Source organism: Streptomyces kronopolitis (genome assembly GCF_014646275.1).
Taxonomy (GTDB): domain Bacteria; phylum Actinomycetota; class Actinomycetes; order Streptomycetales; family Streptomycetaceae; genus Streptomyces; species Streptomyces kronopolitis.
This window is the reverse complement of record NZ_BMND01000020.1, coordinates 55,989-111,582: the sequence shown is the minus strand read 5'-3', so window position 1 is coordinate 111,582 and position 55,594 is coordinate 55,989. Positions and strand designations below refer to the sequence as shown.

Below are 55,594 nucleotides of genomic sequence, written 5' to 3'. Positions count from 1 at the left end.
AGCTTGTCGCTCTATGCGGCGCATCACCGAAATCTGCTTGCTGCTCAGTGAAGAGGTTCACCGTGAAGTTTGTCTCCAAGGCCGCTGTCCTGTCCGCCGCCGCGGGCATTGCCGTTGTGAGCGGGGCCGGCGTGGCCAGCGCCTACGGTGCCGGCGCCGCGGGCGTCACCCAGAACTCTCCCGGCGTCGTCTCCGGAAACCTCATCCAGGTCCCGGTCGACCTGCCGCTCAACGTCTGCGGCAACACCATCAACGTCGTCGGACTGCTGAACCCGGCCGCCGGCAACACCTGCGTCAACCTCTGATCACCATACGGCGCTTGAGGCCCGGCCCACGCCCGGGCGGGGCCTCTCGGCGGCAAAGGCCGGTACGCATTCCGTACCGGCCTTTCGTATGCCCAAAAGGCTTGCAGCATGCGGTGCCACCGATGGCAATGATATATGTCCATGGTTTCGTGGCATTCGGGTGAATCGGCGAAACCGCATCCTCAGAAGCGAGTTGACCAGGTCGCTCCACATACGGGCACTCCGCTTCCAGAAGGGTAAATCGTGATCAAGAAGGTCCTGGCCACGACGGCTGTAGCCGCGTCCATGGTTGGCATTTCGGCGGCCGTCGCCCCCCAGGCGATGGCTGTTGGCAACGACAACGGCACCTCCACGGTCAACGGCAACGGCGCCGTTGAAGCGTTCGGCAACTCCACCACCATGGGGCGGATGAGCCCGCAGCTGGAGCTCGTCCAGGGCTCGCTGAACAAGCTGTGCCTCGCCCTGCCCAAGGTGAACCTCGCCGCCGCGGCCGTGGGTGCGATCGCGCAGGACGTCAACCTGCTGTCGTCGCCGCAGAACCAGCAGTGCACCGAGAACTCGACCCAGGCGAAGGGCGACGAGCCGCTGTCGCACATCGTGGACGACCTCGCGGTGCTCTCCGCCAACGGTGTCGGCAACCGCTGAGCCGGCCATCGGCCGCAGGCCCGGGCCGCCGGCTCTCCTCCTCTGAGCGGCCCGGGCCTGCGGCACCCCCTCGCGAAGCGCAGGGCCGAAGATTCACGACCCCCCCTTTCGGTAGGAATCCGTATTCGGTGGGTACCTCGTCCGTCCGGACTCCCGGTGTTTTTTCCGCGTCGTATGCGCGGTGGCAATCCCCCGAAATGCTTGTGCATCGTTCGGGCGATTCCTCAGAAAACTTCCCGGGAAGAGTTTCGTCGGCGAGGAGCAATCGTTACCAATATTGGCAGCGCGGTTACGGGCGAGCAGAACACCGCCCGTGCGACACGACGGTCGTGTTCGCTACGGACCCGCTGCAAGGAAGGGCTGAAAGTGAAGTACGCAAAGGTCGCCGCAATCACCGCTGGAACGATCATGGCGCTGGGCTCGGCCGCGCCGGCGTTCGCCGACGCGGGCGCCGCGGGTGGCGCCAAGAACTCCCCCGGTGTGCTCTCCGGCAACGCCATCCAGGTTCCGGTGCACATCCCGGTCAACCTCTGCGGCAACACCGTCAACATCGTTGCGCTGCTGAACCCGGCGTTCGGCAACACCTGCCTGAACCACTGACGCGAAGGCGTTTGAGTCGTTTCCTGAACCGGTCCCGGTGCGCGGTCCCCTGCGTATCGGGGCCGGTCGGCTTTCCCTCTCCGGGCAGCGTGAAAAGCAGGATGCCGAACCTTTCGGGTGGCGTCGCCAAGAAGGCGGAACTTCAGAGTTTCTCCGGGAGACAGCACTCGTTAGTGAAGGTGAATGCGGTGATCCGAGCAGTGAAGTGAATGCTCACGCGGCACTGGTGCCGCGGGACCTTCAAGCACCGCCCGAGAAGGGACAATTGAAAGTGAAGTACGCGAAGTCTGCCGCAGTTGTTGCCGGTTCCGTGATGGCGCTGGGCGTGGCCGCTCCCGCTTTCGCCGCCCAGCCCGCCAGCCCGAGCATGAGCCTCAACGGCGGGCTGACGGACGCGCTGACCACCAAGCAGCTGGACGGCCACCAGATCGCCCCGTTGGTCAAGGCGGTCAAGGCCACCCAGAAGAAGGTCAAGTCGACCTCTCCCAAGAAGCTGCTCGGTGGCGTGACGGGGGCGGCCAAGAACGTTCCGCTGCTCGGTGGTCTGCCGCTCGGCAAGTAATTCCCCGGCGCGCGGCGTCAGTTGCGGCCGGCGGGCACGACAACCGGCGGACGACATCGGAAGATGCCGCGAAAACTTCGCCGTCCCGCGGGTGGTGCACCGCTTCGAGGAAACGAAGCCGATATTGTGTACAGCCGCTGCATCTCTCAGCTTTCGATGCACGGCAGCGCCCTCGGATATTCCACATTTCGCGCCCCGGTCAAGGCTGTGGAGCCAATCGGCAATACGGATCAGGGCGCAGGCTCATTTGAGTGAATGAGCACAACCGAACTCGGCCTTTCGAGTTGGTCAGATGGCCCGGCTCAAAGGCATCCCGAAACACGAAGGATCAAGATGATCAAGAAGGTTCTGGCGACCGCAGCGGCCGCTGTGTCCATCGTCGGTGTCGCCGCCGCTGTCGCCCCGCAGGCCATGGCCACCGGCAACGACCACGGCACCTCCACCGTCAACGGCAACGGTGCCAAGCAGGCTTTCGGAAACTCGACCACCTTCGGCTACATGAGCCCGCAGATCGGTCTGGTCCAGGGCTCGCTCAACAAGCCGTGTGTCGCCCTGCCGAAGCTGAACCTGGCCGGTGCCTCGGGTCTCGCGACGGTTCAGGACCTCAACATCCTGTCCTCGCCGCAGAACCAGCAGTGCACCGAGAACTCGACCCAGGCGAAGGGTGACGAGCCGCTGTCGCACATTCTGGACGACATCGCGCTGCTCTCCGCGAACGGCGCCGGCAACCGCTGAGCCGCTGAGGGAAACCCGGGACGCCCAGTCCTCCTTCTTCTGGGCGTCCCGGGTTTTCTGCTGTCCGGGCGGCGGTGCGGCATCCCGTGTGCGCGGTGCGGGAGAAGCGGAACGCCGGGGTGGTGAATTGTTATTCGCTCGTGACTGAGGCCCGGCGGGGCGGCTCGTTGGGCAGGTTGTGTGGAGGGAAGCATGCCAATGCCCCTGCAAGATTGATGGGGTTGCCGGGGCATTGGCATGCCGGCCACGGAGGAAAGCCGGGCCCGCGAAGCGTCGAATGGCGCTGCGGGCCCTTTGTCGTACCGCCGTTTCCGTACCGCTGTGCGTGCGATGGACCGGGAAACCCCGGGCAATGTTTCAGGTGCCGGGAAAACGCGGGCTGTTCGGGTGACTGCGCATAACTCGCGGGTGAAATGCGGGTTGTTCAAACAGGGCTCCCGTGTCGGGAGTTTCGTCTCCTGAAGGGTTTGCGTGATGAAGAAGATGATGGCGGGCGCGGCTGTGGCGGCGTCGCTGATCGGGATCTCCGCTATGGCCGCTCCGCAGGCCATGGCGATCGGCGACGACCACGGCACCAGCACGGTCAACGGCAACGGCACCGCCTCGGTGTACGGGAACTCCACCACCGCCGGCCGGCTGAGCACCCAACTCGGTCTCGTCCAGGGGTCGTTGAACAACCTCTGCCTGGCCGGGCCGAAGGCCAACCTCGCCGCGGCCTCCGCGCTCATCCTGCAGGACATCAACGTGCTGTCCTCGCCGCAGAACCAGCAGTGCACCTCGGGGTCGTCGCAGGTCAAGAACGACGAGGCGCTGTCGCACATCGTGGACGACATCGCGGTGCTGTCCGGCAACGGTGTCGCCAACCGCTGAGGGCCGACGGCTCCGGCCGTCCCGGCGCTCGCGTGGGCCCGGGCGGCCGGCGCCGCGTCTTCGCCGCCGGCCGCCCGGTCGGGCGAGCGGCGGGGCCGGGCGCCAAGACTGCTGAGGAAGGACGAGAGATGCGACAGGGCCTGAAGGCGTGCATGTTCGTGGTGGCCGCGTCCGGCGTGCTGGGCGCGAGCTGCGGCACGGCGTACGCGGATGCCGGCGCCGGCGGGGGCACCGCGAACTCTCCCGGGGTGCTGTCCGGGAACAGCGTCCAGCTGACCGTGGACACCCCGGTCAACGCGTGCGGCAATTCGGTGGACGCGGGCGCGGCGCTCAACCCGGCGATGGGCAATTCGTGCGGGAACGGTGCGCAGGGAGTGCGGCCACCGCTCGCCGGGCGGGCGCCGCAGACGATGGAGGCTCCGGGGGTGCACTGGACGGCCCCGGAGCAGCGCGCCGAGCAGGCGTCGCGCACGGGTGCGGAACGACCCGAGCGCCCCGCCGCGGCGCCGCAGGCGCGGGTCCCCGGGCCCGCCGCGCACCCCGCACGGGAGGCGCAGACCGGCGCCGTGCCGCGGGCCCGGGAGGCGGCGGACACCCCGCTGCTGGCGTCCACGGGCGGGCCCGAGCTGGCGGCGTTCGCCGCGGCGGGCGGCGGCCTGCTGGCGGGCGGGATGCTGCTGCTGCGCAGGACCCGGCCGCGCCGCGGGTGAGGGCGGGCCGGGAGCCGGGGCCGGGCGCCGGGGCGCGTTCGTCGGAGCCCCGGCCCCGGCCGTCCGGGCCGGGCGCCCCGGCCGAGCCGTGCCGCGTCCGGCCGCCTCTGGCAAAATAAGGACGAAGGCCGCAAAAGCCATCGTTCGATGAGGTGGGGACATGCTCATTGCGCTGGCGCAGACGGACTGCGTGCTCGGTGACGTGGAGGCGAACCTCGATACCGCCCGTGCGCAGATCGAGCAGTCGGCGGCGCAGGGCGCGGATCTCGTGGTCTTCCCCGAACTGAGCCTGCACGGCTACCACTTGGGCGTGCTGCCGCGCGACGCCTCCATCGAGGCGAACGATCCCCGCCTGCTGGAGCTCAGCACCCTCGGCCCCGATGTGCTGGTCGGCTTCCACGAGCACACCGGTCTGCGGGCCTACAACACGGCGGGCCACTACGCGGACGGCGCGCTGCTGCACGCCCACCGCAAGCTGTATCTCCCCAACTACCTGGCCTGGGAGGAGCGCAAGCACGTCAGCCCGGGGCAGTCGCTGCGCGCCTACGACCTGACGAAGTCCAGGAGCGGCGGCCGGGGCGCGACGCTGGTGTGCAATGACGCCTGGCAGCCGGCGCTGCCGTGGCTGGCGGTGCAGGACGGCGCCGAGGTGCTGTTCGTGCCGACCAACAGCGCGGCGAGCCTGGATCCGGAGGCGATGGACACCGGCCTGTACTGGGACACCCTGCTGTCCTATACGGCGAAGATGCTCCAGTGCTGGGTGGTCTTCGTCAACCGGGTGGGCAATGAGCACGGCGCGGCGTTCTGGGGCGGCTCGCGGGTGGTCGACCCGCGGGGCGCGGTGGTGGCGCAGGCGCCCAAGTGGGAGCCCGCGCTGGTCACCATCGAGATCGATCTCGCCGAGGCGCGGCGCCAGCGCCGGGCGGTGCCGCTGGTCGCCGAGGCCCGGCTGGGGCTGATCGACCGCGAGGTGCGGCGGCTGATCGACGAGGGCGGCGACCACTGAGGGCGGCCGCCCGGCCGGTCGTCAGTGACCGCCCGCGGACCCCTGGCGGGGCGCCTCGGCGGGGGCGTCGTCCTTGAGGGCCTTGGCCTCGGACTTCAGGATGCGCATCGAGCGGCCGAGCCCGCGTGCCATGTCGGGGAGCTTCTGGGAGCCGAAGAGCAGCACGAGCACCGCGAGGATCAGGATCAGGTGCCAGGGCTCGAAGGCGTTGCGGAGCATCGGCGCGCTCGCTTTCGTCGGGGTCCGGGGGAGACGTTCTGTCCAGTATTACCCGAACGATCCGGCCGCCCGGTGCAGGGGTGTCGCCCCCGGCACCGGGCGGCCGGCCGCGGCTACCAGCTGGACTTGCGGACGCCCGGCAGGTGGCCCGCGTGCGCCTGCTCGCGCAGCCGTACCCGGGACAGGCCGAAGGCCCGGAAATAGCCGCGCGGGCGGCCGTCCACGGCGTCGCGGTTGCGCACCCGGGTGGGGCTGGCGTCCCGCGGCTGGCGGGACAGCTCGCGGAGGGCGGCGGTGCGCTCCTCCTCGGGGGTGTGCGGACTGCGGAGCACGGCCTTGAGGGCGGCGCGGCGGGCCGCGTAGCGCGCCACGGTCGCGCGGCGCCGCGCGTCCTTCGCGATCTTGCTCTGCTTGGCCATCAGACCTTCTCCCCCCGGGCGCGGATGCGGGCGACGGCCGCCTCGATCCCGATGACGTCGACGGTCTTGAGGCCCCTGGCGCTCAGGGTGAGCCGGATGTGGCGGCCCTCGCTCGGCAGCCAGTAGCGCTTGCGCTGGATGTTGGGGTCGAAGCGGCGCGGGGTGCGGCGGTGGGAGTGGGAGACGGCGTTCCCGAAGCCCGGCGCGCGGCCGGTCAGCTGGCAGTGGGCGGACAAGGTGCGGTCCTTTCGGTCGGAGCCCCTGGTGAGAGCCTATTGAAAATGGAAACCATTTCCGTATACTAACCCCATGGCTCGCAACGAACTACGCCCGGTCGTCAAGCTCCGGTCCACCGCCGGCACCGGCTACACCTACGTCACCCGCAAGAACCGCCGTAACGACCCCGACCGCCTGGAACTGCGCAAGTACGACCCGGTGGCCGGCCGTCACGTCGCTTTCCGAGAGGAGCGCTGAGCACCGTGCAGACCGGAATCCACCCCGCCTACGGGCCCGTCGTCTTCCGTGACCGGGCCGCCGGCCACGCCTTCCTGACCCGCTCGACCATGACCAGTGAGCAGACCGTCGAGTGGGAGGACGGCCGGACCTACCCCGTCGTCGACGTCGAGGTCTCCTCGGCGAGCCACCCCTTCTACACGGGCGCCGCCCGGGTGCTGGACACCGCGGGCCGCGTCGAGCGGTTCGAGCGCCGGTACGGCAAGCGGGACCGCTGATGGAGCGGCTCGACGTCGTGCTGCTCGGCGGCCTGCACGCGGACGCGCGGCGGGCCGCCGTCGAGCGGCTGCTGCACACGGTGCCCGGCAGCGTCGCCCTCCACCACGACCTCGCCTCGGCCGTCGAGGGCACCGTGCGGCGCACCGTCCGCGATGCCGGCGGCACCCTCGACACCGCCGACGTGCCGCTGGTCAACGACTGCGCCTGCTGTGCGCTGCGCGAGGACCTGGTGCCCGAGCTGGAGCGGCTGGCCGCCGGCCGGACCTGCCGGCTGGCGGTCGTCGAACTGTGGGACTCGGTCGAACCCAAGGCCATGGCCGAGGTGATCACCTCCTGCGGCAGCGAGAACCTCGCGCTGACCGGCGTGATCACCGCCGTCGACCCGGCCCTGCTGCTGCCCTGCCTCGGCTGCGGCGACGACCTCGCCGAGGCGGGCCTGGCGGCCGCGGCCTCCGACCAGCGCACCGTCGCCGACACCTGGGCGCGGCAGCTGGAGTACGCCCCGGTGCTGGCGATCGCGGCGGGGGAGGAGGCGGCGGAGCCCGCCGACCTCGCGCTGCTCGCCCAGCTGCACCCGATGGCCCGCCAGGTGCCCGTCGCAGGAGGGGAGTTGGCGGCCGCGGCGACGGCCGGCTTCGATGTGGCGGCGGCCGCGGCGCGACAGCACCCGGCCTGTGCGCTGCTGCCCCAGGAGGCCGACGCCGAGGGCGTGGGCACCATGGTCTGGCGGCGCACCCGCCCCTTCCACCCCGGCCGCCTCTACGCCGCGCTGGAGGATCTGACCTGCGCGGCCGCCCGCAGCCGGGGCCGGTTCTGGCTGGCCGACCGCCCGGACACGCTGCTGTCCTGGGACGCGGCCGGCGGCGCGCTGTGCGTGGAGAACGCCGGACCGTGGCTGGCCGCGCTGCCGGACGCCGCCTGGGAGCTGGTGCCGCCCACCCGCCGGGCCGCGGCCGCGCTGGACTGGCACCCCGAGCACGGCGACCGCACCCAGCACCTGGTCTTCACCTCGCCGGGCCTGGACCGCGAGGGCCTGCGGGCCCTGCTGGACTCGTGCCTGCTCACCGACGCCGAGTACGCGGGCGGCCCGCCGTCCTGGAAGAGCCTGCCGCCCGCCTTCGACGCCCTGCTCGACCCCGTTTCCTAGCGCGGGCCGCGCCGTCCCCCCGCCGGTGGCGGCCGGTCCGCCCCGCACGCACAAGGAAGTTCCCCATGCCCCGTCGGCACGACCCGCGCCGTACGCCCACCCCGCGCCGCAACCCGCTGGATGCGGCGGGCATCACGTACATCGACTACAAGGACACCGATCTGCTGCGGAGGTTCCTCTCCGACCGCGGCAAGATCCGCAGCCGCCGGATCACCCGGGTCAGCGCTCAGCAGCAGCGGCAGCTGGCCCGGGCGGTCAGGAACGCGAGGGAGATGGCGCTGCTCCCGTATCCGTCCCGGTGACGGCGGCCCCGGGGGTCCAGGGGGCCGGGCGACCCGCCGGCCGGTGCGGCCGTCACGGGCCCCTGGAACCCCGGGAGCGTGGCACACGTCTCTTCCCTGTCCGTGAGGGCTTCGGGCCCGGTGATCCGTATCAGGTGTACGGGCGCGGGACCCGCGGCGCCGTGCCCTGACCCGGCCGGTGGCGGTGGCCTGCGGAGGCGGGCCTGCGGGGCTCGCAGGGGGTGGCCCGGGAGGGTGCTCGACGAGCGGTGACGGGCTCGACACCGGCTGTCGTGCACGTGCATCTGCGCATGCATCCGCACGAGAACGCGGCTATGCTCCGGGGCAGTTGACACCATTTATCACTGGGAGACCCCTGTGCCCCACGCATACAACGGCATGGCCGCCACGGATCTCCATGAGGTGGCGTGGCAGAAGAGCAGGCACAGCAACTCCCAGGGCTCCTGCGTGGAGTTCGCCAAGCTGCCCGGGGGTGACATCGCCGTCCGCAACTCCCGCTTCCCGGACGGCCCCGCGCTCGTCTACACGCCGGCCGAGGTCCGGGCGATGCTGCTGGGCATCAAGGACGGGGAGTTCGACCACCTCGTACGGGACTGAGCGGCCGCGGGCGCACGGGAACCGGGCGCCCGCCCAGGGCGGTGCGCCCGGTGTGCGCAGCGGCTACGGCAGCCGGAAGAGCGCCCACACGATCTTGCCGTGCGAGGCCCCGGCCAGCGGATGCCAGCCCCAGCTGTCGCTGAAGGAGTCCACCAGATACAGCCCGCGCCCCGACTCGGCGGCGAAGTCCGCCTCGCCGGCCACCGGGGAGTCGTCGCTCGGGTCCCGTACGGCGCAGACCAGCCGGGTCGACCAGCGCATCAGGTGCAGCCGGGCCGGCGGGGTGGCGTCGTGGTGCTCCGGGGCGGCGAGGACCGCGTGCCGCAGGGCGTTGGTGACGAGTTCGGAGACCACCAGGGCGACCGAGTCGAAGAGCTCGTCGAGATCCCAGCCCCGCAGGGTCTCGCGGGTGAACGCCCGTGCGCTGCGCACCGATTCATAGCGCGGCGGGAGCGTGCGGGACGCGGATCCGGAGACGGCCAGGGGGTCGACGGGAGGGAAGCCCTGCCATAACGGCTCGAGCATGGTCAAAACCTTGGTCCCCATGCGAGGCACTCCTGGCGTTCGCGGACGTCATGACCCTGGCCGGTCAGCCGGATCTGGCGGATCTTTCACGAGCGTGCATGCGTGCGACGCCCATGGTTCCCAATGTGCGAGACAGATGCAAGGGCAGATGCACGTGCACGTGCCGCGATTGCGGGGTCCCGCACCGGTTCGCGGCGGATTCTTCCCCGATGTTTGTGTGGAGGGCTTGCGGGGGCCTCACACATCTGTAACCGGATGAGCACTCAACGAAGCCCGGACGTGGCAGACTTGCGGCCCTCTGTTGGACGGGGTGGGGTCACAGGAGGGTCGGAGAGGTGTCCGCAAGTGAGTCGAGCGGGTCGGTGGTGCGGCGGATCCTGCTCGGGTCGCAGCTCCGCCGGCTGCGTGAGTCGCGCGGGATAACCCGCGAGGCGGCCGGCTACTCGATCCGTGCGTCCGAATCGAAGATCAGCCGCATGGAGTTGGGCCGCGTGAGCTTCAAGGCACGTGATGTGGAGGATCTGCTCACCCTGTACGGGGTCGGCGACGCGCAGGAGCGCGAGGCGCTGCTGTCCCTGGCGCGGGAAGCCAACGTGGCGGGCTGGTGGCACAGTTACACCGACGTGCTGCCCGGCTGGTTCCAGACGTATGTCGGTCTGGAAGGCGCCACCTCGCTGCTGCGGGTCTACGAAGTCCAGTTCGTGCACGGGCTGTTGCAGACGGAGGAGTACGCCCAGGCGGTCGTCAGACGCGGCATGCCGGACGCCGGTCCGGCGGAGATCGAGCGGCGCGTCGCGCTGCGCATGGAGCGCCAGAAGCTGCTGGTGGCCGAGCGGTCGGCGCAGTTCCACTGCGTGCTGGACGAGGCGGCGCTGCGGCGCCCGTACGGCGACCGCGCGGTGATGCGCGAGCAGATGAGGCATCTGATCGAGGTGTCCGAGCGGCCCAATGTGCGGCTCCAGGTGATGCCCTTCAGTCTGGGCGGGCACGCGGGGGAGAGCGGCGCCTTCACCATGCTCGGCTTCCAGGAGTCGGGGCTGCCGGACGTGGTGTATCTGGAGCAGCTGACGAGCGCCCTCTATGTGGACAAGCCCGAAGAGGTGGCGCAGTACGGGCGGGTGATGGACCGCCTCCAGGAAGAGGGGCCGAATCCGGCCGAGACCAGGGACCTGCTGCGTGGGCTGCTCCAACTGATGTGACGCGTCGGTAGGATGGCGTGCCATCAGGAGTCAGCACCCCCCAATGCGGCGCCCTGAGCGCCCTGTTCTCCAGATCGGGATGGCATGTCCTACTTCGACGAGTTGGCGTATCAGTTCATCGACGGTGAGTGGCGCTCGGGCAGCGGCTCATGGGACATCGTCGACTTCAATCCCTACAACGGCGAGAAGCTGACCTCCATACCGGTGGCCACCGTCCAGGAGATCGACCAGGCGTACCGCGCGGCCGAGCGTGCCCAGCGGGCCTGGGGCGACACCAACCCGTACAGCCGCCGGCTGGTCTTCGAGCGGGCGCTGCGGATCATCGACGACCGCGAGGCGGAGCTGGCCGAGGCGATCGCCGCCGAGGTGGGCGGCACGCGCGCCAAGGTGGGCTTCGAGCTGCACCTGGCCAGGGAGTTCCTGCGCGAGGCGGTGCAGCTGGCGCTGCGCGCCGAGGGCCGCATCCTCCCCTCGCCGATCGACGGCAAGGAGAACCGCCTCTACCGGCTCCCGGTCGGGGTCGTGGGCGTCATCAGCCCGTTCAACTTCCCCTTCCTGCTGTCGATCAAGTCCGTCGCGCCGGCCCTCGCGCTCGGCAACGCCGTCGTCCTCAAGCCGCACCAGAACACCCCGATCTGCGGCGGCGGCCTGGTCGCCAGGATCTTCGAGGAGGCCGGGCTGCCGGCCGGCGTGCTCAATGTCGTCGTCACCGACATCGCCGAGATCGGCGACGCGCTCATCGAGCACCCGGTGCCCAAGACCATCTCCTTCACCGGCTCCGAGAGGGTCGGCCGGCATGTCGCGACGGTCGCCGCGGCGCACTTCAAGCACTCGGTGCTGGAGCTGGGCGGCAACAGCGCGCTGGTCGTCCTCGACGACGCCGACGTGGACTACGCCGTCGACGCTGCGGTCTTCAGCCGCTTCGTCCACCAGGGCCAGGTCTGCATGGCCGCCAACCGGGTGCTGGTGGACCGCGCCGTGGAGGCGGAGTTCACCGAGAAGTTCGTGGCCAAGGTCCGCACGCTGAAGGTGGGCGACCCCACCGACCCGCACACGCACATCGGGCCGCTGATCAACGAGGGCCAGGCCGAGGCCGTCACCGCGCTGGTGGACCGTGCCGTCGCCGACGGCGCGGCGGCGCTGCTGCACGGCGAGACCCGGGGCACGCTGGTCGCGCCGAGCGTGCTGAGCGGGCTGCCGGCGGACTCCCCGCTGCTCCAGCAGGAGATCTTCGGTCCCGTGGCGCTGCTGGTGCCGTTCGACGGCGACGAGGAGGCGGTGCGGCTGACCAACGCGACGCCGTACGGGCTCAGCGGCGCCGTGCACACCGGTGACATCGAGCGCGGGGTGCGGTTCGCCAAGCGGATCGAGACCGGGATGTTCCACGTCAACGACGCCACGGTGCACGACGAGCCGATCGTGCCGTTCGGCGGCGCCAAGAGCTCCGGTGTCGGGCGGCTGAACGGCGACGCGATGGTGGAGGCCTTCACCACCACCAAGTGGATCTCCATCCAGCACGGCCGGTCGCGGTTCCCGTTCTGAGCGCAGGGGCACGGGCTCGCGAGGGCCGCTCGCGGGTCGAGGACAGAAGCTGACCGCAAGGGCTCCTAGCGTGAGGGGTGTCGAAAGGCGGACGGCGGGAGAGCCGGCCGCCGGGGGATCCCACGAAAGGCGAGTCCATGCCCACTCACGTTCCTGCCGAGGCACACGGTGACGAGGCCGGCGCGCTGCTGGCCTTCCTGGAGGCCCAGCGCGGCGGGCTGCGGCGGTCGGTCCTGGGGCTGACCGAGGAGCAGGCCCGGCGCCGTACGGGCGCGAGCGCGCTGACGCCGGCCGGTCTGATCAAGCATGTCGCGGAGACCGAGCAGGGCTGGATCGAGACCGCGCAGCAGCGGCCGCACACCATCCGGCGGACCGCGGAGACCTGGCATCTGAGCTTCGCGCTCGGGGACGGCGAGAGCCTGCCCGAGATGCTGGCGTTCTGGGAGAAGGTCGCCCGGCGCACCGAGGAGTTCGTGCGCGCCCTGCCGAGCCTGGACGACACCTTCCCGCTGCCCGAGGCGCCGTGGTTCCCGCCCGAGGCCCGGCAGTCGATGCGCTGGCTGCTGCTGCACCTGATCGAGGAGACGGCCCGGCACGCCGGGCACGCCGACATCCTCCGCGAGTCCCTGGACGGCAAGACCGCCTTCGCGCTGGTGGACGAGGAGCGGGCGGCCCGGCAGGGCTAGGGGCTGAAGACAGCCCCCAGCGCCTCCTCAGTGGTGGAATGCCGTGGCGACGTTCTCCGGGCGCTTCATCGGGCCCGGCTGCTCGCGGAGTTCGGTCAGCAGCTGCTCCAGGTCCGCGAGGAAGAGATCGGCCAGGTCCATGGAGAAGCCGTTGCGGCAGACCACCCGCAGGACGGACAGGTCCTCGCGGTTCGGGGGGAAGGTGTAGGCGGGCACCAGCCAGCCGCGCTCCCGCATCCGCCGGGACACGTCGAAGACGTCGAAGGCGGTGACGTGGTCGGCGGTGGTGAAGGCGAAGACCGGCAGCTGGTCGCCCTTGGTGAGCAGCCGGAAGTCGCCGAGCGCGCCGATCCGTTCGGCCATCGAGCAGGCGACGTCGCGGGTGGCCTGCTGGACGGCGCGGAATCCGGCCCGGCCCAGCCGCAGGAAGGTGTAGTACTGCGCGGCGACCTGGGCGCCGGGCCGGGAGAAGTTGAGGGCGAAGGTCGGCATGTCGCCGCCCAGGTAGTTGACCCGGAAGACCAGCTCCTCGGGCAGCGCCTTCGTGTCCCGCCACAGCGCCCAGCCGACGCCCGGGTAGACCAGCCCGTATTTGTGCCCCGAGGTGTTGATGGAGGCGACCCGCGGCAGCCGGAAGTCCCACCTCAGCTCCGGGTCGAGGAAGGGCGCGATCATGGCGCCGGACGCGCCGTCCACATGGACCGGGATGTCCCAGCCCCGCTTCTCCTGGAGCTCGTCGAGCGCCGCGCAGATGTCGGCCACCGGCTCGTAGGACCCGTCGAAGGTCGAGCCGAGGATCGCCACGACGCCGATGGTGTTCTCGTCGCACAGTTCGGCGGCCGAGGCCGCGTCCAGGTGGAAGCGGTCGCCCTCCATCGGGACGGTGCGCGCCTCGACCTCCCAGAAGTTGCAGAACTTCTCCCAGCAGACCTGGACGTTGGCGCCCATGACGAGGTTGGGCCGGGCTTTTGCGGGATAGCGGTCCTTGTTGCGCTGCATCCAGCGCCGCTTGAAGGCCATCCCGGCGAGCATGCAGGCCTCGCTCGACCCCGTGGTGGAGCAGCCGACGGCGGCCGCGGGGTCGGGTGCGTGCCACAGGTCGGAGAGCATCGCCACGCAGCGCTTCTCCAGTTCGGCGGTGCGCGGGTACTCGTCCTTGTCGATCATGTTCTTGTCCCGGCACTCCGCCATCAGGACGCCGGCCTGCGGCTCCATCCAGGTCGTGACGAACGTCGCCAGGTTCAGCCGGGAGTTGCCGTCCAGCATCAGCTCGTCGTGCACGAACTGGTAGGCGGTGTGCGGGGAGAGCGGGCCGTCGGGCAGCGTGTGCTGCGGGGGTGCGGTCTCCATTCCGGCGACCGGGTCGGCCTCCCCGTAGAAGGGGTTGACCGGGTGCCCGGTCTGCTTGCGGTCGGATTCCGATGCGCCTTTGTGCAGAGTCATGTTGTCGCCACTACCCGTCAACTGGCCGGTGAAAGACCGTGTTTGATGGCCTTCGTGAACTTCACGACGCGCTCCGCCTGGATCCGGGCGGCGGTGCGGGCGTCGTCGTCGAGCGGCGTGTCCGGGCCGCCGACGTGGGAGGTGCCGTAGGGATTGCCGTCGACGAACTTCGCCGGGTCGGTGTAGCCCGGCGTCACGAGGATGCCGCCGAAGTGGTGGATGGTCTGGTAGAGCGCGAGCAGGGTGGACTCCTGGCCGCCGTGCCGGGTGGCGCTCGCGGTGAAGCCGCTGTAGACCTTGTCGGCCAGCCGGCCCTGCTGCCAGAGGCCGCCCAGGGTGTCGAGGAACTGCTTGAGCTGCGAGGTCACATTGCCGAAGCGGGTGGGGGAGCCGAAGAGCACCGCGTCCGCCCAGAGCATGTCCTCGTGGGTGGCCTCCATGACGTCGGCGGTGGCGGCGGCGTTCGCCGCCCAGGCCGGGTTGGCGTCGATCGCGGCCTGCGGGGCGAGTTCCGCGGTCCGGCGCAGCCGTACGTCCGCCCCGGCGTGCTCGGCGGCATCGGCGATCAGCCGGGCGAGCTCGGCGACGGTGCCGGTCGAGGAGTAGTAGATGACGGCGACCGTGACGTCATGATCGGGCATGGACGCACCTCCTGAAACCCGACAATAAGGGCATCAAGGGCGGGTGGCCTCCAGGGCTCACCCAGTGGAAGCGGGAGCGGGCGGGCGGCCGCCCCGGAGGACCGCCACCCGCCCGCTCCCGCCCGTACGCGCCGGACCCGCGCCAGGGCCTGCCGCGTGGATCAGCCCGCGCTCGCCAGCGACAGCTTCGCCGCGAAGCCCAGGAACGCGGCCCCGGCGCCCGCGGACAGCCCGGCCGTCAGCCGCCGGCGCCGCCGGAAGGTCGCCGCCAGATACGTCCCGCTGAAGATCAGGACCGACAGGTACGTGAGGCTGAACAGCTGCGCCCAGGCGCCCAGCGTCAGGAACGACAGCACCGGATGGGCGTAGGAGGGGTCCACGAACTGCACGAAGAAGGAGATGAAGAACAAGATCGCCTTCGGGTTGAGCAGGCTGACCACCAGCGCCCTGCGGTACGGCCGCTCGACGGCCTCCTTCGCCGCCCGCGGCGCCCGGTCGGCCGCCCCGTCCTGGCGGTCCCGGCGGTCCTGACGGCCGCGCCACAGCGTCCAGGCGCCGCGCAGCATCCCGGCCGCCAGCCAGGTCAGATAGCCCGCGCCGGCGAACTTGACGACGGCGAACAGCACCGGGCTGGTCTGCAGCAGCGAGGCCACCCCGCCCGCCGACAGCGTCATCAGCACGGTGTCGCCGCACAGCACGCCGGCCGCCGCCCGGTAGGCCACCCGCGGGCCGCGCCGGGCGGCCACCGACACGACGTAGAGCGAGTTCGGGCCCGGCAGCAGAATGATCAGCGCCAGCCCCACCAGATAGGTGGACAGATCCGTTATCCCCAGCATGGGCGGCAGGATCTCACCCTGCGGGGGCCGGCTCCGCGCATTCCAGGATCCGGACAGGCTCCTCACACGGCGTGCGGAGGCCTCGCGGGGGGCGTACCGGGCCGCCGCCCACCCGGGGGACGCTCGCCGGGCCCGGCGAGCCACCCGGGGGACGCTCGCCGGGCCCGGCGAGAGGTACGTCACGGACGCGCACCCGCCACCCCTGGCCCGGCGCGGTCAGCTCAGCGGGGAGAGCACCACGGCCGTGCCGTAGGCGCACACCTCGGTGCCCACGTCGGCGGCCTCCGTCACATCGAAGCGGAACATCAGCACCGCGTTCGCACCCCGCGAGCGGGCCTGCTCCACCAGCCGCTCCATCGCCTGGTTGCGGGTCTCGACCAGGGTCTTGGTCAGGCCCCGCAGCTCGCCGCCGATCATCGACTTCAGGCCCGCGCCGATCTGGCTGCCGAGGTGCCGTGAGCGCACCGTCAGGCCGAAGACCTCGCCGATCACCCGTTCCACGTGAAACCCCGGGACGTCGTTGGTCGTCACCACCAGGACGTCGGACTGGGCGTGCTGCCCGCCGCCGTACTCCTCGATGCCCATGCCGCACACCTCCTCGTGGCCAGCATCACCCGGCCTGGGAGCCCTGGCCAGCGGTCGGGGGCCGTCGGGTGGGGGCGCGGGCGCCCGCCTGGAACCACGACGTGGCGTCCGGCGTTGATAGCTTTGGGCCCGCACACGCGCCTGCACCCCGTCGCTTCGCTCGTCGCACCGCACGATCCGGCGCCCTCGACCCAGGAGCCTTCACCCCGTGAATACTCTCGCGCTCGGCCCCCAGTGGCTGGACCCGGACTATCTGATCGCGACCTTCGGCCTGATCGGCGTCCTGGTCATCGTCTTCGCGGAGTCCGGCCTGCTGATCGGCTTCTTCCTGCCGGGTGACGCGCTGCTGTTCACCACGGGCCTGCTGGTGACGACGAACAAGCTGGACCAGCCGCTGGCGCTGGTGTGCGTCCTGATCGTGCTCGCGGCCGTCATCGGCGACCAGGTGGGCTACCTCTTCGGCCGCAAGGTCGGCCCCTCGCTCTTCAAGCGCCCCGACTCCCGCCTCTTCAAGCAGGAGAACGTCGAGAAGGCGCACGACTTCTTCGAGAAGTACGGCCCCAAGTCGCTGATCCTGGCCCGCTTCGTGCCGATCGTGCGGACGTTCACGCCGATCATCGCCGGTGTGAGCCGGATGAACTACCGCTCCTTCATCACCTTCAACGTGGTCGGCGGCGTCCTGTGGGGCGCCGGTGTCACGCTGCTCGGCGCGCTGCTCGGCAACGTCGCCTTCGTCCACAAGAACATCGAGCTGATCCTCATCGCGATCGTGCTGGTTTCCGTGGTGCCGATCGCCATCGAGTTCCTGCGGGCGCGCGGCAAGGCCAAGAAGGACGGCTCCGCGCCGGGCGCGCAGGACACCGGCCGGGGCGGCGCCCCCGCCGAGCCCTCGCGCCGCGGGCGGCACGCCAAGCGCTGACCGCGCGCCCGGTCCCGCCGCCGGGCCTCCTCCCACGCCACGCCACACCCTTCGCCTCCGCCCGCCTCCCCCGGGAGGCCCTCCGCGGTGCTTGCTCCCCGGGGCCGTGGGCAGGCGAAAGAGGTGACTTCCTCCGATCCGCACGGCGCCGCAGCCGAAAACGCCCGCCCCAAGGAAGCGCAGCGCACGGCCATCAGGCATCGTGTCCTTGACATCCGTCAGGAGGCTTACGAGGAGCGAAGATCCGTGGCGTCGGACCCACAGCGCGGCCAGCGCGGTACCAGCGGCAGCAGCGGCAGCGGCAGCGGCGGTGCCGCGGACCGCGGCGGTGCCCCCGAGGAGCGCAAACCCGCGTCGGACGAGGCGCACAGCGCCTTCACCCCGCCGCTGGGCGTGCCGTACCCGCCGGCCCCCGAGGAGGAGCACCCCACCTCGGAGTTCGCGCTGCCCGCCGGGCTGCGTCCGGAGACGCCGGCCGAGCAGGAGGGCTCGGCGTTCACGCCGCCCAGCAGCACCACCGGCCAGCACCCGATGCCCGCCGGCGCCACCGCCATGGGCGCCGCCTTCACCCCGCCGCACGGCATACCGGTCGTCCGCCTCACCAAGGAGGCACCCTGGCAGGACCGGATGCGCACCATGCTGCGGATGCCGGTGGGGGAGCGGCCGGTGCCCGAGCGCCCGGAGCGCGACGACGAGGAGACCGGTCCGGCCGTTCCCCGCGTCCTCGACCTGACGCTGCGTATCGGCGAGATCCTGCTGGCCGGCGGCGAGGGCGCGGAGGACGTCGAGGCCGCGATGTTCGGTGTGGCGCACGCCTACGGGCTGGAGCGCGTCGAGCCGACCGTCACGTTCACCCTGCTGTCGATCTCCTACCAGCCCTCGCTGGTCGACGACCCGGTGACGGCCAGCCGGACGGTCCGGCGGCGCGGCGTCGACTACAACCGACTGTCCGCGGTCTTCCGGCTCGTCGACGACATCGCCTCGGAGGGCATCACCCTCGAGGAGGCCTACCGAGGTCTCGCCGAGATCCGCCGTAACCGCCACCCCTACCCCAGCTGGGCGCTGACCCTGGCCTCCGGGCTGCTGTCCGGCGCGGCCTCGATGCTGGTCGGCGGTCAGGAGCTGGTGTTCGTCGCGGCCGCGGTGGGCTCGATGCTCGGCGACCGGCTGGCCTGGCTGGCCTCCGGGCGCGGGCTGCCGGAGTTCTACCAGTTCGTGGTCGCCGCGATGCCGCCCGCCGCGGTCGGTGTCGCCTTCGGTCTGGCGCACGCCAGCATCCAGGCGTCCGCGGTGATCACCGGTGGGCTGTTCGCGCTGATCCCGGGGCGGGCCCTGGTCGCCGGTGTGCACGACGGGCTGACGGGCTACTACATCACCGCCGCCGCACGTCTGCTGGAGGTCGGCTATCTCATCGTCGGCATCGTCGTCGGCGTGCTCAGCGTGCTCTATATCGGCCTGCAGCTCAATCCCGAACTGCGGCGGCTCAACCCGGAGCAGGCGCTGCAGGCGTACAACGAGCCGGTGGTCCAGATCATCGCGGCCATGCTGCTGGCGCTGGCCTTCTGCGTGCTGCTCCAACAGGAACGCAACACGGTGGCGTTCGCGACGCTGAACGGCGGGGTCGCCTGGGTCGTCTACGGCACCCTCGTCTACCGCGCCGAGATCAACGTGGTGCCGGCCACCGCCATCGCCGCCGGACTGGTCGGCCTCTTCGGGCAGTTGCTCTCCCGCTACCGCTACGCGTCGGCGCTGCCGTACGTCACGGCGGCCATCGGCCCGCTGCTGCCCGGTAGTGCCACGTATTTCGGCCTGCTCAACTTCGCCCAGGGGCATCTGGCGCAGGGGCTGCCGTCCCTGGTGCAGGCCGCCTCGCTGGCGCTCGCCATCGCCGTCGGCGTGAACCTCGGTGCCGAGGTCGCCCGGCTGTTCCTGCGCGCGCCCGGCATCGAGGAGGCCGCCGCCGGCCGCCGCGCCGCCAAGCGCACCCGCGGGTTCTAGGGCGGGCCATCGCGCGATCCGGCGGGGCGCGTCTGCCGGAAAAAGTAAATCAGCGGGTGGATCGCGAATCTTTGGCGCGATCCACGCCCACCGCGGGTGCCGCCCACCGGGCGGTCCTTCCGGACGCGGACCCGGCCGCTTACGGCCGTGCTCCAGGTAAGCGGCGAAGCAATTAACTGACGCCCGCCGCGCATCGCCTCCTTTTCCGCAAGGGAACTGCCCCGGTCAATCAAGTAACCCATAACTTGATACCGGGCGGCATGCTAGCTTCGAACACCTTGACGACGAATCCCCAGCAGACCGGGCTGTCGCGCGCACGAAAGCGACTGTCGTCAAAACGGGGGGAGCACTCATGGCGGGTCATGCGCACCGAGCGAGCCTGAGAGGCGGGACGAAGGACGGCGCCGAGTCGGTCGCCAGTGTCTTCCGACAGCACACCACGCTGCTGGTCACGGGCGTGCTGCTGGGCCTGCTGGGGGTCGCCGCCTCGCTCACCCAGCCCTGGGCCATCGGCAAACTGATCGAGGCGGCGGGCCGGAACGAGTCGCTGGCGCAGCCCATCGCACAGCTCGTCGGGCTCTTCTGCGCGGGCGCCCTCTTTTCCTCGCTACAGGCCTACATTATCGGCCGGGCCGGGGAGAATATCGTCTTCGACGTCCGCGAGATCCTGACCGGCCGGCTGCTGCGCGCCGATCTCACCGCATTCGGAAAACAATCCCAGGGCGATATCTTCACCCGCACGGTCACCGATACCTCTCTGGTGAAAATCGCCCTTTCGCAGAGCCTCGCCCAGCTCATCATCAGCGGCGCCACGGTCATCGGCGGCGTCGTGCTGATGTTCCTCATCGACACCTGGCTGATGCTCATCACCATGAGCTGCCTGGGAGCCGCCAGCGTCCTGTCCATCGCGCTCGCCCGCAAGCTGCGCAAGGTCGCGCTGGAGAACCGCGACGACACCGGCGACTTCGCGAGCGACGTCCAGCGGGTGCTCTCCGCGCTGCCCACGGTCAAGGCCTCCCGCGCCGAGCCCCGTGAGGCCGCCCGCATCGGCAGGCTGGCCGACAAGGCGCGGCGCTCGGGCATCCGGGTCAACGCCTTCAACGCCCTGCTGATGCCGTCGATGAACGTCGGCACGCAGGGCGCGCTGGCCGTCGTCGTGGGCGTCGGGATGTCCTGGGTGGCCCGCGGCGAGATGAACATGGCCACCCTGACCTCGTTCATCATGTACCTCTTCCAACTGGTCTCGCCCCTGGTGATGTTCTTCATGGGCGTGGGCCAGTTCGTCCAGGGCCGGGCGGCCATCCAGCGGGTCGACGAGCTGGCCCGGCTGCCCCAGGAGGGCGGCGGGACGCCGGCCGGACAGGCCTCCATGGCCGTCGGGCCGCTACCGGGCCAGCGGCCCGCGGTCGAATTCCACGATGTGCGGTTCGCCTACCGGCGCGGGAAGCAGGAGGAGCGCACGCCGGTGCTCAAGGGCGTCTCGTTCACCGTGCCGGCGCGCGGGCTGACGGCGGTCGTCGGACCGTCCGGCGCGGGCAAGACCACCATGTTCCAGCTGATCGAGCGCTTCTACGCGGCGGACGGCGGCCGCGTCCAGCTCAGCGGGCAGAACATCGAGGCCCTGCCGCTCGACACGGTCCGCGGGCTGGTCGGCTACGTCCAGCAGGACAGCGCCGCCATGCGCGGCACGGTCCGCGACAACCTGACCTACGCCCAGCCGCACGCCACGGAGTACGACATCCAGGAGGCGGTGGAGATGGCCGGCCTCACCTCCGTGATCGCCCAGCTGCCGCAGGGCCTGGACACCGAACTCGGCGACCAGGGCAGCGGGTTGTCCGGCGGCCAGCGCCAGCGCCTGTGCATCGCCCGCACCCTGCTGCAGAAGCCCGCGGTCATGCTGCTGGACGAGGCCACCTCCAACCTCGACTCCGACTCGGAGCGGGACTTCCGCGACGTGCTGCGCAGGGTCTCCCGGCAGTGCGCGGTCATCGCCATCGCCCACCGGATCTCCACGGTGATCGACGCCGAGAAGATCGTGGTGCTGGAGGGCGGCCGGGTCCGGGCCACCGGCGTGCACCAGGACCTGATGGAGCACGACGAGCTCTACCGGCGGCTGGCGGGCTCGCAACTGCACGCCGGGCCCGGCCAAGTCGCCCCGGCCGCGGCCCCCGTGCCCATGGAACCGTGGACACCGCCGCCCGCCCTCGCGATCGGCTGGCCCGCGTACGCCGGCCTCACCGAACAGACCGTGCGCCTGCGGCCCATCACGAACGAGGAGCGGTGGTGAGCGCCGTCGACGTGGCCGTCGTGGGCACCGGGCCCAACGGGCTCGCGGCCGGGGTGGTGCTGGCCCGGGCCGGCCTGACGGTGGAGCTGTACGAGGGCGCGGAGACCCTCGGCGGCGGGCTGCGCACGGCCCCGCTCTTCGACAGCGGCGTCGTGCACGACCTCTGCTCCGCCGTCCATCCCATGGCCGCCGCCTCGCCGTTCTTCCGGGAGTTCGACCTGGCGGCCCGCGGGGTCGACCTGCTGCACCCCGAGATCAGCTACGCCCACCCCCTGGACGGTGGCCGCGCGGCCCTGGCCCACCGCTCGCTGGCCGAGACCTGTGCGCGCCTGGGTGCCGACGGCCCCCGCTGGCGGCGGCTGATGGGACCGCTGCTGGAGCACAGCGAGGGCGTCGTCGACCTGGTCTTCACCGGCCCGCGCGGGCTGCCGCGGGACCCGGCGGCCGCCCTGCTGCTGGCGCAGCGGCTGGCCGTCCACGGCACCCGGCTCGGCGCGGCGCACTTCCGCGGCGAGGAGGCGGCCGCCCTGCTCACCGGCGTCGCCGCGCACGCGGTCGGCCGGCTGCCGAGCCTCGCCTCCGGCGCGGTGGCCCTGCTGCTCGGCCACCTCGCCCACGGGACCGGCTGGCCCCTTCCGCGCGGCGGCAGCGGCCGGATCGCCGAGGTGATGGCGCAGGACATCACCGCGCACGGCGGTGTCTTCCACACGGGGCAGACCGTGGAGAGCCTGGACCAACTGCGCCACGCCCGTACGGTGTTGCTCGACACCAGCCCCAAGGGCTTCCTGGCCCTGGCGGCCGGCCGGCTGCCCCGCGCCTACGCCCGCGCCCTGGACCGCTTCCGCTACGGCCCGGGCGCCGCCAAGGTCGACTTCCTGGTCTCCGAGCCGATCCCCTGGGCCGACCCCGCGGTGGGGCGCGCCGGCACGGTGCACCTGGGCGGCACCCGCGCCGAGACGGTCCGGCAGGAAACCCTGACCGCGCGCGGTGTGCGGACCGGCGAGCCCTTCGTCCTCCTCGTGGACCCGGCGGTGGCCGACCCCGGCCGCGCACTGCCCGGCAAGCGCCCCGTGTGGGCCTACGCGCACGTGCCGAACGGAGACCCCACCGATCCCTACGAGCTGGTGCGCGCCCGCATCGAGCGCTACGCCCCGGGCTTCGGGGACACGGTCATCGACCACCGCTCCACGGCGGCCGCCGACTACGAGGCCTACAACCCCAACTACGTGGGCGGGGACATCGGTTCCGGCGCCATGACGCTGTATCAGAGCCTCGCCCGGCCGGCCCCCCGCCTCGACCCGTACCGGACACCGCTGCCCGGGGTCTTCCTGTGCTCCTCGGCCACCCCGCCGGGGCCCGGTGTGCACGGCATGTCCGGCTATATGGCAGCTCTTTCCGCCCTTCGGCGGTGTTTCGGCATACGCAATGCACCCGGCCTGGCGCCCACTCCCGCGCCATTCGGAAACGAGCCCGCCGGCAAATGCGGAGAGTGATATCTGATGCACCGTCAACTACCGTCCATGACCCGCTCGGTGGGGTGCGGCAAGCCACCGAAAATTCATTGGACACGCCATAGCGACCTGATATTGTCTCAAATGTAAGTACCCCCCCACACGCTCCGTTGAGGCGTCATCACTGGATCGACATGAACTGCTGGTCTGACCAACCATGCAGACGGCTGCGGTGACCCCGCGCCGCCTTGTTGGCAAATCACGTCTTGCCTCGTTCCAGCTCCTCTGCTTCGCGACGTTCCCATCGGCACCGACAGTGGGGATAATGAGAGGAAGCTCGGGTGCACAACGGGGTTGAAGACATTGGTTATGGACGGCAGTTCAAGGGCTGGTACGACCGGCTGATCCCGGATGACGGGATTACTGATGAGGCGGTGGAAGGGCTGGTGGCCCTCCATCCCGCGCCCGAAACGGGAACCCTTGAGTTCGGCGTCGGCACGGGGCGTATCGCCCTCCCGCTCTCCGCGCGTATCGGCCAGGTGACCGGCGTGGACTCCTCACCGGAGATGCTGGACGCACTGCGCGACAAACTGAAGGACGGCGGCGACGTCGAGCCGGTGCACGGGGACATCCGCACCTATACCTCGGAATCCCGATACGGCCTCGTGTATTGCGTCTGCGCCACCCTCTCGATCCTGCACACCCCCGAGGATCAGCAGCAGGCCGTGCGGCGCGCGGCCGATCTCCTCACCCCCGGCGGCCGGCTGGTGATCGAGACCCACAACAAGCCGCCGATCCTGGAACTGCACGAGGGGCGCACCCGCACCACCTACTTCGTCCCCTACCCGGAGCCCGGCACCGGTGTGCAGACCCATTCCACGCTGCTCGACGGCGGCCTGTGGCACTGCTCGCACATCCTCTACCAGCCCGACGGCACCACCCGGGTCGGCTCCGAACTCACCCGGCTGACCACCCCGGACGACATCGACGGCTACGCCCGCGCGGCCGGGCTGAGGCCCGAGGCCCACATGGCGCGATGGGACGGCTCCCCGTACAGCGAACGGGCCCCCATGTTCATCTGCTGCTACGTCAAGCCCTGAATGCGGCATTACACACCGAAGCGCGGATGACAGAAGAGGGTTGCCGTGGGACGTCCTCCGATATTGCCGACCGACAAGAAATTCGCCCTCGTACTCAGAGTGGTGTCCGGTGAACTGACCGCAGCGGAAGCCGCGCGGGAAGCAGCGGTCTCCGAACAGTCCGTATCCAACTGGCGCCGACAGTTCATCGAGGGCGGGCGTAATGGCCTGGCCGGTGAAGGCGGCAGGGACTCCGAGAGTGCGTCGCGGATAGCGGAACTGATCAAAGAAAACGCCACGCTGAAGGCCACGATAGGCGAACTGTACATAGAACTGCGGAAGTACAGCCGAAGTGTCATCGGCCGTGTTCCGGCGCCTCGGGGGAATACCCACCCCGGCCGGCGGGTCAACTAACTCATTATTTGAGTCCGGCGGTGCGTGCTAGATTCCTGGGTATCAGCCACTTCGAATCACGGGGGAGGGAATGTGGCGTCTTTGGAGCGCCAGTTTGCCGTAGGAATTTCCGGACTGGCCGGTGCGAGTCTGCTGGCCGGCGCGGTAATGCGATTCACCGGCAGACGTGAACGTGCGCGCCGCTTCATGCTGCACGAGCGGCCGGATGGAAGCCTTGTCGAGGTGGCCGTCGATATTCCTCCGCAAGCCCGTCGCGTGGTGCTGCTCGACAACGGTATGGGCATGCCGCACGAATACTGGGACTGGGTCTGCGGCGCACTCCCCGCGGACATGGGATATGTGCGGTTCAACGCTCCCGGATACGGACTCAGCACGCCGTCCGCGCACTACGGTCTGGAACGGCACTTCGCGCTGCTGCAGGAATTGCGCGAGACGTACGCCGCCGGCCTTCCGCTGGTGCTGGCCGGACACTCCCTCGGCGGGTACTTTGTCGCCGCCTACGCGTCGCTGCATCCCGGCGCGGCGGAGGGCGTGCGCGCGGTGGTGATGGTCGACGCCACCGACGTGGCCCATCTGCGCAGCTCCCGGCGCAGCGAGGTGGACCGCTGGTCCCGGCAGTCGATGCTCATGGAGCGGGTCTACGCCCTGGCCGGCCTGTCGGCCTTCCGCCCCGCCCTGAACAAGAACAAGACCTACCGCCCGGACGTCAACCGCAGCTCCACCGCGTTCCTGGCGGAGCCCCGCACCTGGGCGCTGGCCTACCGGGACTACCTGGACGCGATGACCTACCCGGCCCTGACCGGCCTGGACGTCCCGCTGAGCGTGGTCACGGCGGAGAACAACCACGGGGACAACGCCGCCCACCACGCGGTCCAGGCCAAGATGGCCGCCCTGTCGAAGAGTTCCCGCCACCGCATCATCGACGGCGCCGATCACGAGTCGCTGCTCACCGTCCAGGCACACGCCGAGAAGGTGGCAGAGGTGATCGCCGGCGACCCCCCGACCGGAGCGGAGCGGCGGCAGCCCGCCGCGGACCGTCCCACCGCCAAGACCGCCGCGGGCGCGAAGAGGAGCTGACGTGAACCTGAGCGTGCACACCGAACGCGTGAAGACGGTCGCGGTCACGGCCTCGCTCGCCACCTGGCTCGTCGTGACGGCCGCGGCGCAGCTGCCCGACACCCGCTTCGACAGCCTCCTGTGGTGCGGGAAGCGGCGGATACCGACCCCCAACTGGCGCTTCTTCGGGCCGAATCCGGGAGTCAAGGACAGCCATCTGCTCTACCGGGACGTCACGGACGGCAAGCCCGGCGAGTGGAAGGAGATCCCGATCACCCGCGACCGTCCCTGGTACGCCCTCGCCTGGAACGCCCGCAACCGCTCCCCCAAGGCCCTGTTCGACGCCGTCCAGGGCATCCGCGCCCGCGCGGCGGCCGCCGGATCGGAGATGGGCCCCGTGGTCTGGTCGCCCGGCTACGTCCTGCTCTCCCGCTACATCCAGCACCACCTGCCCCACACCGACGGAGCCACGCACAGCCAGTTCCTGCTGATGCACTCCTACCTCGCCGCCCCGGAGAACCGGGAGATCGAGCCCTTCTTCGTCTCCGAGGAGATCGCGCTGCCGACCGCCGGCACGCCCCGCCCCGAGACCCTTCCGACAGCCGCCTAGCAGCCCTATTCAGGCCCGCTCGGCCGGAAGCCGCGCACTCACCCGGCAGTTCCACCACCGCGTGAGTCCGTGCCCTCCCGCCGAATGGCCGGAGTGCTCACAACCGAGAGAAAGAGGACAGCGATGTCTATGCTCGCCGACTTTGCCAACGCCCAGCTGGTCGACGTGGAGCCGGGCCGTATCGGTGCCGACGCGACCCCGACCATGATCACCCCGCTGGCGACCATCGCCACCCCGGAGGCGACGCCGATCGGTTTCGCCGCGACCTCCGCCACCGCGGTGGCCGTCGACAAGATCACGCACAACATCGCCGGCTGATCCATCCGGCAATCGATCAATGAGGGCGGGGGCACGGTACGCCCGATACACGTACCGCGCCCCCGCCTTTTGATACCCACCTCATCCTCTCCACTCACAGGGAGCACTCACCCATGTTTCTCAGCGCTCCACCCGAGGTCACGGCACGCCGAGTGGCTTCGCTGGGCACGCTGGTCTCCGCACTGGAAATGCTGAGCCAGCACCGCAAGTTCGAGGACGGTGAGCTGCTCAGCGGCCAACTGGCGAGCATGCGCCCGCAGTTCGCCAAGCGCTTTCCGCGGCTGACCCGCGCCCTCAGCTCCAAGAAGGCCGCGGTCGCCCTGTACGGAGTGCAGGCGGGTGCTTCCGCCGCCACGATGATCTGGGCGCACAAGCGCGGGGTCCGCACCGCGGGCAGCGCCGTGCTGGCGGTGACGGGCGCGGCCGGCCGGCTGCACACCCCCTTCGGCGGGGACGGGGCCGACCAGCTGCAGCAGGTCGTCAACGTGGTCCTCGCCTCGACCGGCACCTTCAAGGACGACGAGAAGGCCCGCGACGTGGCCATGCGCGCCCTGGCCCTGGAGACGACCATCTCCTACGTCGCCTCCGGCGTGGTCAAGCTGGTGTCCCCGGTGTGGCTGAGCGGAGAGGCGTTCAGCGGAGTCATCCGCACGCACAACTACGGGGACCCGCGGATCTTCCGGCTCGTGCACAAGTACCCGATGCTGGGGAAGCTGGTGACCTGGGCCACCGTCGCCGCCGAGGTCGGCTTCCCGCTGGTCTTCGTGCTGCCCAAGCCCGCCGCCAAGGCCTATCTCGGCTCCATGACCCTGTTCCACCTGGGAATCGGTCAGTTCATGGGCCTCAACCGCTTCGTGCTGGCCTTCGGCGCCACCCACCCGGCGCTGCTCTACGTCTTCCTCCAGAACGAGCAGCGCGCGGTCGAGAAGGCCGCCACCCCCGCCCTCGCCCCCGCGTGACGTCCGGCCCCGCACACGGGGCCCGTCAGCCGCTCACGCCCACCTCCACGCCCCCGCGCGGCCGTCGGCCTCCCCACGGCCCGCCACACGCCCGCCGAGGCCCTCCTGCCCGCACCCGCACGGGCCCGGCCGCGCCGCCGCCCCAGTACGCCCCGAGCCCCGGCCCCTCCCTCACGAGCCGAACCGCCGCGACGGCACGCCCCGGGCGACCGCCACCACTCGGCCACGCCCCACCCCTGCCACCGCACGTTCACCGGCGACCCCGCGACACGCACGACGGGCGGCACCCGACTGGGTGCCGCCCGTTCGCGTACGAAAATCAGAGTGCCGCTCCCGGCGCACGGCGGCCGCGAGGGCCGGGCCGGACGCCGGGTGGCTGACCCTGGATCAGTGCGCGCCGCCCTGCGCCTCGAGGCGCTTGTAGGAGGCCTCGATCTCGGCCTCGGCCTCGGCGCGGCCGACCCAGTCGGCGCCCTCGACGGACTTGCCGGGCTCCAGGTCCTTGTAGACCTCGAAGAAGTGCTGGATCTCCAGGCGGTCGAACTCCGACACGTGGTGGATGTCCCGCAGGTGCTCCACGCGCGGGTCGGACGCCGGCACGCACAGCAGCTTGTCGTCGCCGCCGGCCTCGTCGGTCATCCGGAACATGCCGATGGCGCGGCACTTGATGAGGCAGCCGGGGAAGGTCGGCTCGTCCAGGATGACCAGGGCGTCCAGCGGGTCGCCGTCCTCGCCCAGGGTGTTCTCGACAAAGCCGTAGTCGGCCGGGTAGCTGGTCGAGGTGAAGAGTCGACGGTCCAGGCGGATCCGACCGGTCTCGTGGTCCACCTCGTACTTGTTCCGCGAACCCTTCGGGATCTCGATGGTGACGTCGAACTCCACGGGTGGCTCCTCCATGATCAACACATACGTCTGGTGATTAAGTGTCCCCCACGCAGGTGTGTGGTGGCGAAAGGGGCTGGTCCGAGGTGCCGGAGACCAGAACGTGGCAGGTCAGATGGCAGTCGGCGCAGCGTTTCGCGCGCTCGGCGGCGGGGTCGGCCGGGCAGGCCGCGCGCACGTCGGCGCATGCCGCGTACCGGTCGGCGCGGGCAGCGGCCGATGCCGCACGGCAGGCCTGGCAGGCCACACCGCGCCACACACAGCAGACCTGGCGGCTCACGGCGGTCTCCGCGGGCACCGGCCTGGCGGTCGCGCTCGTCGCGGTGGCGGCGGCCGGACCGTGGGACTCGGGTCAGCGTACGGCCGAGCGCGCGGAGGCGGCGGTGATGGACGGCGCCAGTGGCGAGCATCACGCCGCCGAGCCGGCTCCCGCACCCAGCGCACCGGCCGTGCTGCCGGCCCTCGGCGCCCCCGTGCACGGCGGAGCCGGCCGCGGCGCGGCCCCCGTGCCCACCGACGCGGGACTGGCCGACGCGCTCTCCCCGCTGCTGGCGGACCCGGCCCTCGGCCCGGTGCGCACGGCCTCCGTCGTGGACGTCGCCGCCGGCCGGGAGGTCTTCGGCGAGGGGCAGAACAAGGCCGCCACCCCCGCCTCCACCGTCAAGCTCGCCACCGCCGTGGCCGCGCTCTCCGTGCTCGGCCCCGACCACCGCATCGACACCGGGGTCGTGCTGTCCGGCACGCACCGCATCGTGCTGGTCGGCGGCGGCGACCCCACCCTCACCGCCCGGGCCCCGCGGCACGGCGCCGAGGAGCAGCCCGCGAATCTGCGCACCCTCGCCGACGCCACCGCCCGCGCCCTCAAGCGGCGCCACCTCACCAAGGTCGATCTCGGCTACGACACCCGCGCCTACTCGGGCCCCGTCGAGCACCCCATCGGCCCGAACGAGAACCTCGCCCCGGTCACCCCGCTGATGACCGACGAGGCCCGCCTCGACGACAGCGAGCACGGCCCGGCACCCCGCGAGTCCGACCCGGCCCACGCCGCGGCCCGCACCTTCGCCGACCTGCTCCACCAGCGCGGCATCACCGTCGACGGCGACCCGGCCGACGCCAAGGCGCCCGCGAAGCCCGAGCGGATCGCCGCCGTGCACTCCCTGCCGCTGTCCGCGCTCGTCGAGCGGATGCTCACCAACAGCGACAACGACATCGCCGAGGCCCTGGCCCGGCAGACCGCGATCGGCTCCCGCCGCCCGGTCAGCTTCGCCGGCGCCGGGGACGCCGTCCGCACCGCCCTGGCCCGGCAGCACCTGCCGTTGTCCGGCGCCGTCTTCAAGGACGGCAGCGGCCTGAACCGCGACGACAAGGTCACCGCCGGCCTGCTCTCCCACCTCCTGCTCCAGGCCGCGGAGCGCGACCACCCCGCCCTGCGCCCGGTCGTCACCGGCCTCCCGGTGGCCGCCTTCACCGGCACCCTCAGCAACCGCTACCGGGGCCAGAGCGCCGGCGCCGGCGCCGTGCGTGCCAAGACCGGCACCCTCACCGGCGTGAACACCCTGGCCGGCACCGTCGTCGACGCCGACGGCCGCCTCCTGGTCTTCTCCTTCATGACCACCGGCACCACCGACCCCCAAGGCGCCCAATCCGCCCTGGACAAACTCGCCTCAGCAGTAGCCAACTGCGGCTGCCGCTGAAAAACCCCACCCCCACGTCCACCCCCCACCGGCCTCCTTCCCTCCCCACAACGGGAGGGGACGGGCCGGAGGGGCCGGTGTGTGGGACGTAAAGCGAAGCAGTCCCACACACCGGCCCCGGAGGCCCGTCACCGCACCCAAAACCCACCGGCCCGCCGCAGGCGCAACGGCGAGAAGCCCCACGGCGGGACGGCCGACAACGTCGGAAGAACGGCCAAGCGCAGCGAACCGCAACGGCGAGAAGCCCCACGGCGGGACGGCCGACAACGCGGGAAGCCCGACAGTCGGCTACCCCCACGCCAAGCGCCCACGTACGGTGAACTCATGACGAGCATCGGTGGAACCGAGATGGTCGACTGGAATCTCGCGGTCGCGACCGCGACCCGCTTCGTGCGGCCGGGTCCCGAGGTGAGCCGGGACGAGGCCCGCGCGATCGTCGCCGAGCTGCGCAAGCACGCCAAGGCCTCCGAGGCGCACGTCCGCGCCTTCACGCGCATGGCACAGCCCGACGCGACGGGCGAGGAGCCGCACGACACCCCCGTCCTCGTCGTGGACCGCCCCGGCTGGATCAGGGCGAACGTCGCCGGGTTCCGCGCCGTGCTCAAGCCGCTGCTGGCCAAGATGGAGGACCGCCGCTCGACGGTCCCCGGGGGCGCGGTGCTCGGCGCCGTCGGCGGCAAGGTCACCGGTGTGGAACTGGGCATGCTGCTGTCGTTCCTCGCCTCCCGGGTCCTGGGCCAGTACGAGACGTTCGCCCCGGCCTCCCGGGACCTGCCGGCCGCGGCACAAGGCGGCCGGCTGCTGCTCGTCGCGCCGAACATCGTGCACGTCGAGCGCGAGCTGGAGGTCTCCCCGCACGACTTCCGGCTGTGGGTGTGCCTCCATGAGGAGACCCACCGCACCCAGTTCACCGCCGTCCCGTGGCTGCGCGACCACATCGAGGGCGAGATCCAGTCCTTCCTCAGCGAGACGGACATCGACCCCGGCGCCCTCCTGGAGCGGTTGCGCGAGGCCGCCCAGTCGCTGGCCGGCGCCAAGCCCGAGGGCGAGGAGGGCGAGGACGACCGCTCGCTCGTCGATCTGGTCCAGACGCCCGCGCAGCGCGAGATCCTCGGCCGGCTGACCGCCGTGATGTCCCTGCTGGAGGGGCACGCCGACTTCGTGATGGACGGGGTGGGCCCCGATGTCGTGCCCACCGTCGCCGAGATCCGGGAGAAGTTCCAAAAGCGCCGGGCCAGCGGCGCGGGCCGGCTCGACCAGGCGCTGCGCAAGCTGCTCGGGCTGGACGCCAAACTCCGGCAGTACCGCGACGGCGAGCGGTTCGTCAGCGCGGTCGTCGAGGAGGTCGGCATGGACGGCTTCAACCGCATCTGGACGTCGCCGAACACCCTCCCCACCAAACAAGAGATCGCCAAACCGGCGGACTGGATCGCGCGGGTGCACCGCAAGGCGGACGGGGCACCGTAAGCGAACGGCGTGAGCTGGGCACGCCGGGCGGCAGTAGCGCGCCCCTTCAATCACCCGTCTGAGGGACCGATACGGATGGATAGGCGTGCAATGCTCGGGGAACCGCTCGCCTCTGTCACCATCTAGGCACTCTGTGTGACGAAGTTGGGCCGCACCGGCCCGAGGCTCCCCAGCTGAACGATTGGAAACGGACATGGGTCCCCATCCAGCGGTCGCCGCGATACGCCTGGCGGTCCGCCGCGTACTCCACGACGTCCTCACCCACCACTGCGCGCAGGACCGGCCCGAGCCCCCGCTCGTGCTCGTCGCCTGCTCCGGCGGCGCCGACTCCATGGCGCTCGCCTCCGCTCTCGCCTTCGAGGCCCCCAAGCTCGGGGTCCGTGCCGGGGGCGTCACCATCGACCACGGCCTCCAGGAGGGCTCGGACCTCCGCGCCGCCGAGGTCGCCCTGCGCCTGCGGGGCCTGCGGCTGGACCCCGTCGAGGCCGTCGCCGTCCGGGTCGGCGAAGCACACCCGGTGGCGCACGGCGCCTCGTACCGCGGTGGCGGCGGACGGCGGGAGGGCGGCCCCGAAGCCGCCGCCCGCGACGCCCGCTACGCCGCCCTGGACGCCGCCGCCGAGCGCCACGGCGCCACCGCCGTCCTCCTCGGCCACACCCGCGACGACCAGGCGGAGACGGTGCTGCTCGGTCTCGCCCGCGGCTCCGGTACCCGCTCGCTGTCCGGCATGGCGGCGACCAGCGGCCGCGGCGGCCGCTACCGCCGCCCCTTCCTCGACGTGGACCGCCAGACCGCCCGCAAGGCCTGCCTGATCCAGTCGCTGCCCGTCTGGGACGACCCGCACAACACCGACCCCGCCTACACCCGCTCCCGGCTCCGCCACGAGGGCCTGCCCGCGCTGGAGAAGGCGCTCGGCAAGGGCGTCGTCGAGGCCCTGGCCCGCACCGCCCAGCTCTCCCGCGACGACGCCGACGCCCTGGACGCCTGGGCCGCCGACGCCGAGGGCACGGTCCTCGACGAGGCCGGCACCCTCGATGTCGCCGCTCTGTTCGCCCTGCCCCCCGCGGTGCGCCGCCGGGTGCTGCGCCGGGCCGTCATCGCCGCCGGCTCACCGGCCGGTTCGCTCTTCGCCCGCCACATCGAGGAAGTGGACCGCCTGATCACGGCCTGGAGGGGGCAGGGGGCCATCAACCTCCCCGGGCGAGTAGGTGTGCGACGGCAGGGTGGCAGACTGGTCATCCGGCAGGGCTGAGCCGCAGACGCTGCCCCGCATCCGAAGTCTCACGACTGACGCGAACACCGAACAGAGCGAGAGTGGCACGGGTGGACGACAAGGACATGGGCTCCGACCTTCAGTCGGTACTCATCAGCAAGGAAGAGATCGACGCGAAGCTGGCGGAGCTGGCGGCGAAGATCGACGCGGAGTACGCGGGCAAGGACCTGCTCATCGTCGGTGTCCTCAAGGGCGCCGTGATGGTCATGGCGGACCTGGCGCGCGCGCTGTCCACCCCCGTCACCATGGACTGGATGGCCGTGTCCTCGTACGGCGCGGGCACCCAGTCCTCCGGCGTGGTCCGCATCCTCAAGGACCTCGACACCGACATCAAGGGCAAGCACGTCCTGATCGTCGAGGACATCATCGACTCCGGCCTGACGCTGTCCTGGCTGCTGTCGAACCTCGGCTCCCGGGAGCCGGCCTCGCTGGAGGTCTGCACCCTGCTGCGCAAGCCGGACGCGGCCAAGGTCGCGATCGAGGTGAAGTGGATCGGCTTCGACATCCCCAACGAGTTCGTCGTCGGATACGGCCTGGACTTCGCGGAGAAGTACCGCAATCTGCCGTTCGTCGGTACTCTCGCGCCGCACGTCTACGGCGGCTGACGCGCTCCCGCGGACCGGCGGGAACCCTTCGGGGCTTCCCGCCGTTGGAGCAGGGAGAGCAGAATCCCCGGCTTCATGTTCACTGTCGGCGCAGGCGCCGGGTGACGATGCTGGGGTACCGTCCGAAGGCAATTCTTTTTCGGGCCAGTAATACACCGTACGCACGACCAGCCCTCCCCAGGGCGTTGTGCCTCACTGTGGCAGGAGGGACGGGGCCTTGACGGCTCCGTATGGATGGACGTGAAGCGATACTTCCGTGGGCCGGTCATGTGGATCGTGCTGGCCGTCCTCGCCGTGGTCGTGTTGATGCAAGTCGTCGGCTCGTCCGGCGGCTACAAGACGGTGGACACCGGTCAGGTCGTCAAGGCGATCGCTGACAACAAGGTGAAATCCGCCGAGCTGACCACCGGTGACGAAAACAAGATCAAGATCGAGTTGTCGGGCTCCAACAAGATTGAGGGCTCCAACAAGATCCAGGCCAGCTACATCGGCGACCAGGGCGTCGACGTGGCGAAGAACCTGCAGGCCAAGTACCAGACGGGCGAGATCAAGGACGGGTACACCGTCTCCCCGTCGAAGCAGAACCCGTTCGTCGGCGTCCTGATCACGCTGCTCCCCTTCATCCTCCTTCCCATCATCTTCCTGTTCCTGATGAACCAGGCGCAGGGCGGCGGTTCCCGGGTGATGAACTTCGGGAAGTCCAAGGCGAAGCTGATCACGAAGGACACCCCCAAGACGACGTTCTCGGACGTCGCGGGGTCGGACGAGGCCGTCGAGGAACTCCACGAGATCAAGGAGTTCCTCCAGGAGCCGGCGAAGTTCCAGGCCGTGGGCGCCAAGATCCCCAAGGGTGTGCTGCTGTACGGCCCGCCGGGAACGGGCAAGACCCTGCTCGCGCGTGCCGTCGCCGGCGAGGCGGGCGTCCCGTTCTACTCGATCTCCGGTTCCGACTTCGTCGAGATGTTCGTCGGTGTCGGTGCCTCCCGGGTCCGCGACCTCTTCGAGCAGGCCAAGGCGAACGCCCCGGCGATCGTCTTCGTCGACGAGATCGACGCCGTCGGCCGGCACCGCGGTGCGGGCCTCGGCGGTGGCCACGACGAGCGGGAGCAGACCCTCAACCAGCTGCTGGTCGAGATGGACGGCTTCGACGTGAAGGGCGGCGTGATCCTGATCGCCGCCACGAACCGTCCGGACATCCTCGACCCGGCGCTGCTGCGCCCCGGCCGTTTCGACCGGCAGATCGCCGTCGACCGTCCGGACCTGCAGGGCCGTCTGGAGATCCTCAAGGTCCACCAGAAGGGCAAGCCGGTCGCACCGGACGTCGACCTCTCGGCCGTCGCCAAGCGCACCCCCGGCTTCACCGGTGCCGATCTGTCGAACGTGCTCAACGAGGCCGCGCTGCTGACGGCCCGGAGCGACGCGAAGCTGATCAACAACCACTTCCTGGACGAGGCGATCGACCGCGTCGTGGCCGGGCCGCAGAAGCGGACCCGGATCATGTCCGAGAAGGAGAAGAAGATCACCGCGTACCACGAGGGCGGACACGCCCTGGTCGCGGCGGCCTCACCCAACTCCGACCCGGTCCACAAGATCACGATCCTGTCCCGCGGCCGGGCCCTGGGCTACACCATGGTCCTGCCCGACGAGGACAAGTACTCCACCACCCGCAACGAGATGCTCGACCAGCTGGCGTACATGCTGGGCGGCCGCGCGGCGGAGGAACTGGTCTTCCACGACCCGACCACGGGCGCCGCGAACGACATCGAGAAGGCCACCGCCACGGCCCGCGCGATGGTCACGCAGTACGGCATGACCGAGCGGCTCGGCGCGATCAAGTTCGGCACCGACAACTCCGAGCCCTTCCTGGGCCGTGAGATGGGTCACCAGCGCGACTACTCGGAAGAGATCGCCGCGCTGGTCGATGAGGAAGTCAAGAAGCTCATCGAGACCGCGCACAACGAGGCGTGGGAGATCCTGGTCGAGAACCGCGATGTGCTGGACAACCTCGTCCTGACGCTCCTGGAGAAGGAGACGCTCAACAAGGAAGAGATCGCCGAGCTCTTCAAGCACGTGGTCAAGCGCCCGGCCCGCCCGGCGTGGACCGGCTCCTCGCGCCGTACGCCCTCCAGCCGCCCGCCGGTGCTGTCGCCGAAGGAGCTGGCTCCGGCCAATGGCTCCGTGACGACGAACGCCACCGTCTCCATCGAGAAGAAGGCGACGGAGTCCCCGGAGGAGCAGCACCCCGAGAGCTGATCCCCAGCCCCCTCGGGCCCCGGAATAAATGCCGCGCCCCCCAGGTTTAGCCTGGGGGGCGCGGCATTCCGCGATTCGAGCGGGCGCAGAAGGAACGAGGCACCACATGACCGACCCTGTGACGCTGGACGGCGACGGCACGATCGGCACTTTCGACGAGAAGCGCGCCGAGAACGCCGTCCGCGAGCTGCTCATCGCGGTGGGCGAGGACCCGGACCGCGAGGGGCTGCTGGAGACGCCGGCACGGGTGGCACGGGCGTACAAGGAGATCTTCGCCGGTCTGTGGCAGAAGCCCGAGGACGTGCTCACGACCACGTTCGACCTCGGTCATGACGAAATGGTGCTGGTCAAGGACATCGAGCTGGTCTCCAGCTGCGAGCATCACCTGGTGCCGTTCGTCGGGGTGGCGCACGTCGGCTACATCCCGTCCGCGGACGGCAAGATCACCGGGCTGTCGAAGCTGGCGCGGCTGGTCGATGTGTTCGCCCGGCGCCCGCAGGTCCAGGAGCGGCTGACCACGCAGATCGCGGACTCCCTGATGGAGATCCTGGAGCCGCGCGGCGTGATCGTCGTCATCGAGTGCGAGCACATGTGCATGACGATGCGCGGGGTGCGCAAGCCGGGGGCCAAGACCACGACCTCGGCCGTGCGCGGCCAGCTGCGCGACGCCGCGACGCGCGCCGAGGCGATGAGCCTGATACTCGCCCGCTAGCCGATCGGCCACCGGTCGGCCCCGTACGGCCCGCACGACGACGGCCGGGCCCCTGCTCGTGCGGCAGGGGCCCGGCCGTCGTCGGTGGCGCGGGGGAGCGGGGGTGGCCCGTCAGGCCTTGAGGTGGTTGCCCAGCCACTCCAGGGCGGCGGGGATCTCGCGGCGCCAGGTGTTGAAGTTGTGGCCGCCGCTGTCGAGGATGATCGACGAGATCCGGCTCGGGGACTTCGTCTGCTGGATGAACCGCAGGGTCTGGTGGTAGTTCCCCTCACCCTGCTTGCTGCTGGTGACCAGCAGGTTCACCGGGGGAGCGGGCAGGTGCCGCTGCCGCCACAGCAGGTTGTTCTCCCGCTGGAGCTGCGGATTGCCGCCGAAGAGGTCACCGGTGGTGGCGTCCCGGGGGGCCTTGTAGGCGCCGGAGAGCGCGACGCCGGTGGAGAACGCGTCGGGGTGGCGCATCGTCATCTTCAGCGCGCAGTAGCCGCCGGTGGAGTCGCCGATGACTCCCCAGCTCTTGGCCTCACGCCCTATTCGGTAGTGGTCCGCGATGTCCGCGCGCAGATCCTTGGTGAAGAACGTCTCGGTCTGCGGACCGTTCGGTATGTCCATGCACTCGGTATCGCGCGGCGGGGCCACGGTCGGGCGCATCATCACCAGGACCGTGGGCCGCATCCGGTTCTTCTTGAGCAGGTCGTGCTGGGTCTGCGGGAAATGCAGCTTCTTGTAGAGCGCCTCGGCGGTACCCGGGTATCCGGTGAGCACCACGGCCGCCGGGAATTTCGTCTTCGCGTACTTCTTCTGGAAGTACTGCGGCGGCAGATAGACATACGCGGGGCTCGCGATGCTGGAGTGTTCGCCGTTGACCAGCACCTTGTCGATCCGGCCGCCGGAGGACGGCCGGCCGCCGTTCTTGACGCTGATCCGCTCCGTGCCCAGCATCTGCAGCTTCGTGCCGTTCGGACCGGTCTGGTAATTGGTGACCACGCCCGGCTCCTGCTCCTGGCCGAACAGATCGGCCCAGGACGCATAGAAACCGAACGAATTGTTGGCGTAAAGGCCGATAGAGGCGAAAACGGCGAGCTGGGTCGCCAGCAGGAGCCCGATACGGCCGAGGACGGCCCGCCAGTTCCCCTTGGACAGCCGGGGCCAGAGCCAAATCGTGAGGACGAACAGTGCCACCGCGACGAGGACGGCAAGAAGCAGCACTTTCTTGCTGGTGAGACCCATGTGGTGCTTTCTTCCGGGCGGCCCGGGCCTTCCGTACCGCTAGTGGAACCCCTAGCCCTGAAACGCCGTCATACAGGGCGCAAAAAGTCCAGATGCTGCGACAAGGCTCGCACGTTCTCTCGACCGGGGCGACGGGAAAGTGATGTCTGACAGGCTAGATGGCGAAAAGTCGGAGACGGTTGCGTGGCGAACGCCACGCTGGCTCCGCGGCCCGCGGCCCGAGGCGGTGCCGCGTGTCGTCGGCACGGCCGGGGTGATCGTCGGTCTGTTGAACCTCGCGGCCGGGGTGTTCCCGCGGTTCCGGCACAGCCGGGTGCACGCCGTGGCCGAGGTGCTGCCGGGCGCGGTGAGCCCGCTGGCGGCCGCCGCCTCCATCGTCGTCGGCATCCTGCTGCTCCTGCTGGCCCACGGACTCAAGCGGCGCAAGCGGCGGGCCTGGGTGGCGGCGGTGGCGCTGCTCCCGGTGGGCATCGCGGCGCAGCTGGTGTACCGCCATTCGGTCTTCGGCGCGGTGCTCTCGCTGGCGCTGCTGGTGTTCCTGGTGCGCCACCGGCGGGAATTCGCGGCCCTGCCCGATCCGCGCAGCCGCTGGAAGGCCGTCGCCAACTTCGTCGTCCTCGGCGGCGCGAGCTTCGGCATCGGCCTGGTCATCGTCAGCTCCCACCCCGGGAAGACCATCGGCTCGCCCACGCTGTGGGAGCGCGCCCAGCACGTCCTGTGGGGGCTGTTCGGCTTCGAGGGCCCGATCGGCTACACCCACCACGTCGACGACACCATCGGCTACTCCCTGGGCGCCCTGGGCCTGCTGACCGTCGCCACCACCGCCTACCTCGCCTTCCGCCCCGAGCACCCGGCCGCCCGGCTGACCGACGACGACGAGCGGCAGCTGCGCGACCTGCTGGAGCGGCACGGCGCCCGGGACTCGCTGGGCTACTTCGCGCTGCGCCGGGACAAGGGCGCGGTCTTCTCCCCGACCGGCAAGGCCGCGGTCTGCTACCGGGTGATCTCCGGGGTGATGCTCGCCAGCGGCGACCCGATAGGGGACGTCGAGGCCTGGCCGGGCGCCATCGAGCGCTTCATGGAGGAGGCCAGGGCGCACTCCTGGACCCCGGCGGTGACCGGGTGCAGCGAGACCGGCGGCCAGGTGTGGACCCGGGAGACCGGGATGGACGCGCTGGAGCTGGGCGACGAGGCGATCGTGGACGTCGCCGGCTTCACCCTCACCGGCCGTGCGATGCGCAACGTGCGGCAGATGGTCAAGCGCATCGAGCGCAACGGCTACCACACCCGGGTGCGCCGGGTGCGCGACCTGGAGCCGGCCGAGCTGGCACGGATTCAGCAGGCCGCGGACGCCTGGCGGGACACCGACACCGAGCGCGGCTTCTCCATGGCGCTGGGCCGGATCGACGCGGTGGCCGACGGCGACGCGGTGATCGCCACCGCGCATCTGCCGGCGGCCGAGGGCGAGGAGCCGGGCCCGTACGGGGACCTGAAGGCCATGCAGCACTTCGTGCCGTGGGGCGGCGACGGCATCTCGCTGGAGCTGATGCGGCGTGACCGCGGCGCCGACCCCGGGATGAACGAGCTGCTGATCGTCGCCGCGCTGCAGGCGGCCCCCGACCTGCAGATCAAGCAGGTGTCGCTGAACTTCGCGGTCTTCCGCTCCTCCCTGGAGCGCGGCGAGAAGCTCGGCGCCGGGCCGGTCCTCCGGGTCTGGCGCGGCATGCTGGTCTTCCTGTCCCGCTGGTACCAGATCGAGTCGCTCTACAAGTTCAACGACAAGTTCCGGCCACGCTGGGAGCCGCGCTTCGTGGTCTTCCGCAACAGCCGTGACATCCCGCGGATCGGCCTGGCGGCGCTCCAGGCCGAGGGGTACCTGGAGCTGAGCCTGCCGCGCGTCCTGCGGCGCCGGAAGAACGCCGAGCCGCGGCCGTGTGCGCACCTGCCGGAGCCGGTGGGCGCCTCGGCCGTCGAACGGGCGGCCTGACGGGCCGGTCCCGGGTGCCCGGAGGGCCGTGCCGCACGGGTCGCGGCGGCCCGGCGCCCGCGCGGTCCGCGCTCGCGGCAGCCGCAATCCGGCCGGTCGGCACACGGCCTACGCTGGTGCCATGAGTACCTTGCGTGGCCGGGTGGCCGGACTGCCGGACTGGGACCGCTGCGCGGTGCTGGGCGTCGTCAATGTGACGCCCGATTCGTTCTCCGACGGCGGTGACTGGTTCGACACCGAACTCGCGGTCAAACACGGCCTCGATCTGGTGGCGCAGGGCGCCGACATGGTGGACGTGGGCGGTGAGTCGACCCGCCCGGGCGCGGCGCGGGTGGACGAGGCCGAGGAGCTGCGCCGGGTCGTTCCGGTCGTCCGGGAGCTGGCCGCCGCCGGCGTGGTGGTCTCCGTCGACACCATGCGCGCCTCGGTCGCCGAGCGCGCCGTCGAGGCCGGGGCGCGGCTGGTCAACGACGTCAGCGGGGGCGCCGCCGATCCGGCGATGGTGCCCGTGGTGGCGGCGAGCCACGTCCCGTTCGTGGTGATGCACTGGCGCGGCCGGTCCATCGACATGAACAACCGGGCCGTCTACGGCGATGTGGTCGCCGAGGTCGTCGACGAGCTGACGCGGAGCATGGAGCGCGCGGTGTCCGGCGGAATCGACCCGGAGCGGATCGTCATCGACCCCGGCCTGGGCTTCGCCAAGGAGGCCGGGCACGATCTGGCGCTGGTCGCCCGGCTGGCGCGGCTGCGCGCATTGGGCCGTCCGCTGCTGGTGGCCGCATCGCGGAAACGGTTCCTGGGCAGGGTGCTGGCAGGCGGCGAGGGAGCCGCCCCGCCGCCGGCCCGGGAACGCGACGCCGCGACGGCGGCGGTGTCGGCGATCGTGGCGCGAGAGGGGGCCTGGGCGGTGCGGGTGCACGAGGTCAGGGCGAGCGCGGACGCGGTACGGGTGGCCCGTGCCGTGGAGGGCGCGGCGGCAGCGGCCGGCGCCGACGGGACGACGGCGGACACGACGGGAGCGGTGTGAGCGGCTTGGGCCCACAGACGGACATCGAGCTGGTCGAGCAGGCGAACACGACCCTGTACGAGACCATCGAGCGTGGCGATCACGAAGCGTTGTCCGGGCTGTGGCTGGACGGCCAGGTGAGCGTGGTCCACCCCGGGTGGCCGGTGCTGCGGGGGCGCGGCGAGGTGCTCCGCTCGTACGCCCTGATCATGGCGAACACCGAGTACATCCAGTTCTTCCTCACGGATGTGGAGATCGATGTCCTCGGCGACACCGCGCTGGTGACCTGCACCGAGAACATCCTCAGCGGCGGTCCCGCCGAGGACGACGGCTCGGTGGGCCCGCTGATCGGGCAGCTGGTCGTGGCGACCAATGTCTTCCGGCGCACGGACGAGGGCTGGCGGGTGTGGTCGCACCACGGCTCGCCGGTGCTGGCGGACCGGGACGAGGACGAGGACGAAGAGGATGACGGGCCCGCGGGGCCCGACGAGGGCGACGGCGCCCCGGACGCTCTCTGAGGGCGCTCACGGGCGCGGGCGCCGGGCGCAGGCGGTCCGGGCGCGCGGCGGTGGTGTGAGCCGTGCCATGCCGTGTGCGCCCCGGTGCGCGGCGACGGGCCGTGGCGCCGGGGCCGTGGACCGGCGCCGGCCCGCCCCGGACCCCCGGTGGGCGTCAGCCATCCGGGCGAGGGCGCACCCGTTCGAGCCAAGTGCGGCACGGGGAGGGGTGGGGCCTGGGCACGGGGGTAAGAGGGCCGCGCGGACGATCTACCGGCCTGCCGGTCGCCGGACCCCCGGGCGGCGCCTAGCAGGAGGAGGGGGTCTTGTCCATGGCCCCCGTGGGCGAGGACTGTCGGTGCTCGAAGGTAGATTCGACGGCGAGGCGGTGTTGCCGGACGCTGCGGCGCCCGCCCGGAATCCGATGAACAGTGGCGCCCCAGGTGCCGTGGACCAGTGGGAGTGATTCGCGTGGATCGTGTCGCGCTGCGTGGGCTGAGGGCCCGCGGCCACCACGGGGTGTTCGCCCGTGAGCGCGAGGAAGGCCAGACCTTCGTCGTCGACGTGGTCCTCGGCCTCGACACCCGCGAGGCGGCGGCCGGCGACGATCTCGCGAAGACCGTGCACTACGGCGTGGTGGCCGAGGAGGTGGTGGCCGTCGTGGAGGGCGAACCCGTCGACCTCATCGAAACCCTGGCCGAGCGCATCGCCGACCAGTGCCTCAAGCACGGGGGCGTGCAGCAGGTGGAGGTGGTGGTGCACAAGCCGGAAGCGCCGATCACCGTCCCCTTCGACGACGTGACCATCACAATCACTCGGAGCCGAGTATGAAGCCCACCCGCCAGCCGACCCTCACCGCCGACGTGACCGCGCAGGCGCGTCCGGATTTCGGTGACCCGACCGTGCAGCCGGTGCCCGCCTCCGTGGTGGAGCAGGTGGACGCCGCGGATGTGACGCTCTCCAACCCCAAACACGCCGTGATCTCCCTGGGCAGCAACCTCGGCAACCGCCTGGAGATCCTCCAGGGCGCCGTCGACGCGCTGGAGGACACCCCCGGGCTGCGGGTCAAGGCCGTCTCCCCCGTCTACGAGACCGAGCCGTGGGGCGTCGAGCCCGGCTCGCAGCCGACGTACTTCAACGCCGTGGTGCTGATCAGGACGACGCTGCCGCCGGACTCCCTCCTGGAGCGCGGGCAGGCGATCGAGGAGGCCTTCGAGCGGGTCCGCGAGGAGCGCTGGGCGCCGCGCACGATCGACGTCGACATCCTGGCCTACCAGGGCGTGGTCTCCGACGACCCCGGGCTGACGCTGCCGCACCCGCGGGCCCACCAGCGCGCGTTCGTGCTGGCGCCGTGGCTCGACATCGACCCGGAGGCGGAGGTCCCCGGGCACGGCGCGGTGGCCGCCCTGCTGTCGGCGGTCGGCCGCGACGGGGTCGCGCCGCGGACGGACCTGGAACTGCGGCTGCCCGAGTAGTCGTTAGGGTTGCGGGTCGGTTCCCTGCGGGATGCATCCGTACGGAACCGGCAAGGCGGCCATATCGACAGGAATGGTCGTGACGGCAGGGAGTGTCATGACGGTGCGAAGGGCGAGCGCTCGGTGAAGCAGCTACACATCAAGGTGCTGGTCGGGCTGTTTCTGGTGGCCGGGGTGCTGGCCTGGGGCGGCGCCCGGCTGTGGGACGCGTTCGGCACCCTGCCCAGCGTGCCGGTGGCCGCGCCGATCGTGCTGGCGATGATCGCCGCGGTGCTCGCCGGGACGGCCTTCTCCTTCCGCTCGCGGCTGCGGGCGCAGCGCGAGCGCCGGCCGGGCGCGCGGGGCGTCGAGCCGCTGGTGGCCGTCCGGGCGGTGGTCTTCGGACAGGCCAGCGCGCTGGTGGCGGCGCTGGTGGCCGGGCTGTACGGCGGGGTCGGCGTCTTCTGGCTGACCTCGGGCCTCGACCTCGGACCCCGCCGGGACCAGGCGATCTACGCCGGTCTGTCGGTGCTCGCCGGGGCCGCCGTCGTCGCGGCGGCGATCTTCCTGGAGCGGGTGTGCAAGCTGCCCGAGGACGACGGCAAGGGCAACGGCGGGGTGGACGCGGCCGTGTGAGGCCGGCCGGGCCGTGCGGCAGCCCGTCCCCGAGGTCATTTCCGCTCCCGTTCGCCGCGCACGCCTCCCCGTGTCCGGTAATCGCTCTGTCCGGTAAATCGCCGCAGCGTACGCCCACATCGGGCGCGGAGCGCGGGACCGGCCGTGTCGCCGACCGGCGGAGATGCGCGGGCATATGCGGAGTCGGCGGGGTTGGTCGAGAAGTAACCAGCGGGAAACGGATTGGTGTGCGCGGTCCCATAGATCCCGCACGCACGGTAAGTTTCTGGCCATGCCACGAGGACGCCACCGCCAATCACCACCCCTCCACCGGCTGCTTCCTCCCGCGACGGTCGCCGGTGCGTCGATCGCCTGCGCCGCGGGCGCGTGGTTCGCCGGCGACGACCTGGTGCAACGGGTGCTCGCCGCGGGCGCCGCGGCCGCCGCACTCACCGGCGCGGTCCTGCTGCGGACCTGGGACCGCAACGCCGGCCGCCGGGTCGCCGAACTCACCCGCGCCCGGCTGCGCGACGAGTGGCGCACCGAGGAGCGGGTCGCCGAACTCGAAACGGACGTCGAGGAGTCCCGCGAGCTGCGCAGCGCCCTGGACGCCAAACTCCGCGCCAAGCGCGCCGAATTGGCCCGGCTGCGCACCGAACACGCCGATCTGCTGCGCCGTTACGCCACCGCCGAGACCGAGCGGGCCAGCGCCCTGGAGGGCCGCCGGCTGCTCGCCATCGAGGCCGCGACGCCCGCCCGTGCCCTGCCGGCCGCCGCCCGCCTGCCCCGCGCGCTGCATTTCGTCCGGGCGGGGGAGTCCGCGGTCCCGGCCCCGCGCGAGCCCCTCACCGGCGCGGACCGTACGGCCCCGGCGACCTATGCGCAGGCCGACCAGGCGCTCCGCCGCCTCGCCCGCAACGCCGCCCGCCAGCGCACCGCCCAGAAGGCCGCGCGCACCCCGCGGGACGGCGCCCGGGGCGAAGCGGCCGCCCGGCCCGAGCCGTCCGGCCGTGAGGCCCGGGACGGTGAGAACGGCCCGGGGAAGGCACCGGCGGCCGCCGCACCGCGCACGGGCGGGGGCGCGCACGCCCGCCCGGCCGACGCCGCCGGACCCGCGCTCCGTCCGGTCCCGGCCGCCGCCATCGCACCGTCCCGCCCGGCCGCGTCCCGCCGCTCCGCGTCCCGCGCCCAGGGCGGCTTCGACTTCTTCGGCAACGCGACCGGCGACGGCCCCCGCGAGCTGACCGCGCCGCTGGAGGACGACCTGGCGGACGTCGTCGGGGACGAGGCCGTCGCCGAGCACTCGGCCCGTAAGCAGCCGTCCGCCAAGGGCGGCGCGGCGGGGGACGAGCGGGCCGAGGGCGACACCACCAACGGCACCGGCGAGGTCATCGATCTGACCGCCCACGACGAGACCGAGCAGATCGACCTCGGCGGACTGCGCAGCGCCATCTCCTGACCGCGGCCCGCCAACAGCACGGCCCCGGAGCCCATGTGGCTCCGGGGCCGCGCTGTTGCGACGGTCCAGGCCCGGAAGAGGGACGAGGGGCGCGCCAGCCGCCGTCCACAACGTGTGGACGGCCCGGCCCGGGCGGCGATCCCCGCCCCGCGGCGCCCAGCGGCCCCTGCTCGCCCTCTGCTTGACGCCTACTTGTCGATGTCGCCCACGACGAAGAACAGTGAACCGAGGATCGCGACCATGTCGGCGACCAGGGTCCCCGGCAGCAACTCCACCAGCGCCTGGATGTTGTTGAACGACGCCGACCGCAGCTTGAGGCGGTAGGGCGTCTTCTCGCCCTTGGAGACGAGGTAGTAGCCGTTGATGCCCAGGGGGTTCTCGGTCCACGCGTACGTCGCGCCCTCGGGGGCCTTCAGCACCTTGGGCAGCCGCTGGTTGACCGGCCCCGGCGCCAGCTCCGCGATCCGGTCCAGGCAGGCGTCCGCGAGATCCAGCGCGTTGTGGCTCTGCTCCAGCAGGCACTCGAAGCGCGCCAGGCAGTCGCCCTCCTCGCGGGTGACGACCTTCAGTGTGGACTGCAGCTCCCCGTACGCCAGATACGGCTCGTCGCGCCGCAGATCGAAGTCCACCCCGGAGGCGCGGGCGATCGGCCCGGAGACGCCGTACCCGTGCACCGCCTCCGGCGCCAGCACACCGACCCCGCGGGTACGGCCGCGGAAGATCTCGTTGCCCAGGACCAGGTTGTCGAAGACGTCCATGCGGGAGCGCACCTCGGCGACGGCGTGCCGGGCCCGGCCCAGCCAACCCGCCGGCAGGTCCTCCTTGAGGCCGCCGACGCGGTTGAACATGTAGTGCATCCGGCCGCCGGAGATCTCCTCCATGACGGTCTGGAGCTCCTCCCGCTCCCGGAAGGCGTGGAACACGGGCGTGATGCCGCCCAGTTCCAGCGGGTAGGAGCCGAGGAACATCAGATGGTTCAGCACGCGGTTCAGCTCGGCGAGCAGCGTCCGCAGCCAGACGGCGCGCTCGGGCACCTCCATGCCCAGCATCCGCTCGACGGCCAGCACCACGCCGAGCTCGTTGGAGAACGCCGACAGCCAGTCGTGCCGGTTGGCGAGCATGATGATCTGGCGGTAGTCGCGCGCCTCGAAGAGCTTCTCGGCGCCGCGGTGCATATAGCCGATCACCGGCTCGGCGTGCTGGATGCGCTCGCCGTCCAGGACGAGGCGCAGCCGCAGCACGCCGTGCGTCGAGGGATGCTGCGGGCCGATGTTCAGCACCATGTCGGTGCTCTCCGCCGCGCCGCCGATGCCGACCGTCGTCTCCGTCATGGGAACAGTCTCGCAGGGCCCACCGACAGCGGACCGCGGAGCCCTCAGCCGTCTTACTCCGCGAGAAGCCCCGCGCACGCGCCGCCCACCGGCTCCACCAGCCAGCCGAAGCCGCCGAGGCCCCCCGGATCCGTCAGCTCCGCCGCCGCCCCGGCCGTGCCGAGGGCCCGGACGTACCCCGCCGGGTCGGTGGCGGCCAGCGTGAGCGGCGGACGCCGGCCGTCCACGCCCAGGGCGTGCAGCGCCGCGCGCTGGGACAGCCGCTCCGCCCGCGGCCCGGCGCAGGAGTCCAGCGCCACATGCGCCGTGAGGTCGCAGCTGCCGTCCGGCACGGGCGGCACCTCACGGCCCGCACGGAAGCCGGTGAGGGTGCCGAACGGCGGGCGGGCGGCCCGCTCGTGCGCGTAATCGGCCGCGACCGCCAGCCCGGCGCGCAGGGTGCCCGCGGCCCGCGCCCAGGCCTCGTCCCGGGGACGCCCGATCTCGGCGCGCAGCCCGGGGGAGGCGTCCGGGCCAACCGGCCACCAGCGCGCCAGCCACTCCGCGTCCGCGCCGTCCACCGGCCCGCCCAGCCGCTCCGTGCCGTCGGCCCGCACCAGCACCCGGCGCAGCACCCCGTCCGCATCCGTCTCGACGACGTCGACCGGGACGTTGTCGAGCCACTCGTTCGCGAACAGCAGCCCGCTGACCGAGCCCGGCGCGGGCAGCTCGTCGTGCCAGCCGATCCGCGGATCGAGGCCCCCGGGGCGCGCGGCCCGCTCGACCGCGTACGGGCGCAGCCGGGCCGCCACGTCGTCCGGCAGCGCGGCCAGCACCTCCGTCAGCAGCTCACCGCGCCCCGCGCCCACATCGACCAGCGCCAGCTCCCCGGGATGGCCGAGCGCCGCGTCGACCCGGCACAGCAGGGTGGCGACGGCGCCCGCGAAGAGCGGGGAGACATGCACGGAGGTACGGAAGTGCCCGGCCGGACCGGGGCCCCCGGCCCGGGTGTAGAAGCCCTCGCCCGGGCCGTACAGCGCCCGCTCCGTGGCCTCGCGCCACCCGCACCACTCGTTCGTCATCTGCCCCACGCTACGGGCCCGCCCCGGTCCGCCCGCACGGGCAGCCGCGCAGGTGGGGCCCACCGTCGCCGCAGGTGACGAGCCGGATCTCCACCTTGGGGAGTAGACCCGACCGAACAGGATCGCCCCTCCGGTTGACTCGTACACCGACACGGCCTGCCTACGCTGGGTGACGTGCAGCGTCTCTACGACTTCCTCCGCAGACACCCGACGGGAGTGGACTCCTTCTGGGCGGTCGTACTCCTCGGGTTCAGCAGTCTGTCGATCGTGTTCGACGGTGACGGAGTCGTGCACACGGCCGCGATCGTGGTCGTCTCCCTCGGCCTCTGCCTGGTCGTGGCGCTGCGCCGCAAGGCCCCCGTGAAGATGCTGCTGCTCACGGCCGCCATCGGCGTGGGTCAGCTGATCTTCGGTATCCGGGCCGTCCCCAGCGACTTCGGGATGCTCGTGATCGCCTACACCGTGGCGTCCGCACCCGCCGTCCCCCGCTGGGCCTCCCGCTGCGCCCTGTTCGGCGCCCTCGTCAGCCCCACCCTGACCTTCTTGCGCTACGACGCGGGCAAGAATGACCAGTCGCTGTCGTTTCAGATCTTCTCCGTCGCCCTGTTCACCGTGCCGTTCGTCCTGGTCTGGGTGCTCGGCGACTCCATGCGCACCCGCCGCGCCTACTGGGCGCAGCTGGAGGAGCGGGCCACCCGGCTGGAGAAGGAGCGCGAGGCCCAGTCCCGGATCGCGGTGGCGGCCGAGCGCGCCCGGATCGCCCGCGAACTCCACGACGTCGTCGCCCACAACGTCTCGGTGATGGTCGTCCAGGCCGACGGCGCCGCCTACGTCCTCGACACCGCCCCCGAACAGAGCCGGCAGGCCCTGGAGACGATCTCCGGCACCGGCCGCCAGGCGCTGGCCGAGATGCGCCGGCTGCTGGGCATCCTGCGCACCGGCGAACAGGCCGAGAGCGGCGAATACGTGCCGCAGCCCGGCGTCGAGCAGCTCAGCGACCTCGTGGACCAGGTGCGCGGCGCGGGCCTGCCGGTCGACTTCCGCACCGAGGGCGAGTCCCGGGACCTGCCCAGCAGCGTGGAGCTGACCGTCTACCGCATCGTCCAGGAAGCCCTCACCAACACCCGCAAGCACGGCGGCCCGGACGTCCGCGCCACCGTCCGCGTCTCCTACCGGGGCGACGACCTCGAACTCCTCGTCGAGGACGACGGACGCGGTGCGCAGCAGGAGTACTACGAGGAGGGCGGCGCGGACGGCCTCGGCCACGGCCTGATCGGCATGCGGGAACGCGTCGGCATGGTCGGCGGCAGCCTCACCGCCGGGCCACGGCCGGGCGGCGGCTTCCGGATCGGCGCCGTCCTCCCGCTCAAACCCGCCCGATGAACGCCGCCGCGCCCCCGCACCTCCCCGCGGCCCCCGACGACCACCACCGCCCCCACCAGACCCCTCCGCCCCACCACACCGCTCCATACGCTCCGTCCCCCGCACGTGCACGAAGGGAACCCCCTGCCATGACCATCCGAGTGATGCTCGTCGACGACCAGGTGCTGCTGCGCACCGGATTCCGGATGGTGCTGGCCGCGCAGCCGGACATGGAAGTCGTCGCGGAGGCGGGGAACGGCGTGGAGGCGCTGGAGGTGCTGCGCACCACCCAGGTCGACGTGATCCTCATGGACGTGCGGATGCCGCATCTGGACGGGGTGGAGACCACCCGCCGGATCTGCGCCGGCGGACAGCCGGAAGGCGGCCCGAAGGTGCTCATCCTGACCACCTTCGACCTGGACGAATACGCCTTCTCCGCGCTGAAGGCCGGGGCCAGCGGCTTCATGCTCAAGGACGTGCCGCCCGGTGACCTGCTCGCCGCGATCCGCGCCGTGCAGAGCGGCGACGCGGTCGTCGCCCCGTCCACCACCCGCCGGCTCCTCGACCGCTTCACCCCCATGCTGCCCGCCACCTCCGCCGAGCCCTCCCGGCCCGAGCTGGGGCGGCTGACGGACCGCGAGCGGGAGGTGCTGCTGCTGGTCGCCCAGGGCCTGTCGAACGGGGAGATCGCGGCGCGGCTGGTCCTCTCCGAGGCCACGGTCAAGACGCACGTGGGCCGCATCCTGACCAAGCTCAGCCTCCGGGACCGCGTGCAGGCGGTCGTCCTCGCCTACGAGACCGGGCTGGTGCGGGCCGGGGGAGCAGCGGGGGCCTAGGGGAAGCCTTCCGAATGCCGGGAGCCCGCGCGCGGGAGTCATGCGGCGGGGAGCTGCTCCTCCGCCCAGACGATCTTGCCGTCGGTCGTGTAGCGGGTGCCCCAGCGGCGGGCCAGCTGCGCCACGAGGAAGAGGCCGCGGCCGCCCTCGTCGGTGGTCCGTGCGTGGCGCATGCGCGGTGAGCTGCTGCTGGCGTCGGAGACCTCGCAGAAGAGCGCGTCCTGCCGGATCAGGCGCAGCCGGATGCGCCCGTTGCCGTAGCGGACGGCGTTGGTGACCAGCTCGCTGACGATCAGCTCGAAGGTGAAGACCAGGCCGTCCAGCCCCCAGGCGGCGAGGCGGTCGGCGGTCAGCGAGCGGGCCTCGGCGACGACCGACGGGTCGGACGTCAGCTCCCAGGTGGCCACCTGGTCCTCGCCGAGGGCGTGGGTGCGGGCGAGGAGCAGCGCGACATCGTCGTCGGGACCACCGGTGAGCACCTCGTCCAGGATCGTTCCGCAGAGTTCGTCGAGCCGGGCCCCGGGGGAGGCCAGCGCGGTACGCAACCGGTCGATGCCCAGGTCGATGTCGTGGTCGGGGGTTTCCACCAGCCCGTCCGTGTACAGCGCGAGGACGCTGCCGTCGGCGATGTCCACCTCGGCGGACTCGAAGGGCAGGGCGCCCAGGCCGAGCGGAGGCCCGTCGGGCAGGTCGGGGAAGGTCACCGAGCCGTCCGGGGCGACCACCGCGGCAGGGGGGTGCCCGGCGCGGGCCATGGTGCAGGTGCGGCCGGCCGGGTCGTAGACGGCGTACAGGCAGGTGGCGCCGAGTGCGGCGGGGGCCACCGACGGGTCGGCGGACTGCTCCTCGTCGATCAGGCGCATCACCAGGTCGTCGAGGTGGGCCAGCAGCTCGTCCGGGGGCAGGTCCATGTCCGCCAGGGTGCGCACGGTGGTGCGGAGCCGTCCCATGGTGGCCGCGGCGTCGATCCCGTGGCCCACGACATCGCCGACGACCAGCGCCACCCGGGCCCCGGACAGCGGGATCACGTCGCACCAGTCGCCGCCCGCGCCGTCGGAGGCATGGGCGGGCAGGTAGCGCCAGGCGACATCGAGCGTGCTGCCGCCGGTGAGCGAGCGCGGGAGCAGGCTGCGCTGCAGGGCCAGCGCGGTGCTGTGCTGGCGGGTGTAGCGGCGGGCGTTGTCGATGCTCACCGCCGCCCGGGCCACGACCTCCTCCGCGAGCAGCAGATCGTCCTGCTCGAAGGGGTCGCGCAGCTGCCAGCGGATGAAGCGGACGAGGCCCAGCACATCACCGAGGGCGCGGATCGGGACGAGGATCAGGGAGCAGAGCCCGAACTCCCGGATCTTCGCGGCCCGCGCCGGGTCGGTGGCCAACCAGCTGTCGATGGAGGCACCCGGCGTGGCCTCCAGGCGGGAGCGCCCGTCCCGTATGCACTGCGTTTCGGGCGAGTCGGGATGGAACATGATGGGCTGCCCGGTCGCCGCGACCGACTCGGGAAACCCCTCGTGCACCGACTGCTGGCCCGCACGGCGCAGCTGCGGCGGATGGAGGCGGGCCCCGGGACGGGGTGGGTCGCCGCGTATCACCGACTCCAGCAGGTCGACGGCGACGAAGTCGGCCAGCCGCGGCACGCTGATATCGGCCAGGGTCTGCGCGGTGTCCATGACATCCAAGGTGCTGCCGGTCTGCGCGCCGACCTCGTTCAGCAGCGCGAGCCGGTCCCGGGCCCGCCAGCGATCGGTGACGTCGAGGACGATGAAGGACACGCCCAGCACCTGGTTCGCGGCGTCGTGGAGCCGGAAGACGGACAGCGAGTAGGCGTGCGGCCGGTGCGGTTGTTCCTTCGTGCCGCCCCTCAGCAGGTGGTCGACCAGGGGCCGGCCGGTATCGAGCACCTCCCGGGTACGCGACTCGATGCCCGCGGCATCCAGCCGGGGGTCCAGGAGCGGCAGCACGTCCCGCAGGCGCTTGCCCAGCCGCTGGTCACGGGGGACGCCGCCGAGGCGCTCCAGGGCCTCGTTGACCCAGACGAAGCACAGATCCCGGTCCAGCACGCCCATACCCGCCGGCGAGAGAGCGAGGATCCGCTCCAGCATCGGCGGGTTCGCATGCCACCACTCCTCGGACGACCCCGGGCCGGGGCCGGCCGTACCTGCGCTGTCGGAGGTATCCATGTGCTCCGCGCCGTCGTCTGTGAGAGGCGATACCTGACGGGTCCGGCGCACCGGGCTGCCCGACGCGTCAGAGGTTCCTGTTTCAAGGGTCTCACCGGGCTCGGGAGGCGTCGCACGGTGCGGGGGTGGGGGCGGGCGTCGCGGGCCGGGGGCTCCGGCCCCTGGGGCTCCCCGGGCGGCGCACCGCGGCGGGTGCGGGACGGCGGACGGTGTCCGGTCGGTCGCCGGGCGTCCCGAAGGCCGCTGCCGCTGCCGCGCGCGGGCGTTAATGATCTTTCAGCGCAGTACGCCCTCCAGGAAGTCGCTGCCCAGCCGGGCCACCGTCTGGAGGTCCAGCTGGTGCAGCACATAGCGCCCACGGCGCCGCGTCAGGATCAGCCCGGCCTTCTTCAGCGTGGCGATGTGCCGCGACACCTCCGGCGCGGTGACCCCGTACGCGCGCGCCAGCTCCCCCGTCGTGTGCGGCCCCCGCGACAGCGAACGGCACAGCTGCATCCGCATCGGATGCGCCAGGGCCTCCAGCCGCTGGTGCACCAGCTCCAGCGCGGCCGGCGCCGGCAACTCCGTCCCGGCGACCGGGTACTGGAGCACCGGGCGCCACCCCGGGGCATGGCTGAACAGCAGATGCGGCCAGCCGAACGACGTCGGCAGGAAGGTGACGCCCGGATCCGCCGGGTTCGCGAACGCAGTCGTACGCCCCTGGGCCAGCTTGTCGACCAGGATGCGGGTGGTGCCGCCGCCCTCGCCGACGTCCAGGGTCAGCGCGCGCGAGGTCGCCGACAGCGTCTCGGACAGGCCCTTGTGGCGCAGCAGTTCGGTCTTGTGCCGGGCGTCGGCCGCCAGCTGGATCCCCACCCGGCGCCAGATGTCCCCGAAGAACGCCTCCTCGCAGTCCTCGAACAGCCGGCGCAGCCACCGCCGCAGGCCGTCGGGGTCGGTGAGCATCCGGTCGGTGAAGGCCGCCTGCCGCGGGCCGCGCGCGGCGGCCATCTCCCGTACCCGCGCCCGCTCGTCCGGGTCGACCAGGGGCGAGGGCGTGCAGCGGGTGTAGGACGCCGAGCAGGTGATCTCGAACACCGCGGCCACGAACCGTTCGTCGTCGATGGCGTCCAGCTCGTCCAGTTCCTCGGCCAGCGTCGCCCCGGGGCGGGCCGGCAGCAGGATGTCGGAGCGGGCGGAGCGCCACAGGAAGTCCGCCTCGCACAGCCGGTCGGCGAGGTCGGTGTGCAGCGCCGAGTTGGTGGCGGTGACCCAGCCGTGCAGCCCGGGATGGTGCCCCGGCTCGGACAACGCGTGCAGCGCGGCGCCCAGTTCCGCCAGCGGGGACGGGGAGAAGACGACGCGCTCCGGCGGCAGCCCGGTGATGTCGATGACGTTGGCCATGCGCACATCATGCGCGAGCCGCCACCTGCACGGACGTCGATTGACGGCTCTGGTCAATCGGCGCGCGGCGGCCCGGCCGACCACCGCACAGTGAGCGTCATGAACGCCTCCCAGCAGCACCTCCTCGACACCTACCGCGCCGCCCGACGGGGCGAGGCCGCCCCGCCCGCCCCCGGCACACACTCCCTCCGCACCGCCCACGAGATCCGCGGGTGGTACCGCTTCCGCGCCGTCGTCACCGACCCGGCCGACCCGGCCGACCGGGGTGCGGGTGGGGGCGGGGGCAGGGGCGGAGGCTGGTTTGCGGGGCGGCTGGCGGGGCGCTTTGCCGGGCGGTTCGCAGGCCGGTGGCCGGGCCGGTTGGCGGGGCGGCTCTCGGGCCGGGGGAGGCGGCACGTACGGGGGGTGGGGGCTTGAGTGCACCTGTCGCCTGGCACTTCCCCCGGGGGGGCCTCCCCCCCCCTCCCCTCCCACCCCGCCTCCCGCCCCCCAATGCCCTCGGCCTAACCCCGCCCCTCCCGCACCCCCTCCTCCCGCACCCGCTCCACATACGCCACGAACTCCCCGACCGCCGCGCGGACTTCTGACGCGGTCCATTCCAGGGCGGACGCGGAGATCGTCAGCTCTGTGATCGCCACCCCGGGAGGGCCGCCGAGGGTGGGCTCGGACCACCAGCGGAACAGCGTGGTCCCGGTTTCCTCCGCCTGGCGCACGGCGGCCTCGTTCAGCAGCTCGGGCGGGTACGGGAGCCACACCTGGAACTGGTGGGTGTGCGGTATCTCCGGATGCACCCGGAACCACGGCACGCCGGCACCGGCCAGGCCCTCGTCCAGCGCGCGGGCCACGGTCTTCGCGTGCGCCACGTACTCCGGCAGCCGGGGCAGCTCACGGTCCAGGCCGGTCAGGGCGGTCAGGGCGGCCGGCCACTGCTGGAACAGCTGGCCGCCGTACCGGTGCCGCCAGGTCCGCGCCTCGTCGATGAAGTCCTCGGTGCCCGCGAGGGCGGCGCCCGATATGCCGTTCAGCGTCTTGTAGAAGGAGACGTACACGCTGTCCGCGAGGGCCGCGATCTCCGGGAGCGAGCGGCCGAAGTGCGGGCCGCACTCCCACAGCCGGGCGCCGTCGAAGTGCACCACCGCGTCGCGGTCCCGCGCCGCCGCCACGGCCGCGGTCAAGTCGTCCCACGACGGCAGGACGAATCCGGCGTCGCGCAGCGGCAGTTCGAGTATGAGCGTGCCGAACGGCTCGGCAAGGTCGGATATCTCCGCGGCGGTCGGCGGCCGTGCGGCGCTCGTCGGATGCACCATGCGCAGCCCGCTGACCGCCGCGTAGGCATCGCGCTCGTGCACCTCCATGTGCGACATCGGGTGCCCGGCGACCGTGGCGTTGCCGGTGCGCCCCGCCCAGCAGCGCAGCGCGACCTGCTGGGCCATCGTGCCGGTCGGGAAGAAGGCGGCCGCCTCGGTGCCCAGGGCCTGGGCGGTGCGGCGCTCCAGCTCGCCGATGACGCTGTCGTCGTTGCCGTAGATGTCGGTCCAGCCGTCCAGGTCGAAGGCGGCCGGGGCGTCGGCGGCCAGGTCGTCCAGCCGGTCGCGGATCGTCCTGGCTCCTCCCGAGCTGCCGGCCAGCACGCGCTTCGAGGCCCGGATCGCCGCGAACATCCGCTCCCGCCCGACGGGACCCCGGGCCGCGGCCGCAGCGCCTCCCGAGCCGTCCGCCATGGCGTCCCCTGAACCCCCGCTCGCGCTCCCCGCGCGGTCCTTGCTCGGGTTTCCCATACGCCTCACACGCCCCCTGCCTGCTCTTTCTCCGCGCTGTCGCTTCGAGCGATCCGCGCGCCGTCGGACTGATCATTGCCCAGCCCGGCGCGGGGCCGCGACCCCTGTGGATAACTCGGGCGGGAGACCCCGGTCTCACCTTGTGCACAACGCTGAAGACCGCCGGAAACACTCGCGTAGCATGGCGATGAATCGTCCGGTGCCCCCCGCGGACTGGAACGGAAGGCCATCGCCGCGTGAATGCACAGCCACCCACCGAGGCTCAGGACCGACCCGCCCGGCTGACCGTCGGAGTCGTCGGCGCCGGCCGTGTCGGGCCCGCCCTCGCCGCCGCGTTGCAGCTCGCGGGGCATCGCCCGGTCGCCGTGTCGGGAGTCTCCGACGCCTCCGTACGACGCGCCGCCGAGCTGCTGCCCGACGTGCCGCTGGTCACCCCCGCCGAGGTGTTCGCCCGCGCCGACCTCGTCCTGCTGACCGTCCCCGACGACGCCCTGGCCGACCTGGTCAGCGGCCTCGCCGAGACCGGCGCGGTGCGCCCCGGCCAGCTGCTGGTACACACTTCCGGGCGGTACGGCACCGCGGTGCTGGACCCGGCCACCCGCGCCGGGGCCCTGCCGCTGGCGCTGCATCCGGCGATGACGTTCACCGGCACCTCCGTGGACGTCCAGCGGCTGGCCGGCTGCTCGTTCGGGGTGACCTCGCCCGACGAGCTGCGGATGGCGGCGGAGGCGCTGGTCATCGAGATGGGCGGGGAGCCCGAGTGGATCGCGGAATCGGCCCGTCCGCTCTATCACGCGGCGCTCGCCATCGGTGCGAACCATTTGGTCACGCTGGTCGCCCAGGCCATGGAGCTGCTGCACGACGCGGGCGTGCAGGCCCCCGACCGGATGCTGGGCCCGCTGCTCGGCGCCGCCCTGGACAACGCGCTGCGCTCCGGTGACGCCGCGCTGACCGGCCCGGTCGCCCGCGGCGACGCCGGGACCGTCGCCGTCCATATCGCCGAGCTGCGCCGGCACGCCCCGCAGAGCGTCGCCGGATATCTGGCCATGGCCCGTACGACCGCGGACCGTGCGCTGTCCCACGGTCTGCTCAAGCCCGAACTGGCCGAGGACCTCCTCGATGTCCTCGCCGGCTCCGA

At 71.7% G+C, this 55,594-nt stretch carries 57 protein-coding genes (1 of these 57 running past the window's edge); 42 read left to right on the top strand and 15 right to left on the bottom strand.

Annotation, left to right across the window (positions count from 1 at the left end):
• Window positions 1-62 precede the first annotated feature (62 nt).
• From IEY78_RS21510 to IEY78_RS21475, 8 genes are all read left to right on the top strand, one after another.
• Window positions 63-305, top strand: coding sequence for a chaplin (locus IEY78_RS21510; RefSeq protein WP_189100697.1), 243 nt, complete (start codon window positions 63-65; stop codon window positions 303-305).
• A gap of 243 nt (window positions 306-548) precedes the next feature.
• Window positions 549-950, top strand: a complete 402-nt coding sequence (locus IEY78_RS21505; protein ID WP_189100695.1) for a rodlin — start codon at window positions 549-551, stop codon at window positions 948-950.
• A 366-nt stretch (window positions 951-1,316) separates the two neighbouring features.
• Entirely contained in the window at window positions 1,317-1,550 is a 234-nt protein-coding gene (locus IEY78_RS21500; protein WP_189100693.1) for a chaplin, read from the top strand.
• 271 nt (window positions 1,551-1,821) lie between these two features.
• Entirely contained in the window at window positions 1,822-2,112 is a 291-nt protein-coding gene (locus IEY78_RS21495; protein ID WP_189100691.1) for a hypothetical protein, read from the top strand.
• Between the two features lie 333 nt (window positions 2,113-2,445).
• Window positions 2,446-2,847 (top strand): rodlin, encoded by a 402-nt coding sequence (locus IEY78_RS21490; RefSeq protein ID WP_189100689.1) that lies wholly within the window; start codon window positions 2,446-2,448, stop codon window positions 2,845-2,847.
• Window positions 2,848-3,321: 474 nt separating this feature from the next.
• Window positions 3,322-3,717 carry a rodlin gene (locus IEY78_RS21485; RefSeq protein WP_189100687.1) on the top strand — a complete coding sequence of 132 codons (396 nt, stop codon included), beginning with the start codon at window positions 3,322-3,324 and terminating at the stop codon, window positions 3,715-3,717.
• Between the two features lie 128 nt (window positions 3,718-3,845).
• Window positions 3,846-4,427: a chaplin gene (locus tag IEY78_RS35030; protein WP_189100685.1), complete on the top strand. Its 582-nt coding sequence runs from the start codon at window positions 3,846-3,848 to the stop codon at window positions 4,425-4,427.
• A gap of 160 nt (window positions 4,428-4,587) precedes the next feature.
• A complete protein-coding gene (locus IEY78_RS21475) occupies window positions 4,588-5,433 on the top strand; it encodes a nitrilase-related carbon-nitrogen hydrolase (protein WP_189100684.1) in 846 nt (281 codons plus the stop codon).
• A gap of 21 nt (window positions 5,434-5,454) precedes the next feature.
• Here the strand turns inward: IEY78_RS21475 and tatA are convergent, their stop codons facing one another.
• From tatA to rpmB, 3 genes are all read right to left on the bottom strand, one after another.
• Window positions 5,455-5,652: a Sec-independent protein translocase subunit TatA gene (tatA, locus tag IEY78_RS21470; RefSeq protein WP_189100683.1), complete on the bottom strand. Its 198-nt coding sequence runs from the start codon at window positions 5,650-5,652 to the stop codon at window positions 5,455-5,457.
• A gap of 113 nt (window positions 5,653-5,765) precedes the next feature.
• Complete coding sequence (gene rpsN, locus IEY78_RS21465) at window positions 5,766-6,071, bottom strand: 30S ribosomal protein S14 (RefSeq protein WP_189100682.1); 306 nt, start codon at window positions 6,069-6,071, stop codon at window positions 5,766-5,768.
• Complete coding sequence (rpmB, locus tag IEY78_RS21460) at window positions 6,071-6,307, bottom strand: 50S ribosomal protein L28 (protein ID WP_189100681.1); 237 nt, start codon at window positions 6,305-6,307, stop codon at window positions 6,071-6,073. The genes rpsN and rpmB overlap by 1 nt, the downstream gene beginning before the upstream one ends.
• 73 nt (window positions 6,308-6,380) lie before the next feature.
• On the opposite strand from rpmB, the gene rpmG reads away from it, so the two are divergent.
• From rpmG to IEY78_RS21435, 5 genes are all read left to right on the top strand, one after another.
• Window positions 6,381-6,545, top strand: a complete 165-nt coding sequence (rpmG, locus tag IEY78_RS21455) for a 50S ribosomal protein L33 (protein WP_006604069.1) — start codon at window positions 6,381-6,383, stop codon at window positions 6,543-6,545.
• A 5-nt stretch (window positions 6,546-6,550) separates the two neighbouring features.
• The gene (locus tag IEY78_RS21450; RefSeq protein WP_189100680.1) at window positions 6,551-6,802 is read left to right on the top strand and encodes a type B 50S ribosomal protein L31; all 252 of its coding nucleotides are present in this window, start codon (window positions 6,551-6,553) and stop codon (window positions 6,800-6,802) included.
• Window positions 6,802-7,950: a CobW family GTP-binding protein gene (locus IEY78_RS21445; RefSeq protein WP_189100679.1), complete on the top strand. Its 1,149-nt coding sequence runs from the start codon at window positions 6,802-6,804 to the stop codon at window positions 7,948-7,950. The genes IEY78_RS21450 and IEY78_RS21445 overlap by 1 nt, the downstream gene beginning before the upstream one ends.
• 65 nt (window positions 7,951-8,015) lie before the next feature.
• The gene (gene rpsR, locus IEY78_RS21440; protein ID WP_189100678.1) at window positions 8,016-8,252 is read left to right on the top strand and encodes a 30S ribosomal protein S18; all 237 of its coding nucleotides are present in this window, start codon (window positions 8,016-8,018) and stop codon (window positions 8,250-8,252) included.
• Between the two features lie 357 nt (window positions 8,253-8,609).
• On the top strand, window positions 8,610-8,849 hold the full coding sequence (locus tag IEY78_RS21435) for a DUF397 domain-containing protein (RefSeq protein WP_189100676.1): 240 nt from the start codon (window positions 8,610-8,612) through the stop codon (window positions 8,847-8,849).
• A 63-nt stretch (window positions 8,850-8,912) separates the two neighbouring features.
• On the opposite strand, the gene IEY78_RS21430 is transcribed toward IEY78_RS21435, so the two are convergent.
• Window positions 8,913-9,395, bottom strand: coding sequence for an ATP-binding protein (locus IEY78_RS21430; protein WP_189100674.1), 483 nt, complete (start codon window positions 9,393-9,395; stop codon window positions 8,913-8,915).
• Between the two features lie 314 nt (window positions 9,396-9,709).
• Here IEY78_RS21430 and IEY78_RS21425 point away from each other — a divergent pair, with 314 nt between their 5' ends.
• From IEY78_RS21425 to IEY78_RS21415, 3 genes are all read left to right on the top strand, one after another.
• Window positions 9,710-10,573, top strand: a complete 864-nt coding sequence (locus tag IEY78_RS21425; RefSeq protein WP_189100672.1) for a Sco1979 family transcriptional regulator — start codon at window positions 9,710-9,712, stop codon at window positions 10,571-10,573.
• An 84-nt stretch (window positions 10,574-10,657) separates the two neighbouring features.
• Window positions 10,658-12,115: an aldehyde dehydrogenase family protein gene (locus IEY78_RS21420; protein ID WP_189100670.1), complete on the top strand. Its 1,458-nt coding sequence runs from the start codon at window positions 10,658-10,660 to the stop codon at window positions 12,113-12,115.
• A gap of 137 nt (window positions 12,116-12,252) precedes the next feature.
• Window positions 12,253-12,801: a DinB family protein gene (locus IEY78_RS21415; protein ID WP_189100668.1), complete on the top strand. Its 549-nt coding sequence runs from the start codon at window positions 12,253-12,255 to the stop codon at window positions 12,799-12,801.
• 27 nt (window positions 12,802-12,828) lie between these two features.
• On the opposite strand, the gene gad is transcribed toward IEY78_RS21415, so the two are convergent.
• The 4 genes from gad to IEY78_RS21395 form a co-directional block, all read right to left on the bottom strand.
• Window positions 12,829-14,244: a glutamate decarboxylase gene (gene gad / locus IEY78_RS21410; protein ID WP_189100666.1), complete on the bottom strand. Its 1,416-nt coding sequence runs from the start codon at window positions 14,242-14,244 to the stop codon at window positions 12,829-12,831.
• Window positions 14,245-14,261: 17 nt separating this feature from the next.
• A complete protein-coding gene (gene wrbA, locus IEY78_RS21405; protein ID WP_189100664.1) occupies window positions 14,262-14,885 on the bottom strand; it encodes an NAD(P)H:quinone oxidoreductase in 624 nt (207 codons plus the stop codon).
• 161 nt (window positions 14,886-15,046) lie between these two features.
• Entirely contained in the window at window positions 15,047-15,721 is a 675-nt protein-coding gene (gene leuE / locus IEY78_RS21400) for a leucine efflux protein LeuE (protein ID WP_189100662.1), read from the bottom strand.
• A gap of 216 nt (window positions 15,722-15,937) precedes the next feature.
• Window positions 15,938-16,306 carry a YbjQ family protein gene (locus tag IEY78_RS21395; protein ID WP_189100660.1) on the bottom strand — a complete coding sequence of 123 codons (369 nt, stop codon included), beginning with the start codon at window positions 16,304-16,306 and terminating at the stop codon, window positions 15,938-15,940.
• Between the two features lie 208 nt (window positions 16,307-16,514).
• Between IEY78_RS21395 and IEY78_RS21390 the strand changes: the two genes are divergently transcribed.
• The 10 genes from IEY78_RS21390 to IEY78_RS21345 all read left to right on the top strand — a co-directional run bounded on the left by IEY78_RS21390 (window position 16,515) and on the right by IEY78_RS21345 (window position 27,397).
• Window positions 16,515-17,225, top strand: a complete 711-nt coding sequence (locus IEY78_RS21390) for a DedA family protein (RefSeq protein ID WP_189100658.1) — start codon at window positions 16,515-16,517, stop codon at window positions 17,223-17,225.
• Window positions 17,226-17,471: 246 nt separating this feature from the next.
• Window positions 17,472-19,223, top strand: a complete 1,752-nt coding sequence (locus IEY78_RS21385) for a threonine/serine exporter family protein (RefSeq protein WP_189100657.1) — start codon at window positions 17,472-17,474, stop codon at window positions 19,221-19,223.
• Between the two features lie 352 nt (window positions 19,224-19,575).
• Window positions 19,576-21,510: an ABC transporter ATP-binding protein gene (locus IEY78_RS21380; RefSeq protein ID WP_229700097.1), complete on the top strand. Its 1,935-nt coding sequence runs from the start codon at window positions 19,576-19,578 to the stop codon at window positions 21,508-21,510.
• Window positions 21,507-23,003, top strand: coding sequence for a phytoene desaturase family protein (locus IEY78_RS21375; protein WP_189100655.1), 1,497 nt, complete (start codon window positions 21,507-21,509; stop codon window positions 23,001-23,003). Before IEY78_RS21380 ends, IEY78_RS21375 begins: the two co-directional genes overlap by 4 nt.
• 299 nt (window positions 23,004-23,302) lie before the next feature.
• Window positions 23,303-24,061, top strand: a complete 759-nt coding sequence (locus tag IEY78_RS21370) for a class I SAM-dependent methyltransferase (protein WP_189100653.1) — start codon at window positions 23,303-23,305, stop codon at window positions 24,059-24,061.
• A 63-nt stretch (window positions 24,062-24,124) separates the two neighbouring features.
• Window positions 24,125-24,454, top strand: coding sequence for a helix-turn-helix domain-containing protein (locus IEY78_RS21365; protein ID WP_229700096.1), 330 nt, complete (start codon window positions 24,125-24,127; stop codon window positions 24,452-24,454).
• Window positions 24,455-24,601: 147 nt separating this feature from the next.
• Window positions 24,602-25,531 (top strand): alpha/beta fold hydrolase, encoded by a 930-nt coding sequence (locus IEY78_RS21360; protein ID WP_268240305.1) that lies wholly within the window; start codon window positions 24,602-24,604, stop codon window positions 25,529-25,531.
• A 1-nt stretch (window position 25,532) separates the two neighbouring features.
• Window positions 25,533-26,120, top strand: a complete 588-nt coding sequence (locus IEY78_RS21355) for a hypothetical protein (protein ID WP_229700094.1) — start codon at window positions 25,533-25,535, stop codon at window positions 26,118-26,120.
• 123 nt (window positions 26,121-26,243) lie between these two features.
• Entirely contained in the window at window positions 26,244-26,438 is a 195-nt protein-coding gene (locus IEY78_RS21350) for a linaridin family RiPP (RefSeq protein ID WP_189100651.1), read from the top strand.
• A gap of 113 nt (window positions 26,439-26,551) precedes the next feature.
• Complete coding sequence (locus IEY78_RS21345) at window positions 26,552-27,397, top strand: HTTM domain-containing protein (RefSeq protein WP_189100650.1); 846 nt, start codon at window positions 26,552-26,554, stop codon at window positions 27,395-27,397.
• A 387-nt stretch (window positions 27,398-27,784) separates the two neighbouring features.
• Here IEY78_RS21345 and IEY78_RS21340 read toward each other — a convergent pair whose 3' ends face one another.
• Entirely contained in the window at window positions 27,785-28,279 is a 495-nt protein-coding gene (locus tag IEY78_RS21340; protein ID WP_003968257.1) for an inorganic diphosphatase, read from the bottom strand.
• An 86-nt stretch (window positions 28,280-28,365) separates the two neighbouring features.
• Between IEY78_RS21340 and dacB the strand changes: the two genes are divergently transcribed.
• From dacB to folE, 6 genes are all read left to right on the top strand, one after another.
• A complete protein-coding gene (gene dacB / locus IEY78_RS21335) occupies window positions 28,366-29,973 on the top strand; it encodes a D-alanyl-D-alanine carboxypeptidase/D-alanyl-D-alanine endopeptidase (RefSeq protein ID WP_189100649.1) in 1,608 nt (535 codons plus the stop codon).
• A 324-nt stretch (window positions 29,974-30,297) separates the two neighbouring features.
• Window positions 30,298-31,440 carry an Rv3626c family coenzyme F420 biosynthesis-associated protein gene (locus tag IEY78_RS21330; protein WP_189100648.1) on the top strand — a complete coding sequence of 381 codons (1,143 nt, stop codon included), beginning with the start codon at window positions 30,298-30,300 and terminating at the stop codon, window positions 31,438-31,440.
• A 193-nt stretch (window positions 31,441-31,633) separates the two neighbouring features.
• Window positions 31,634-32,692, top strand: a complete 1,059-nt coding sequence (gene tilS, locus IEY78_RS21325) for a tRNA lysidine(34) synthetase TilS (RefSeq protein ID WP_189100647.1) — start codon at window positions 31,634-31,636, stop codon at window positions 32,690-32,692.
• Between the two features lie 86 nt (window positions 32,693-32,778).
• Window positions 32,779-33,318, top strand: coding sequence for a hypoxanthine phosphoribosyltransferase (gene hpt / locus IEY78_RS21320; protein ID WP_159471925.1), 540 nt, complete (start codon window positions 32,779-32,781; stop codon window positions 33,316-33,318).
• 234 nt (window positions 33,319-33,552) lie between these two features.
• Complete coding sequence (ftsH, locus tag IEY78_RS21315; RefSeq protein ID WP_189100645.1) at window positions 33,553-35,571, top strand: ATP-dependent zinc metalloprotease FtsH; 2,019 nt, start codon at window positions 33,553-33,555, stop codon at window positions 35,569-35,571.
• Window positions 35,572-35,677: 106 nt separating this feature from the next.
• A complete protein-coding gene (gene folE / locus IEY78_RS21310; protein ID WP_189100643.1) occupies window positions 35,678-36,283 on the top strand; it encodes a GTP cyclohydrolase I FolE in 606 nt (201 codons plus the stop codon).
• A gap of 111 nt (window positions 36,284-36,394) precedes the next feature.
• Here the strand turns inward: folE and IEY78_RS21305 are convergent, their stop codons facing one another.
• Window positions 36,395-37,510 (bottom strand): alpha/beta hydrolase, encoded by a 1,116-nt coding sequence (locus IEY78_RS21305; RefSeq protein ID WP_189100641.1) that lies wholly within the window; start codon window positions 37,508-37,510, stop codon window positions 36,395-36,397.
• A 142-nt stretch (window positions 37,511-37,652) separates the two neighbouring features.
• Here IEY78_RS21305 and IEY78_RS21300 point away from each other — a divergent pair, with 142 nt between their 5' ends.
• From IEY78_RS21300 to IEY78_RS21270, 7 genes are all read left to right on the top strand, one after another.
• The gene (locus tag IEY78_RS21300) at window positions 37,653-39,497 is read left to right on the top strand and encodes a phosphatidylglycerol lysyltransferase domain-containing protein (protein WP_189100639.1); all 1,845 of its coding nucleotides are present in this window, start codon (window positions 37,653-37,655) and stop codon (window positions 39,495-39,497) included.
• Window positions 39,498-39,618: 121 nt separating this feature from the next.
• The gene (gene folP / locus IEY78_RS21295; RefSeq protein WP_229700093.1) at window positions 39,619-40,524 is read left to right on the top strand and encodes a dihydropteroate synthase; all 906 of its coding nucleotides are present in this window, start codon (window positions 39,619-39,621) and stop codon (window positions 40,522-40,524) included.
• Window positions 40,525-40,529: 5 nt separating this feature from the next.
• The gene (locus tag IEY78_RS21290) at window positions 40,530-41,021 is read left to right on the top strand and encodes a nuclear transport factor 2 family protein (RefSeq protein WP_189100637.1); all 492 of its coding nucleotides are present in this window, start codon (window positions 40,530-40,532) and stop codon (window positions 41,019-41,021) included.
• Window positions 41,022-41,471: 450 nt separating this feature from the next.
• A complete protein-coding gene (folB, locus tag IEY78_RS21285) occupies window positions 41,472-41,831 on the top strand; it encodes a dihydroneopterin aldolase (RefSeq protein WP_189100635.1) in 360 nt (119 codons plus the stop codon).
• On the top strand, window positions 41,828-42,475 hold the full coding sequence (gene folK, locus IEY78_RS21280) for a 2-amino-4-hydroxy-6-hydroxymethyldihydropteridine diphosphokinase (RefSeq protein WP_283781984.1): 648 nt from the start codon (window positions 41,828-41,830) through the stop codon (window positions 42,473-42,475). The genes folB and folK overlap by 4 nt, the downstream gene beginning before the upstream one ends.
• Before the next feature lie 123 nt (window positions 42,476-42,598).
• The gene (locus tag IEY78_RS21275) at window positions 42,599-43,090 is read left to right on the top strand and encodes a DUF3180 domain-containing protein (RefSeq protein ID WP_189100633.1); all 492 of its coding nucleotides are present in this window, start codon (window positions 42,599-42,601) and stop codon (window positions 43,088-43,090) included.
• A 271-nt stretch (window positions 43,091-43,361) separates the two neighbouring features.
• Window positions 43,362-44,528 carry a hypothetical protein gene (locus tag IEY78_RS21270; RefSeq protein ID WP_189100631.1) on the top strand — a complete coding sequence of 389 codons (1,167 nt, stop codon included), beginning with the start codon at window positions 43,362-43,364 and terminating at the stop codon, window positions 44,526-44,528.
• A 188-nt stretch (window positions 44,529-44,716) separates the two neighbouring features.
• Here the strand turns inward: IEY78_RS21270 and IEY78_RS21265 are convergent, their stop codons facing one another.
• The gene (locus IEY78_RS21265; RefSeq protein WP_189100629.1) at window positions 44,717-45,859 is read right to left on the bottom strand and encodes an NADH-quinone oxidoreductase subunit D; all 1,143 of its coding nucleotides are present in this window, start codon (window positions 45,857-45,859) and stop codon (window positions 44,717-44,719) included.
• A 53-nt stretch (window positions 45,860-45,912) separates the two neighbouring features.
• Entirely contained in the window at window positions 45,913-46,920 is a 1,008-nt protein-coding gene (locus IEY78_RS21260) for an SAM-dependent methyltransferase (RefSeq protein ID WP_189100627.1), read from the bottom strand.
• A gap of 174 nt (window positions 46,921-47,094) precedes the next feature.
• On the opposite strand from IEY78_RS21260, the gene IEY78_RS21255 reads away from it, so the two are divergent.
• On the top strand, window positions 47,095-48,303 hold the full coding sequence (locus IEY78_RS21255) for a sensor histidine kinase (protein ID WP_189100625.1): 1,209 nt from the start codon (window positions 47,095-47,097) through the stop codon (window positions 48,301-48,303).
• A gap of 128 nt (window positions 48,304-48,431) precedes the next feature.
• Window positions 48,432-49,118 carry a response regulator gene (locus tag IEY78_RS21250; protein ID WP_189100623.1) on the top strand — a complete coding sequence of 229 codons (687 nt, stop codon included), beginning with the start codon at window positions 48,432-48,434 and terminating at the stop codon, window positions 49,116-49,118.
• Window positions 49,119-49,156: 38 nt separating this feature from the next.
• Here IEY78_RS21250 and IEY78_RS21245 read toward each other — a convergent pair whose 3' ends face one another.
• From IEY78_RS21245 to IEY78_RS21235, 3 genes are all read right to left on the bottom strand, one after another.
• A complete protein-coding gene (locus IEY78_RS21245) occupies window positions 49,157-51,295 on the bottom strand; it encodes a SpoIIE family protein phosphatase (protein WP_189100621.1) in 2,139 nt (712 codons plus the stop codon).
• Window positions 51,296-51,571: 276 nt separating this feature from the next.
• Complete coding sequence (locus IEY78_RS21240) at window positions 51,572-52,678, bottom strand: DUF5937 family protein (RefSeq protein ID WP_189100619.1); 1,107 nt, start codon at window positions 52,676-52,678, stop codon at window positions 51,572-51,574.
• A 503-nt stretch (window positions 52,679-53,181) separates the two neighbouring features.
• Entirely contained in the window at window positions 53,182-54,399 is a 1,218-nt protein-coding gene (locus IEY78_RS21235) for a threonine aldolase family protein (protein WP_189100617.1), read from the bottom strand.
• A gap of 293 nt (window positions 54,400-54,692) precedes the next feature.
• On the opposite strand from IEY78_RS21235, the gene IEY78_RS21230 reads away from it, so the two are divergent.
• A protein-coding gene (locus IEY78_RS21230) for a Rossmann-like and DUF2520 domain-containing protein (RefSeq protein WP_189100615.1) crosses the window boundary here: on the top strand, window positions 54,693-55,594 show its 5' portion. 76 nt of this gene lie beyond the right edge of the window; only the first 902 of its 978 coding nucleotides appear in the window; the start codon lies at window positions 54,693-54,695; its stop codon lies beyond the right edge, outside the window.

What these genes read in the sequence shown, in the direction of transcription:
- IEY78_RS21490 (WP_189100689.1), top strand. Translation starts at nt 2,446, where the DNA reads ATGATCAAGAAGGTTCTGGCGACCGCAGCGGCCGCTGTGTCCATCGTC.
- IEY78_RS21485 (WP_189100687.1), top strand. Translation starts at nt 3,322, where the DNA reads ATGAAGAAGATGATGGCGGGCGCGGCTGTGGCGGCGTCGCTGATCGGG.
- IEY78_RS35030 (WP_189100685.1), top strand. Translation starts at nt 3,846, where the DNA reads ATGCGACAGGGCCTGAAGGCGTGCATGTTCGTGGTGGCCGCGTCCGGC.
- IEY78_RS21475 (WP_189100684.1), top strand. Translation starts at nt 4,588, where the DNA reads ATGCTCATTGCGCTGGCGCAGACGGACTGCGTGCTCGGTGACGTGGAG.
- tatA (WP_189100683.1), bottom strand. Translation starts at nt 5,652, where the DNA reads ATGCTCCGCAACGCCTTCGAGCCCTGGCACCTGATCCTGATCCTCGCG.
- rpsN (WP_189100682.1), bottom strand. Translation starts at nt 6,071, where the DNA reads ATGGCCAAGCAGAGCAAGATCGCGAAGGACGCGCGGCGCCGCGCGACC.
- rpmG (WP_006604069.1), top strand. Translation starts at nt 6,381, where the DNA reads ATGGCTCGCAACGAACTACGCCCGGTCGTCAAGCTCCGGTCCACCGCC.
- IEY78_RS21445 (WP_189100679.1), top strand. Translation starts at nt 6,802, where the DNA reads ATGGAGCGGCTCGACGTCGTGCTGCTCGGCGGCCTGCACGCGGACGCG.
- rpsR (WP_189100678.1), top strand. Translation starts at nt 8,016, where the DNA reads ATGCCCCGTCGGCACGACCCGCGCCGTACGCCCACCCCGCGCCGCAAC.
- IEY78_RS21430 (WP_189100674.1), bottom strand. Translation starts at nt 9,395, where the DNA reads ATGGGGACCAAGGTTTTGACCATGCTCGAGCCGTTATGGCAGGGCTTC.
- IEY78_RS21420 (WP_189100670.1), top strand. Translation starts at nt 10,658, where the DNA reads ATGTCCTACTTCGACGAGTTGGCGTATCAGTTCATCGACGGTGAGTGG.
- IEY78_RS21415 (WP_189100668.1), top strand. Translation starts at nt 12,253, where the DNA reads ATGCCCACTCACGTTCCTGCCGAGGCACACGGTGACGAGGCCGGCGCG.
- gad (WP_189100666.1), bottom strand. Translation starts at nt 14,244, where the DNA reads ATGACTCTGCACAAAGGCGCATCGGAATCCGACCGCAAGCAGACCGGG.
- wrbA (WP_189100664.1), bottom strand. Translation starts at nt 14,885, where the DNA reads ATGCCCGATCATGACGTCACGGTCGCCGTCATCTACTACTCCTCGACC.
- leuE (WP_189100662.1), bottom strand. Translation starts at nt 15,721, where the DNA reads ATGCTGGGGATAACGGATCTGTCCACCTATCTGGTGGGGCTGGCGCTG.
- IEY78_RS21395 (WP_189100660.1), bottom strand. Translation starts at nt 16,306, where the DNA reads ATGGGCATCGAGGAGTACGGCGGCGGGCAGCACGCCCAGTCCGACGTC.
- IEY78_RS21380 (WP_229700097.1), top strand. Translation starts at nt 19,576, where the DNA reads ATGGCGGGTCATGCGCACCGAGCGAGCCTGAGAGGCGGGACGAAGGAC.
- IEY78_RS21360 (WP_268240305.1), top strand. Translation starts at nt 24,602, where the DNA reads ATGCGATTCACCGGCAGACGTGAACGTGCGCGCCGCTTCATGCTGCAC.
- IEY78_RS21350 (WP_189100651.1), top strand. Translation starts at nt 26,244, where the DNA reads ATGTCTATGCTCGCCGACTTTGCCAACGCCCAGCTGGTCGACGTGGAG.
- IEY78_RS21345 (WP_189100650.1), top strand. Translation starts at nt 26,552, where the DNA reads ATGTTTCTCAGCGCTCCACCCGAGGTCACGGCACGCCGAGTGGCTTCG.
- IEY78_RS21330 (WP_189100648.1), top strand. Translation starts at nt 30,298, where the DNA reads ATGACGAGCATCGGTGGAACCGAGATGGTCGACTGGAATCTCGCGGTC.
- tilS (WP_189100647.1), top strand. Translation starts at nt 31,634, where the DNA reads ATGGGTCCCCATCCAGCGGTCGCCGCGATACGCCTGGCGGTCCGCCGC.
- hpt (WP_159471925.1), top strand. Translation starts at nt 32,779, where the DNA reads ATGGGCTCCGACCTTCAGTCGGTACTCATCAGCAAGGAAGAGATCGAC.
- ftsH (WP_189100645.1), top strand. Translation starts at nt 33,553, where the DNA reads ATGGACGTGAAGCGATACTTCCGTGGGCCGGTCATGTGGATCGTGCTG.
- folE (WP_189100643.1), top strand. Translation starts at nt 35,678, where the DNA reads ATGACCGACCCTGTGACGCTGGACGGCGACGGCACGATCGGCACTTTC.
- IEY78_RS21305 (WP_189100641.1), bottom strand. Translation starts at nt 37,510, where the DNA reads ATGGGTCTCACCAGCAAGAAAGTGCTGCTTCTTGCCGTCCTCGTCGCG.
- IEY78_RS21300 (WP_189100639.1), top strand. Translation starts at nt 37,653, where the DNA reads ATGTCTGACAGGCTAGATGGCGAAAAGTCGGAGACGGTTGCGTGGCGA.
- folP (WP_229700093.1), top strand. Translation starts at nt 39,619, where the DNA reads ATGAGTACCTTGCGTGGCCGGGTGGCCGGACTGCCGGACTGGGACCGC.
- folK (WP_283781984.1), top strand. Translation starts at nt 41,828, where the DNA reads ATGAAGCCCACCCGCCAGCCGACCCTCACCGCCGACGTGACCGCGCAG.
- IEY78_RS21270 (WP_189100631.1), top strand. Translation starts at nt 43,362, where the DNA reads ATGCCACGAGGACGCCACCGCCAATCACCACCCCTCCACCGGCTGCTT.
- IEY78_RS21265 (WP_189100629.1), bottom strand. Translation starts at nt 45,859, where the DNA reads ATGACGGAGACGACGGTCGGCATCGGCGGCGCGGCGGAGAGCACCGAC.
- IEY78_RS21260 (WP_189100627.1), bottom strand. Translation starts at nt 46,920, where the DNA reads ATGACGAACGAGTGGTGCGGGTGGCGCGAGGCCACGGAGCGGGCGCTG.
- IEY78_RS21250 (WP_189100623.1), top strand. Translation starts at nt 48,432, where the DNA reads ATGACCATCCGAGTGATGCTCGTCGACGACCAGGTGCTGCTGCGCACC.
- IEY78_RS21245 (WP_189100621.1), bottom strand. Translation starts at nt 51,295, where the DNA reads ATGGATACCTCCGACAGCGCAGGTACGGCCGGCCCCGGCCCGGGGTCG.
- IEY78_RS21240 (WP_189100619.1), bottom strand. Translation starts at nt 52,678, where the DNA reads ATGGCCAACGTCATCGACATCACCGGGCTGCCGCCGGAGCGCGTCGTC.
- IEY78_RS21235 (WP_189100617.1), bottom strand. Translation starts at nt 54,399, where the DNA reads ATGGCGGACGGCTCGGGAGGCGCTGCGGCCGCGGCCCGGGGTCCCGTC.